At 44.1% G+C, this 42,152-nt stretch carries 33 protein-coding genes; 9 read left to right on the top strand and 24 right to left on the bottom strand.

Features of this window, described 5'->3' with window-relative positions:
- The 9 genes from NTX75_04030 to NTX75_03990 form a co-directional block, all read left to right on the top strand.
- Positions 1-1,125 (top strand): hypothetical protein (locus tag NTX75_04030; GenBank protein ID MCX5815397.1); only part of this gene is annotated, 1,125 nt, incomplete at its 5' end.
- Between the two features lie 175 nt (positions 1,126-1,300).
- A complete protein-coding gene (locus NTX75_04025; GenBank protein ID MCX5815396.1) occupies positions 1,301-1,558 on the top strand; it encodes a ribbon-helix-helix protein, CopG family in 258 nt (85 codons plus the stop codon).
- Positions 1,559-1,981 carry a type II toxin-antitoxin system VapC family toxin gene (locus NTX75_04020; GenBank protein MCX5815395.1) on the top strand — a complete coding sequence of 141 codons (423 nt, stop codon included), beginning with the start codon at positions 1,559-1,561 and terminating at the stop codon, positions 1,979-1,981.
- A gap of 38 nt (positions 1,982-2,019) precedes the next feature.
- Positions 2,020-2,142, top strand: a complete 123-nt coding sequence (locus NTX75_04015) for a hypothetical protein (GenBank protein ID MCX5815394.1) — start codon at positions 2,020-2,022, stop codon at positions 2,140-2,142.
- 437 nt (positions 2,143-2,579) lie between these two features.
- Positions 2,580-4,154 (top strand): hypothetical protein, encoded by a 1,575-nt coding sequence (locus NTX75_04010; protein MCX5815393.1) that lies wholly within the window; start codon positions 2,580-2,582, stop codon positions 4,152-4,154.
- Positions 4,155-4,159: 5 nt separating this feature from the next.
- Positions 4,160-4,858: an HD domain-containing protein gene (locus NTX75_04005; protein ID MCX5815392.1), complete on the top strand. Its 699-nt coding sequence runs from the start codon at positions 4,160-4,162 to the stop codon at positions 4,856-4,858.
- 174 nt (positions 4,859-5,032) lie between these two features.
- Complete coding sequence (locus NTX75_04000) at positions 5,033-5,317, top strand: hypothetical protein (protein MCX5815391.1); 285 nt, start codon at positions 5,033-5,035, stop codon at positions 5,315-5,317.
- 57 nt (positions 5,318-5,374) lie between these two features.
- Positions 5,375-6,022 (top strand): hypothetical protein, encoded by a 648-nt coding sequence (locus NTX75_03995; protein ID MCX5815390.1) that lies wholly within the window; start codon positions 5,375-5,377, stop codon positions 6,020-6,022.
- A gap of 745 nt (positions 6,023-6,767) precedes the next feature.
- Positions 6,768-7,298, top strand: coding sequence for a DUF6155 family protein (locus NTX75_03990; protein ID MCX5815389.1), 531 nt, complete (start codon positions 6,768-6,770; stop codon positions 7,296-7,298).
- Between the two features lie 224 nt (positions 7,299-7,522).
- Here NTX75_03990 and NTX75_03985 read toward each other — a convergent pair whose 3' ends face one another.
- The 24 genes from NTX75_03985 to NTX75_03870 form a co-directional block, all read right to left on the bottom strand.
- Complete coding sequence (locus tag NTX75_03985) at positions 7,523-9,781, bottom strand: O-antigen ligase family protein (GenBank protein ID MCX5815388.1); 2,259 nt, start codon at positions 9,779-9,781, stop codon at positions 7,523-7,525.
- Between the two features lie 73 nt (positions 9,782-9,854).
- Positions 9,855-12,950, bottom strand: a complete 3,096-nt coding sequence (locus NTX75_03980) for a beta-galactosidase (GenBank protein MCX5815387.1) — start codon at positions 12,948-12,950, stop codon at positions 9,855-9,857.
- A 42-nt stretch (positions 12,951-12,992) separates the two neighbouring features.
- Positions 12,993-16,007 carry a polysaccharide biosynthesis protein gene (locus tag NTX75_03975; protein ID MCX5815386.1) on the bottom strand — a complete coding sequence of 1,005 codons (3,015 nt, stop codon included), beginning with the start codon at positions 16,005-16,007 and terminating at the stop codon, positions 12,993-12,995.
- A 156-nt stretch (positions 16,008-16,163) separates the two neighbouring features.
- Complete coding sequence (locus NTX75_03970) at positions 16,164-16,382, bottom strand: GxxExxY protein (protein ID MCX5815385.1); 219 nt, start codon at positions 16,380-16,382, stop codon at positions 16,164-16,166.
- Between the two features lie 204 nt (positions 16,383-16,586).
- Positions 16,587-17,816, bottom strand: a complete 1,230-nt coding sequence (locus tag NTX75_03965) for a DegT/DnrJ/EryC1/StrS family aminotransferase (protein ID MCX5815384.1) — start codon at positions 17,814-17,816, stop codon at positions 16,587-16,589.
- 284 nt (positions 17,817-18,100) lie between these two features.
- Positions 18,101-19,279: an aminotransferase class I/II-fold pyridoxal phosphate-dependent enzyme gene (locus NTX75_03960; GenBank protein MCX5815383.1), complete on the bottom strand. Its 1,179-nt coding sequence runs from the start codon at positions 19,277-19,279 to the stop codon at positions 18,101-18,103.
- 240 nt (positions 19,280-19,519) lie between these two features.
- Positions 19,520-21,781 (bottom strand): hypothetical protein, encoded by a 2,262-nt coding sequence (locus NTX75_03955; GenBank protein MCX5815382.1) that lies wholly within the window; start codon positions 21,779-21,781, stop codon positions 19,520-19,522.
- Between the two features lie 281 nt (positions 21,782-22,062).
- Positions 22,063-23,331 carry a DegT/DnrJ/EryC1/StrS family aminotransferase gene (locus tag NTX75_03950; GenBank protein MCX5815381.1) on the bottom strand — a complete coding sequence of 423 codons (1,269 nt, stop codon included), beginning with the start codon at positions 23,329-23,331 and terminating at the stop codon, positions 22,063-22,065.
- A 57-nt stretch (positions 23,332-23,388) separates the two neighbouring features.
- Positions 23,389-23,757 carry a four helix bundle protein gene (locus tag NTX75_03945; GenBank protein ID MCX5815380.1) on the bottom strand — a complete coding sequence of 123 codons (369 nt, stop codon included), beginning with the start codon at positions 23,755-23,757 and terminating at the stop codon, positions 23,389-23,391.
- Positions 23,758-23,789: 32 nt separating this feature from the next.
- Positions 23,790-24,428: a DapH/DapD/GlmU-related protein gene (locus NTX75_03940; GenBank protein MCX5815379.1), complete on the bottom strand. Its 639-nt coding sequence runs from the start codon at positions 24,426-24,428 to the stop codon at positions 23,790-23,792.
- Entirely contained in the window at positions 24,425-24,787 is a 363-nt protein-coding gene (locus tag NTX75_03935) for a four helix bundle protein (protein MCX5815378.1), read from the bottom strand. The genes NTX75_03940 and NTX75_03935 overlap by 4 nt, the downstream gene beginning before the upstream one ends.
- 21 nt (positions 24,788-24,808) lie before the next feature.
- Positions 24,809-25,795: a Gfo/Idh/MocA family oxidoreductase gene (locus NTX75_03930; GenBank protein MCX5815377.1), complete on the bottom strand. Its 987-nt coding sequence runs from the start codon at positions 25,793-25,795 to the stop codon at positions 24,809-24,811.
- Positions 25,796-26,452: 657 nt separating this feature from the next.
- Positions 26,453-27,631: a glycosyltransferase family 4 protein gene (locus tag NTX75_03925; protein ID MCX5815376.1), complete on the bottom strand. Its 1,179-nt coding sequence runs from the start codon at positions 27,629-27,631 to the stop codon at positions 26,453-26,455.
- A gap of 205 nt (positions 27,632-27,836) precedes the next feature.
- Positions 27,837-28,901: a glycosyltransferase family 4 protein gene (locus NTX75_03920; protein ID MCX5815375.1), complete on the bottom strand. Its 1,065-nt coding sequence runs from the start codon at positions 28,899-28,901 to the stop codon at positions 27,837-27,839.
- A gap of 177 nt (positions 28,902-29,078) precedes the next feature.
- Positions 29,079-30,623: a hypothetical protein gene (locus NTX75_03915; GenBank protein ID MCX5815374.1), complete on the bottom strand. Its 1,545-nt coding sequence runs from the start codon at positions 30,621-30,623 to the stop codon at positions 29,079-29,081.
- Positions 30,624-30,725: 102 nt separating this feature from the next.
- Positions 30,726-32,414 (bottom strand): methyltransferase domain-containing protein, encoded by a 1,689-nt coding sequence (locus NTX75_03910; protein MCX5815373.1) that lies wholly within the window; start codon positions 32,412-32,414, stop codon positions 30,726-30,728.
- Between the two features lie 617 nt (positions 32,415-33,031).
- On the bottom strand, positions 33,032-34,246 hold the full coding sequence (locus tag NTX75_03905) for a hypothetical protein (GenBank protein ID MCX5815372.1): 1,215 nt from the start codon (positions 34,244-34,246) through the stop codon (positions 33,032-33,034).
- Between the two features lie 7 nt (positions 34,247-34,253).
- Positions 34,254-35,273 carry a class I SAM-dependent methyltransferase gene (locus tag NTX75_03900; GenBank protein MCX5815371.1) on the bottom strand — a complete coding sequence of 340 codons (1,020 nt, stop codon included), beginning with the start codon at positions 35,271-35,273 and terminating at the stop codon, positions 34,254-34,256.
- A gap of 45 nt (positions 35,274-35,318) precedes the next feature.
- Complete coding sequence (locus NTX75_03895; GenBank protein ID MCX5815370.1) at positions 35,319-36,449, bottom strand: glycosyltransferase family 4 protein; 1,131 nt, start codon at positions 36,447-36,449, stop codon at positions 35,319-35,321.
- Positions 36,439-37,614, bottom strand: coding sequence for a glycosyltransferase (locus NTX75_03890; protein ID MCX5815369.1), 1,176 nt, complete (start codon positions 37,612-37,614; stop codon positions 36,439-36,441). Before NTX75_03890 ends, NTX75_03895 begins: the two co-directional genes overlap by 11 nt.
- 40 nt (positions 37,615-37,654) lie before the next feature.
- The gene (locus tag NTX75_03885; GenBank protein MCX5815368.1) at positions 37,655-38,470 is read right to left on the bottom strand and encodes a class I SAM-dependent methyltransferase; all 816 of its coding nucleotides are present in this window, start codon (positions 38,468-38,470) and stop codon (positions 37,655-37,657) included.
- A gap of 3 nt (positions 38,471-38,473) precedes the next feature.
- Complete coding sequence (locus tag NTX75_03880; GenBank protein ID MCX5815367.1) at positions 38,474-39,712, bottom strand: hypothetical protein; 1,239 nt, start codon at positions 39,710-39,712, stop codon at positions 38,474-38,476.
- Positions 39,713-40,816, bottom strand: coding sequence for a glycosyltransferase family 4 protein (locus NTX75_03875; protein MCX5815366.1), 1,104 nt, complete (start codon positions 40,814-40,816; stop codon positions 39,713-39,715).
- The gene (locus NTX75_03870) at positions 40,813-42,141 is read right to left on the bottom strand and encodes a glycosyltransferase family 4 protein (protein MCX5815365.1); all 1,329 of its coding nucleotides are present in this window, start codon (positions 42,139-42,141) and stop codon (positions 40,813-40,815) included. The genes NTX75_03875 and NTX75_03870 overlap by 4 nt, the downstream gene beginning before the upstream one ends.
- Positions 42,142-42,152 lie beyond the last annotated feature (11 nt).

The raw sequence follows: 42,152 nt of genomic DNA, 5'->3' as shown, positions 1-42,152 counted from the left end.
CAGAACAGGATTAACGAATACGGTAACACGTATTTCTATTCCGGTGAGACAAGGCTGAACATGCTCGTCAAGGGCCCTGACGCATGGGGCGCAAAGACAGGCGCATTCATCGAAGGTGACTTCAGGGGCGCAAGTATCGGCGTTACCGCAGGTGTATTTGAATTACGTCATGCATTTATGACATTTGACTGGGCACAGGACCAGTTGATCATCGGCCAGACATGGAACGAATGGGGCATGATCTTTTCCGGCCCTACCCTTGGTTTTAACGAGCTTACCGATGTCGGCAAGGGTGCAAGGCAGCCTCAGGTCAGGTGGACACACAAATGGAACAAGAACTTTTCGGGCTTCATCGGTATCTATTCCGAATATAACACAACCAATGCCGCAACAGCAGCCGGTTCGGCTCAGAACGACAACGCACGGTCGCTTATGCCCCACTACATGGGCGAATTTAAGTGGCAGACCGACAGTTGCGGTAAGATCGGCCCCTGGAACACTCAGTTAGCCTTCGGCGGTTTCTACGGCCAGGAAAAAGTCACTTGGTTAGACACAACCGTAGACACAACCGCGACAAAATGGACTGATGAGAAAGTAAACTCATGGATGATGGCATTAAAAGGTTTCATACCAATTATTCCCGAGAAGAAGGGAAATAAGGCCGGCGCATTTGCAGTAACAGGCGCTGCCTTCTATGGCCAGGTGAACACCGGTTCCGTTTATTTGACCTTGAACGGTGTACCTTATCAGACAGGCGCCACAGCAAACGGCACAAGAAACATATTTACACCCGTAACATACGGTGGTTGGGGCGGTCTGACATATTATTTCACAGATGCAGTTTCTGTAAATGGTATATACTCGACCCGTTCAAACAATGTGCCCAATTATCCAAAAGACAATACCCTTGGCAATAACGCCATAGTCAAGACCAACCAGATGTACCTTGTAAACGTAATGTGGGATGTAAACCCTGCAATAAGGCTCGGTCTTGAATATTCACATTACATGACCGGTTACGGCGGATATGGTGCTGATGCAGCAAACGGCGCAGTTGCTGCCGGCAATCTCGACTCACAAGGCAAAGTTGACAATGTAAGGATCGGCGCATACTACTTCTTCTAAGATCCTACAAACCAGTATCAAAAAGGGAGGCCTCCGCCTCCCTTTTTTTTATGTCCATTTGCCAAACCGGCTATTGTGAATAACTATTATATATGTAACTAAGAATACCCTTGACATATAAACTATAGTACCATAGTATACATACAATTTATGTGCATGCTGGAGGTATATTATTATGATAAGAATTAACACCATGTTTCCCGATGATATGGTTCAAACGCTCGACAATATTGCAAGAGAAGAAAAAACAAGCAGAAGCAGGTTGCTGAGAGAGGCAATACAATACTATATCGAAGAGTATCAGCATACAATGGAAGAGAAAAAGAAAAGAGACCGTATCCGCATGGCAATTAAAACCCAGGACAGGCTCAGAGAAAAGTCAGGAAAATGGGATGGCGTCACTGAAATACGAAAATGGAGAGAAGTGATTTAATTGAATTCATATGTTTTAGACACATCCGTAGTGATAAAGTGGTTTAGCAAATACGATGAGGATGACCTTGATAAGGCGCTATCTTTGAGAAATAGCATACAGGAGGGTTTATGCATCATCACAGTGCCCGATCTTTTGTTTTGCGAAGTTTCTAATGCCCTGCGGTACAACCCTCATTTTACAGAATCAGACGTCAAAGATGCTTTACAAAGTCTATACGATATGGGATTCGATACAGTCGGAGTTGAAAAAGAAATTTTACATAATGCAATCGAAATTGCATTCAAATATAATGTTACAGTGTATGATGCAAGTTTCCTTGCGATCTCAATGAAACTGAACAAGGCCTTTGTAACAGCAGATTATAAGTTCTTTGAGCGTATCAAGGATTTTCATGCAATAGTTAAATTGACCGACCTCTAATCAACTCACATCTTTTTTATTTAAACCTACAAAGCAATATGGTAAATAAGAGAAGACATGCCGAAGTGGTGGAACAGGCAGACGCGCCGGACTCAAAATCTGACTTTAGAGGTTTTACAAACAGGGCTTCCGGTCTGAATATACTCGATATTATTAAGTAATCACGTTTACATGTTTTCCGATGTAGTCCATAAAATGCAACACTTTCCAATGTATTCTGCTACAAATTTGCTACATTTTAAAAGACAAGACCTTTTGCAAAAGTGCCCTGATTGTCCTTTTTTGTCATCCCCCGTTTTCACAGGGGCAGGCTCTGCGAAAGCAGGCGTCTTCACTTGCGCAAGCAACATTTAGTAAATTCAATATGTTCTGGATACCGGTTTTCACCGGTATGACTGCATTTTTATGATTTTGCAAAGGTCTCTATTTAATAGCTTTATCATGTACTGTATGAACTGAATATTTGGCATTTTAAATACTCATCTTCCCTTAATCAATTGGATCCAAGGTGTAACCCCTTCGGCCATTAAAGAATACGATAGTTTCTGCATTTTGAAAAACGATTCAACAATCTTTCCAGAATATCATAGTTAGCCCAGTGAAAAGCGATACCGATAACCAATCACCATTGTCAATTTATTCCTCAAAATCTGATGAAGACAAGTTGTCTCTTGTCAAAGACATAATCACAAGCACAAAAGATAATAGAGAATTACTGGAAAGAATTGTCGACGAGTGTATGTGTCACCTCTATGGCACAACCGGGATCGATCCAAAGACCGTAAAAAGCGGTTATGGCGGATATAAAAATGAAATAGAAAAGTGGATCATTGCCAGGTTCGCGAACAATCCAGCGCTCACACCATCACGTGTGGTATCCGAGTGCAGAAAAATATTCGACATTCGTTCAAAAAATACTCGATTTCTGCTCAATTTGGCCCGGAAAGTAAAAAACCGGATCAGGATGAGAGTGAAAAGAGGAAGTCTCATCATTGAAAAAGCAAATATGGCCCAACCGGAAATTAAAGCAGTCAGACAAACTCTCGCACTGGCAGAAAGGGCAGCGTGTTACGCAAATCCTAACAAGTTCAAACTTTCTCAGATCAGAGACGATCCATCATATGTGGACAAAATGATAGGCACATCATCACTAAATCCTGAAGCTGGCAAATATTGGAATAGGCACATTGCTGTTTTCAGGAAGGAAATGATAATGATGGGTCTTTATAATGTGGCATATGCTTTGTTCGATGCTCTTGCATTATATGGCAAATGTCCATCTGTCCTGAACAATCGCAAATATGACCGCGAGGCTTCGGATTATATGCTTGTCAAAGACGCCTTGCAACAGGTGAACCTCATTGCGCACACCTTTCGCGTCCTTGATATAGGCCTAAAACTGTTAAAATCAGAACCAATTCTCTGGAGCACGTCGACCGCAGTCATTATGATTATTATGGTCCTGGCCTCAGACATCTCCAAGATCTACGGGGCACGCGGTAGATTCGCGAGGATCGACCATCCAGGGTCAAGTTCATCCATTTTAAGGGTCCTCATTGAAACTAAAGGAATGAATTGGGACTCCATGTATGATGACGTATCCATGCATCATGAATCCCCCGGGAGCAGTCTCGGTAAGATACTTAAACAAGCCGACGGGATGGCGAGGGAGCAGGAGATGGCAACCATTGCTGGTACCCGCAGCTACCCGGAGATGAAAGCATGGTTCGACGTTTACGGGTATATGAACATCATCAGTTGCGACACCAACGAATACCGGGAAGGAAAACTTGGAGCGTTCACTTCTGGCAGCATTCTTTATGCAACGCCAGATTTTCTTATCAGCGCAGCCAGGAAAATTGCCGAGAAGCGAAAGGTTTTTGACATCAATCTCTTCCGTTCCTCTGATCGGAGAACAGTGCTCGTCAAAATAGCACATATGCTCAAAGAAAGAGGCTTAATAGTCGGCGATATTCCTGACGGATACTTCGGGAGAAACTATGAGATCACGTTTTTCAGAAAGGATTTCCCGAACAGGTCGGCTTACCTCATGCCGCTCAAAATCGAGTCCTTCGGCCTGCCTTCCGAGTTCGAGAAGAAGAAAAAGGGGTATCTGCGCCTGATTGAACGTGTAAGCACTGTGTACAAAAACAAATCTAATCAGGAAACTTAACGTACATGCTTGGCATCATCCGAAACATATTCAAAAAAGCTAAGAATCATCAGGACGGTCTTTGCTCCCGCAACACAATAAATGAACCTCACCCGGAAACCAGACCTCCTGCTCCCGGTGTTCCTCCGGTCATAGTTACACCAAGGAAGCCGGAGCAGGTTGTTAATAATCCAGTCCGCAGTTTATATGCAGAGTTTGTAGACCCATACAAAGGAGAATATGTGTTAGCGAATGCACTGGCCGGTGTCCATAAACTGATAAACATCCTTGAACAGTATGGCGACTGTTCATCTGTCCGCACAAACGGACGGGCTTCATTCGTCAGGACATCGCAGTGGGATGTCCTGACGAGGGTCTCCCTCAAAGACCACAGTCGCCGTGTCGCCAGGATCATAGTTGCATTAAGGACAGCAGAATACCCCGAAAGCCATTTCGACCTTATCGATATGTATATAACGGCAGGCTTAGCTCATGATTTGGGCAAGATTCATGTCTTCGGTAGTCTGGACAGTTATTCCTCGGCTGACCACCCCATTATCGGGGCCGGGGTGGTCAAGGATTGTTTTGCGGGCTATGGTGTTCCATGGATAGATGCCGTGTTGCAGTCCATTATCAATCACCACAGGGACAGTAATTATGCCCTTGACAAATTACTCCGTCAGGCGGACCGTTTGGCCAGGGGGGAAGAGCTTGTACTTTTTTGAATCCAGTTTTGTGCGAGTTTGTGCACATCTATATATATTACATACACGGATTATTCTCGGGTATAAAATTCCCACTTTTTTTGTCTTTTCATCAACTAAAAATAAAAGGAGATACCCACGAATGAACCGACATTTGATCCAAAACATTTTCTGTCAGAACTGTGCCGGTACTATATGGAATTCCTCGAAACCGATTTCAAAGACAAGCGTTTACCGGCAAGAAAAATCCTGCTGCGCAACACCGATAGACTGCTCACAGGTATCGACCTGTCCAGATACCCTGACCTTAACCGTAAAGCATTGGCCTTGCTCGCCGACGGTTTTCATAAGAACCCCTTTAAAAAAGTGAAACGAATCGGCTTTGGCCGTGCTTTTCAGGACGCCTTTTCTGAACATGACGGCAACAGGATTACACAAGATGCCCGCGGGGAAAAAGATAATGCCACTTCTCCGCCATAGTATCAACTCCCCGGTTTTCATGATGAGTTGTATGAACTGTGGAAGAACAAGCTTGTAATGGAACAAACAGGATTTCTATCTCCCCTCTACCTGCTGGACATCACATATGACAGAACTGCCTACCCTCTCTTCTACATTTCTGTCAGCGTCGAGCTGGCGGAAAGCTCATTTTCCTGTGAGTTCGATCCCGTGTTGCTTATTAATACGAAGGCAATACAGTATTTGAGCCAGAAATATGCCGAAGAGATAAAAAAGGAATGGAGAATAGACCTGCCGCCCCGCCATATCTATCTGAGCGGTTTCGAAAAAGAGTGGGAGCTAAAGTATCTGCAAGGGTTAATGAACGAGGTTTCCGCCTTTTTCGGCCTTGATCAGCTTGATCTTTCTCGAATCAATCCTGACAGGGTGAGTAACGAGCGGGTAAGCGTGAGCACGCAATGCTGCCTTTCTCTATTCGACAGATCGGACGAGGCCCTTCTGAACGACTATGAGGAGTTGCTCACGCTTACACAGGCCGGAACCGATACCAGGGCTTTTGATATCTTCTCCAAACTCAGTGTATGTTTTGCTGGTAAAAAAATCCCCCACTCCCTATCACTGGAAGGGGGGGTATATAAATCTCCTTTCCCCATTTTTTACATAAAAGAAAAAGAAGGATTGAGCATTTTTTACTTTGCGACATATAAATCTTGTCTATGCCGATAATCAATACTGATATGAACAAAGCCCTATCAAGTTTTTGCGGTAATAATTCAATAAAAATTTTAATATCCCGGTTTTTCTCCCTGTTTTTGAATGGAGACGGGTATTTCTCCTCTTTCTATTACAACTTCACCAGGATATGAAACAACTGGAGCAATAAAGTCCTCTCACCAGAAACGGCAACTGGCGCAGAAGAACAGAGCAGAATATAATGAAACCCATGTGGAATTAATGGATTTTGCCACTAACTAATAGTATAGTTAGCATAATTTCATATGTATATTTTCATGAAGGGAACCAACTTTTTCAGGATACACCGGCCAGAAACAGAAATAGAACTGTCATTTTCAGAAACATCTTTTCTATATACAATAACTGTCTTGCTATTTTGAAACCGTTACAGTAAGGTAAACAAATCTTGCCGATAAATATCTCAAGGAACAATCCCTATGCCCATATGTAAACATTGTAGTAAAGATACAGAAGACCTGAAAACAACAACCTGTTTTAACGGTTATATCGAATACGAGAATCATGCAGTATTATCACGAACCCCTTATTCAGAAGATGAAAAAGAAAGGTGTTCGGTATGTCATGTTGTTCCCGGAGCAATCCATCATAAAGACTGTTATATGGAACAATGTGCCCTTTGTGGTAAGAGGCTTGTATCATGTGGATGTACGATAAAGGGATAAATCTGCAAGACCTGGAAAAGTGAGACATATATGGCCGCCAACAGGAGAACCAGATGAAAATCAACGCATTGAAGCAACATTTGAAAGGTTTACCGGAAGCTGCACTCATTGAAATAATCCTCGATCTGAACAAAACCTTCAAAGATGTCCAGGAATATCTACAGGTGAAATTCACCCCTGAGAGCACTTTAGAGATATATGAAAAATACCGGAAGCTGATAAATGATGAATTCTTTCCGACCAGAGGGTTTGGAAAGTGCCGGTTATCGAAAGCAGAAAAGGCCATATCTGATTTCAGGAAACTGAAAGTGCCCTATGAACAGGTCCTCGATCTGATGATTTTCTATGTCGAGATTGGGGTTGCCTTCACTAACAGTTATGGCGATATTGATGCTGAATTTTACGAGAAAATGGAAAACATGTTTGATGATGCATTGATGGATATTATTGAACTCGGCCTTCAGGAACGATTTATGACACGCTGTGAGAAGATTGTAGAAGAAACTGACGGTATAGGTTGGGGGTTCCACGATACCCTTGGTGAGATTTATTATGAATATTTCAAGAACGATGGTGAAAATTAAGATGGGCAAAGCAGGAATAGATATATGAATACTGGCAATCAATGAGAATTGGGTGGGCTTTAAAGAATGGTTTCTAAAGTATTTTGGGAGAAGGGTATTCCACTGCAGTAACTGTGGCTGGAAGCATACTGTAAAACTCCACCAGTGGGAGCGGGGGACTATAATCACTGTCCTCGCTGTTGCTCTGATTCTGGTTATTTGCCAACCTATGGGTTGAATGACATTCACTCACTTACTTGCTCAATTACTGTTTTCCGCTTATACTCCGGATCAATCTCTGTTGCCATTTTGAAGAATGTTTTCGCAATGTCTGTAAGTCCCATGTTATACTCAATTAGTCCTGTCAGATAATACCACTCCGGATTGTAAGGGTCTAAATAGATCGACATGGACAAAGCTCTTTCTGCAAAATCATACCTTCCGTAATAGCCATATATCCAACCGAAATAGGCAAAAGGCTTCGGATTGGTTGGATTCCTCGTGATTGCCTCTCTGAGAAATGCATTTGCATAAAGGGCAAGGTTATTCCTGTCGCCATGTATGTCTATCTTTTTCTTTTTTACCCATCCATCTATCATGTCAAGTTCTGTTTTGTCCGGCAATATCGAAGTAGCCTCTGCAAGCCTGAACCATAACTCTGCATTATCCGGTTCCATATTTAATGCATACAGCAATTTGTCAATTGCCATTACCCTTTCGGTTTTTATTGTTGAATTTATTTCAGTCGGCACATACGCCTGTGCAATCCCATGCTTCATGACCGACCATCCCCACCAGGCATAAAACGCTACAAACACGATGAGCAAGATAATGGTAATCGAGTGATTGAGTAATTGAGTGATGGGTGAAGAGTGATTAAGTGATTGACTAACTGAGTGATTGGTGGTTGCGCCATGCGCCATGCGCTCTACGCCATGCGCTGCTTCTGCTCCCTGCTTTGAACCTTGAACCTTGAACCTTGAACCTTGAACAGCTTCTCTCAGATGAACGACATTCCACGTCACTGCCATCAACCCGAACCATGTCATAGTAACCGCCGGGCAGCGTAATACAAAGTCGCCCGTTGCATGGATAAGCGGGGTTATAACACCCACTATACAACCGAACCCTACCCATTTTGACCACCGTGAATGCCTGTTCGCCTGTTCCATCCATTTCTTAAAAACAATGACGATGAACACAATGAACGCTATGAGCGCAATGGCCGGTCCTCCCCACCCAGTCTCTGTAAGCAACTCCACCCAGTCGTTATGGGCATGGTCAACTGCTTTGTTCCATGATGTTGGCGGCTTATAACGTCTGTATAACTCCTCAAATGTACCCCAGCCACTGCCGGTTATCGGAAACTTCTCCGACATCTCCCATGCATGTTTTGTAAATTCAATCCTGCCCTGCACATCCGATGATGAAGATGAAAATCGCTCCACAGTTCGGTCGAATGTGAGATAGAGGTTGTAAGCAACAACCATTCCGAAGAGGATCAAAAGGGCAAAACCATACCGTCTTGTATCTTTTCTGAAACACAAAAACACGGAGGTAATGATAAATGCAGATGCACATGCCATGATTCCGCCGCGTGAACCGCTAAGAACAAAACCAACTACAACAAAAACAACAACAAGGCCTGTAAGAATGGTCTTTGTCAAAATATCGCTCAAGGTTTTAATTAATTGATCCCTTGATATATCCTCGCGTATTTGCCGTAGTTTACGACTGGCGCCGTTTATTTCACTGAAGAATAATCCGATAAAGAGCGGGACCAGCATCGCCATATATGTCCCGAAATGGTTACGATAGATAAACGTACCAATTGATTGATCCTGAGCAAAAGTGTCTTTCCACCACCAGATACCCTTAACGGCGTCAATCGATTGCAGCAGGCCGTAAAAACTCTGAAATATTCCCATCACAACCCAGACCAGGATGAGCCTCTGCAAATCTTTTCTTTCGGTAACCTTGTAGAAGACAAGTTCAAAAAGGGCAACACACGCGAGGAGTTTAAACCACTCAACCCTTGTGGCATAGGGAAACAGACTCAATGGAATCCATTCAGGGATATTTCCGCCTATAATATCAAATACCCGTTTATAGGATGCAAAGGCCTCCGGGGAAAGCAACTTTATTTTCTGTAAAGGTAAGGGGACGATTTGCATAAACACAAGCACAAGCCCGATGAACATGAAGATATGCAAAGGACAGGTGAAGAAATTGCGAAAGGTGAAAGGTGAAAGGTGAAAGGTGAAATATTCACTTTCGCGCTGCGTGTGTATACTTTTTGCGCCCTGCGCCCTGCGCCCTGCGCTCTGCGCTCTTACCATTGAGCCGATAGCTGACAATCCCACCAGCACCCATACAGCAATCTCCGCCGACACATAGGCCCATACATGTACAGAGCCAAAGGCAAGGGGGAGAAAAACCCACACGGCCAGAATACCGTACTGGATAATTTTATCAATCCACTCTGAAATATAGCAATTAACCATTAGCTTTCAGCTCTCAACTTTTTTGATAATATCTCACAGAATTATATTTGCTTTTATTCACTCAATTACTCAATTACTTATTCACATATTCGCTTGTCTTTTCTACTAAGAAAACTTTTACTTCGTACGGTTTAAAACGGGCCTGGATGGCGCCACTAATAACACCATATTGCATATCACTGAAGATTTCTCTTGCAGCTTTGATTTTTTCCATATTTGTATGTATCAGCGCTTCCACACTTGTACCAATCACATTCACAGCTACAAGCAGCCACTGGTTACCCTTTTTCTTTATTGCGGCATGAATTGCCGGTCTGCCCTTTTGATCCATTCCATATGGTGAGAGCATACCAACCTCGACCCCAGCCTCCTGATCCTGGCTCATGGCACTTGGCTCATAGCTTATAGCTGATGAACTGTGAGCTGCCAACTGTGAACTATGAACAGCTTTTGGCCCCTTGGCCGCTGTTTTTATGATATTCTCTATGGTGAGCCATGAACCCAGTTTGTTCAGTCGTCCCACCACATGTGCAATATCGTTCTTTCCTTCTTCTGTTTTGCCAATCTCCGAAAATGTAAAGAAAAATACCCCTCTGCCTCCATGGACAATGGATAAAAATGTCAGGCATTCCATTTCCTGTCTTGTTGGTAACCTTGGCCAGCCGTGTTTAGCCTCTTCTCCCCCGCCGAATGCCTGTATCACGGATACAATCCTTTCACTCCCGACAATTGCTGCAGCCTCATCCATTGAATCTGAAAGCCATACCATCGGCATTGATGGCACGGGGTATTGGTCCATCATAAAAAAATCACTTGCCGATGCATAGTCGCGGACCTTCTGTGGACGGACAACGGCCATATACGTTGCAGCCTCCGGAAACCGGTCTTTTATCAATCTCTGGATGTCATGAGCTTTATTCATGGGGAACGAAACAATCTCCGGCTCATCATTCACATAGAATCCAAGATGGCCCATAGTTCTTTGCTCATGGCTAACGGGTGATGGCTGATGGGTGATTAAGTGATTAAGTAATTGAGTGATTTGGTTGCTCTCCGCTCTCCGCTCTCCGCTCTCCGCTCCGATTACCTCATTCAGATATACATGCAATTCATCCGGGTCATGTGGAACAGAAAGAATGTATTTTAAATCAAGTCTCCGACATTCCTGAATGAGTTTTCTCAATTCTTCGCCTTTGCCACCAACAATAACCGTGTTTATACCGATTTTCTTTATCTCTTCCAGGTTATTCAGATTCGCACCATAAACGCCGATGGGGAAGAAGGTAGAGTTTGTGGAGTTTATTGAGTTTGCAGAGTTTATTGGGTTCTGGGTGATGGGTGATAGGTGATCGGCTATAGGCAATGGGCTATAGGCTATAGGTGATGAACTGTGAACTGTGAACTGTGAACCGTGAACAGTCTTTGACAGTTTCGGCTTCGCCATATAAAATGTTGTTCCTGGATTGTTGTTAATGAATTTAAATGTTGAATCCTTTAATATGTCGGGGCAGGTCACGTAAACACGGATAGGCTGAAAGGTGCCTGCCCATAAATGTTCATTGATGTGGAACTTCTGCTCCCATATGCTTACATGTGCATACACTCCGTTTTCAAATGTATCCCTGTAAAACAAGCCTGTAAAAAGATACTCCTGCCCCGGCCTGCACTTTGGCAGTGCAACTTCCCACTTCCCCTCCCTGCCATAGTCAGCCGTTATTTCAACAGCATCTATAGACTTTCTCGTAAACTCATCCCTCACATAGTAGTGCTCAAATGTCTTTAGTAATAAGAGTGATTGAGTGATTGGGCGCTGGGTGATAGACGATGAGTGATTGAGTGATTGAGTGATTGAGTGATTGGGCGCTGGGCTGTGAACTGTGAACTGTGAACTGTGAACATCTTCTTCCCCTTCCCCTTGCTGTGAACTGTGAACTGTGAACTGTGAACTGTGTTTAGTAGTGTCACCTTTGCGTGAGATATCCGGGAAGAGATTTTTCGGTTTTTTAAATGCCTTCAAACCGTTCCACAAATCCGGTTTCATACCACCGAACGACAGCACAAGCACACCATCAGCCCCTGCCCCTCCGGCATATCTGACCACATTCGCAAATTCGCCCTGCTCACAATCGTGTGACTGAACAATCGGCCACACCTCGCACGATACAGTCTCTTTGTAATACTCTGTCATCCTCCTGACCCACGATTCATCCTGCCCGCACATTTTGTGGTATACCATGGGAGATATGACATCCACATGTTTTGATAGTTCAAATGCGTCCTGGGCAATCTTAAAAGATATATCGTTCTGCCTTTCACCTTTCGTCCATGGAACAATAAAAAGGCCCAGTTTAATGGGCCTATCTTTTGAATAGCGCTCTATGATCCGCTTAGCCTCTATCACAAATGAAGCGATCTGCTTCTTTTTCCATACCATCCATTCGTAATTAGTGATGGGTGATGGGTGATGGGTGATGGGTGATTGGTAATTCGTGATTGGTAATTCGTAATTCGTTATTCGTGATTGACTATCTTTTGTTTTATTAAATTCTAAATTCTCAATTCTAAATTCTAAATTATTCCGCCCCTCCCCTTGACCCCTTCTTGACCCCTTGACCCCTTGACCCCTGTCTTCATAGAATTTACTCAGGCATCTCTTGCAGTAACATGTATCAGGGATATCCGGATTGACCACTTCCCACATCCCAGGATAACGAATGAAATCAAGCCATATCCCGTCAACGCCATCGCTGCCCCCGAAACGCCTCAACACACTTTCTATATGGTCTAAACTCTCTTTCCGCCATGCTTCATGGGTTGGGCATATGCCGCCATACCCTCCATGCCCTTCTTCCAATAATTCACCGTTTTCTTTCACCGGCCTTGAATCCGGGTACTTTTTCCACGGCCCTGTCCCGCCAAAGACATTCATTGAGATAAAGACTTTATAGCCCTTCTCCTTGAACCACCGTATCGTTTCTTCATCATCAGGCACAAAAACAGCATTCACACCTGCCTTTTTAAGCTGATTCTGATATGTATCAGGCTTTACGCTCTTTATTGACGGCACCCCGTACATGCCAACTGTAATTGTCTCAGCACCGGCATATACAGGCGCTATAATGGTTACGAGAAAAAAGGCTGTTATTATGAATCCGGTTAATTTGAACATAAGCTATTTATCCAATACTTGCCTAAGGGCGCAGATATTGAACTATTCATAAACCCTCTCTGCCTCCCTAAGGGTCCTTTCGATGATGGTTTCCAGCTCGGCAAAGCTTAAAGGTTTGGAAATGAAATCTTGAGCGCCTTTTTGAATGGCTTCAGCATTTGATTCAATCGTCGTATATCCCGTCATGATAATGACGCCCGTCTTTCTATTTTGCTTTTTTACAGCTTCCAATATTTGCGTGCCTCTCATATCAGACAGCATGAGATCGGTAATGACGACATCAAACCGTTCATTCACTATTGCGCTAAGCCCTTCCGTACCACTGTATGCAGTGCATGTGGAGTATCCAGCCGCATCAAGGTATGTGGCGAGCATGTCGGCAATTTCTCTTTCGTCGTCTATCACGAGTATACGTGCGCTGTGTCTGTCAGATGCGGCCATCTGGTCATCCCTGATTTTCATCTCATCACTCGGTGAAGGGACAATAGTGCTTTTCGTAACTTCACGGTTGTACTCTTCGATCATTTGACCCAATTGCTTCTTTATAGTAGGTCCATCACATCTAACAGCAAGTTGCACAAGTACATCAATGTCCCTGGTCAATTTTCCGATGCTAACTTCTTTTTCTGATGAAAGGACCATAATTTTCTCGTGATGCGTCGGGACAACGTCTTCACCATCCGCTCTCGACTCCTCATGAAATTTTTCACCCGGCCTGAGCCCGGTATACTCGATGTAGATATCCTCGTCAGGCTTAAATCCGGAAAGAGTAATCATGTCTCTGGCAAGGTCATCGATCCGAACGGGAATGCCCATCTTGAGGACGAATATTTCTCCTCCGTGCCCGATAGCCCCTGTCTGAAGGATAAGCCTGCATGCTTCATGGATCGTCATGAAGTAACGAGTCGCATCCTTATGAGTGACAGTGACCGGCCCCCCCTGAGCAATCTGTTTCCTGAATAAGGGGACAACGCTACCTGCGCTCCCTATCACGTTGCCAAACCGCACCACAATGAATCTACTATGGTTTTTCTTCGCATATGCTTGAGTGAGGAGTTCGGTAAGTCTCTTTGTCGCGCCCACGACATTCGATGGCCTCACAGCCTTGTCTGTGGAGACGACGACGCATCTCTCTACGTTGTTCTCGATACATAATTCTAATAACACCTGTGTTCCAATGATGTTGTTGAAGACAGCTTCCCAGGGATGTTCTTCCATCATGGGTATATGTTTGTATGCTGCAGCGTGGAAAACTACCTGGACTTGGTGCTGATCGAATGTTTTTTGCATCACAGGTTTGTTCTGTATTGCAGTGAGGACCGGCAATATGTTGAGTTTTGGAAAGTTAGCCTTGAATTCCATTTCCAACTCATAAAGACCTGACTCATTTCGATCCACAAGGATCAGAGACGAGGGTTTAAACGCTACGATCTGCCTGCATAGCTCAGATCCAATGGAACCGGCGGCACCCGTTACCACAACCTTCTTTCCGGTCAAATACTGCCCAATTTCGTTTGCGTCGATTTCCACTTGTTCTCTGCCGAGAAGATCCTCATATCGAACATCTCTTATTCCGCTTGCGCTCACCTTGCCCTCAATAAACTCCCCGATTCCCGGGATGGTTTTGAAGGGCATATTGGTAATCTTACTGAAGCTGACCATTTTCCGCATCTCTCTGGCAGAAGCTGATGGCACCGCAATAATAATCTCATCGATCCGAAAATCTCTTACAACAGAGGGGAGCATCTTAAGGGACCCGAGTACCGGTACTCCGTGGATAGTTAGCATGATTTTTGATACATTGTCATCCACGAACCCCACCACTTCGTAGTTGAGTCTCGGGTTTTCATTGATCTCTCTGAGAAGTTTTTCTCCGGCATTCCCCGCACCGATAATAACAAGTCTTTTTTGCGGAGATTTTTGCATCTCGGGCTCATTTCTCAGCTCTTTATCCGCAAGGTGTGGGATCATGAGCCTCATTCCCAATCTGTAGCCTCCAAGGAAAATTATGCTAAGAAGAAAATCGATCAGAAAAACTGCTCTTGAAAACCTGCCGAACCTATACAACGAAAGCATACCGAGCAAAATAACACCGGAACTAATACTTAGCGCCCTGAGAAGGTTGAGCAGATCATGTACGCCTGTGTACCTCCACATGCCACTATATAGCTTGAAGTAAAGCAAAAAGATAAGTTTGATCAGCACTATCCAGACAACGGTTACCGCAAACACATAGAAATACTCTGCGGGAGGAAACCCTTCAAAACGAATACAATAAGCGATATAGTAAGCCCCGATACTCAATAACGTATCAGCCCCTACCATCACCCAAAAAATAGGCCGTTTGATTGTGGAGGGTATGGATAATGCGTTTCCCCCTTTTTTGTCTTTTCGGAAAAGTATTTTGTTTTCTCCAAATTTTGTGTGTTGCAGCAAATCGAAGGATCTATGGGGGAAGATAACGGCAAGAATGGTTTGTAGAATGACCTTGGTATCGCTCCAGGCGCTTCTACTCCTGATATATTCCACATAGCATTGTAACTTGAGAGGCAGCAGGGTTTTCAGGTAAAATTCCTCTCTGTCGCCTTTCACCTGCGCAAGCAGTTCTTCCTCATCTCTCAGGAACAGAGTGATAGGAAAGGTGATTCCAGGGCGAACAGCAAGGATTTGCCTCCAGATCTGGTCATTAAGATCCACATAGTTTTCGACTTCCGGCCTAGGCCCGACTACAGACATATCACCTTTTACGATATTCCACAGTCCGGGAAACTCATCAATCTTTGTCTTTCTGAGGAATCGTCCAAGCCGGGTGATCCTGTCATCATCCTTCGCCGTTATCTGCAATGTAGATTCGGCTACTTTCATGGTTCGAAACTTGTACAGCATGAACTTTCTGCCATGAAGACCAATCCTTACCTGTCGAAAGAGGATCGGGCCAGGTGAAGATAAGGCAACCAGTAGAGCGCCAAAACATAAAAGAGGAGACAGTGCGATAAGACCAACGAGCGCAGATGGCACCTCAATGAATCGTGGCAGGCCTCTTTGATTTTCTTTCATAAACGTTCCGTCCTTGCATTACTGACTGTTTTTTGCCGCCCGCTTCGCTCGACAAGAGTGGACGAAAGCTGGACGTTTTATGCTTTCCCGGCCGGCGACCTTGCCGGCAGGGAACCCCCATGCCCTTCGGGCAAGGTAAATACTATCCTTTTAATCTCAGCTTTCGGATGCTTGAAGTTGACAAGTAGTCCTACTGGTAACTGTTGCTTTTAAATAATTTATGAACTGAGCTTCATGGATTTTATCAATTTTTTCTACTGTTTTAAGTTCAATGATCACTTTCTCTTCGATAAGGATATCTGCTATGTAATCACCGATTATATTGCCTTTGTAGTAGACCTTAACAGGAACCTGAGCTTCAACAGAAATACCCAATTTATGAAGTTCAATAACCAGGGCCCAGAACCCTGTTCACCTCAAATACTGCACCATTAATAATATATGTAATCTCGTTTATATCCATCGCTTTACATTATCTCGTGCCCGTCAGGGCTGAGAGTTTTGGCCCGCCAATGTCGGCGGGGCAAAAAGCATAATCTCTTGTCCGCAGTTGTCCGCCTTTGTCTGTGGAAAAAAAGGTTACATGATTTTTGCATGTTCCCGGCATAATTCACTAACCACGGAAATTACATGGTCAATTTCTTCTTCACGCATATCAGAGAAAATGGGTAAACTGATGAGGCGTTCCCACACTTTTGTTGCCACAGGACAATCTTCCGGCTTCCAGCCGAAACTTTCTTGATAGTATGGATGGAGATGGAGCGGTCTCCAGTGAACGGAACAGCCGATACCCCGGCTGTTGAGGTGGTTGATGAAAGTGTTTCGATCAATCTTGAGTCTTTCGAGACGAAGCTTTATTGGAAAGAGATGCCACGAGTGAATCCTGTTTACATCACAGGGGGGCAACTCAATTTCATCCACAGATGCAAACGCTTCCAGGAATCGATATGCTATCTTTTCGCGGAGCTGGTGCATCTCCTCTGCGCGTGCGAGTTGATGAATACCGATAGCCGCAGCAATATCGGTCATGTTATATTTATAGCCTGGCGCTGTTATTTTATAATCCCACGAACATCCTCCCGTCGAATAGCGGGACCAGGCATTCCTTGACAGGCCATGCAGCGAGAGCAATCTGATCCGCTCAGCCAGTTTTTCATCGTCTGTTACAGCCATCCCCCCTTCCCCTGTAGTGATCGTTTTGTTTGCATAAAAGGAAAAGCAGGAAACATCTGCAGTACCTTCTCCACAGTGCTGCCATACTTCAGTCTCGCTTCTCCTCCAGGCCGAGGGGAACGCATGAGCAGCATCCTCAACTATCCATAAAGAATGTTTGGCAGCAAAAGCCTTTGACGATTGTACATCTGCCATAAACCCACCCACATGGACCGGCATGATTCCCACCACTTTCAGGCCTTCGGTAAATCTTTTGTCCACAAGTTCTGAACTTGCAAATAGCTTTCTCTCTGCATCCTCAAGGTCTATGTTGAGCGTCGCGCTGTCGCAATCAACAAGGATCGGAAAGGCATCCTGATATCGAACGACTTCCGCTGTTGCTGCAAAAGTCATTGTCGGCACAAGTACAGCCTGGCCGCGTTTAAGGCCAAGAGCTTCGACGGCCAAATGGAGCGCAGCCGTGCACGAGTTGAGTGCCACTGTGTGAGTTGCCCTTACCATTTTAGCAAAGTCTTTCTCTAACTGCTGAACCCGCGGGCCTGTGGTCAACCATCCTGACTTGAGTGTAGAAACAACTTCCTGTATCTCAAGATCAGAGATCTCCGGGCGATAAAAAGGCACGTTGCAACTAACCATAGCATCTCCTCCGATTATCTTTGATAAAACACAGATTCTTTTGTGTAACAGGGATAAAATCTGATAACAGCGGATGTGTTTTTCTTGGAACAGGCATTGTGATAAACCGGCAATCCCTGTTCCATACTCATGCTTCGCATATATTCAGCTACCCGCAGGGTATGCTGTTTGGGCAGAATTTGCGGTTTATCCATAATTCTGACCAAAAATTATTATATCATTTATCAGAATTTATCCGCTCTTATCCTTGTTAAAACAAAGATTTTTTTAATGAGTCTACTTTCCTAATAATTCAGGCATTGTTCGCTGGATTCAAAGATATTATTCCGATTTCTTCTTAAAAAGCTCTCAATTTTTTCCACATAATACTTGTCTATCTTTGTATGCGTGTGCAGGTTTACAAGATGCGCACTGAGTTTTTCCGCAATGGGGTTTTCGCCATAATGATAATGCCAGCGATGGACATCATCTGTAACCGGGTGGATAGGAGATAGAAACCAGTCTCCAATCTCGATCTTGCTTTTTCCCGCGTCTGCGAGAAACTTCTCCCGATCTTTCACCAAAAGGGGAAACTTTGTAAAGATATGCTCCGCATAATCAGGCTCAAACGGTACTTCGATACCCAGGTCCCCGAGGATGTTTTTATACAACTGTGCAATCGCTTTTCTGTGGTTGAGATTCGAGTCAAAACGTTTGAGTTCTTTTATGCCCCGGGCAGCCTGGATGGCAGACAGGCCTTTTAGAAACCCCTTCGGCATTCGGGGGCTTTTCAGTTCCTCGCCTTGCGAAGACCCAACTACAACGTTATGCCGGCTTAAAAACCGGTATGTAGTTATGGCAGTCCAGTATGTTGTCTGGTTGAGGAAATAGTCCTTTGCAATAAGTTGCATTTTCAACATTAATGTCTCGGCAAAAGAGGGGAGGGCGGCCTGTTTTTCCAGCTCAGACAACCTCAGGGAAAGCTCTGGATTCCTTGTCACCGCGAAACCGCCAATCCCAGTGGAAAATGGCTTATTCCACTGGGTGGAAAAGAATGCCGCATCTACAATCGTTCCGTTTGGCCGGCCTTTATAGTTACCACCAAAGCCGTGCGCACAGTCCTCAACAACACGGAGCCCATGTTTCCGTGCAACACCGCAGATTTCATCCAAGTCGGAAGAAAGCCCAAAGGTATTCTGGGCCAGGATTACCTTTGTTCTTTTAGTAATCTTGTCCTCAATCTTGGCGGGGTCCATATTGTAGGTTCGTGGATCAACATCAACATATACGGGTTTTGCGCCGATATACATAATTGCATTAGGCACAACCACACAGGTCAACGCGGGCAGTATAACCTCATCGCCCTCTTTGATCCCGAGAGCTCGCAATATGGCATACAAGGCAACGCGGCCTTTCCAGAAGAGGAACACACTACTTTCCGGGTCGAGATAATGTTTAATATTGGCTTTATAATCTTTGTGCATAGCTGTTTACGTAAATGAAAAATCTTCTTTTAACAGGGATAACATCGGATACACACGGATGAAAGCATACCGATTTTGGTCAGAATTATGGATACATCACAAATTCTGCCCAAACAGCATACCCTTCGGGTAGCTAAATATATGCAAAATCTTACATCCGCTCTTATCCGCCTTTATCCATGTTACATAAAAGATTATCTGCGGTTTGAAGAGGTAAATAGTAACCTTTGTGCATTGCTATCAGGGTTTGCCGAAATGGAATAACCGGGCACGGGTTTCACTTATTTTTACGCTATATATGCCATTTATGGGCTTTATCGTTTCATTTGTTTCGACATCAATTAACGTATGCCCTGATAATATTGGCGAAGAAAACGAAATGCCTTTCCCCACCGGCTCATAGGTTGAGTAATCGGAAACAAGGACCAATCCTTCTTCCCCTGATGTTTTTATACGAACGCCGGACCATCTGTCGATCCCGATCGGCTTTTCCGCCTTCCCATTCCTTATGATTTTCTCAAACCGAACCATCAATGCGTTTGCTTCTGCCATATATTTCATATCGCCGAGATCAATATCCTTCCCGTCATATATATAGTATCCCGCAAATTTCGGCGCCATCATCGCTTCCATAATCTGGTATTTCATTTGGCTATAGGGGTCAAGGGCACATGCGGGATGCATGTAGGTCAGGCCGGGAGATAGTGTCGGGGCGAGAGGTAAAGCATTATTTCCAAGTTTCATTTGAGAATGGTAGAGAGAATCCCCAACGAGCTTTGGGGAACCTCCAAACCCGGATTCTGCCCAATTAATGTACGTCTGCCTTATGTCAAAATCAAAAGCTTTAATGGTTTCTGCCGCGAAATCCTTATCAAAGGGAAGCCACGAGCTCACACCAAACAAAATATCAGCATTCAGCTTTTTTCTTTTTGCATGCTGAACAAGCTCATCCTTCATATCCTGAGCGGTTTTACCATAGTGCCACAAAACAAAGTCATTCCACAATATTTTGTATTCTGCATTGCCTCCCCAGCCTTGTTTCATAAATATTGCAGGGTCAATGTACGGCAACTTTGAATGCTTTCTAAAAAATTCCTCAAAGGTGTGCTTACATTTATCACAATAACACATACCGGGGCTTGCATCATCAAACGCAAAAAAATTGATCCCCGTCCCCAGCTTCTTCTTATATTCCACCATCTTTTTGGTCCAGTCAGGTCCACGGTATGATAAGCACCATCCAGCTTCACCTGTTCTTTTTCCGTTTATGTCCATAGCCTTTGCTTTTTCATCGGAAGCGCCATATGAAGCGATGTTCATCCAGTTGCTGAAGTATTTCATCCCGTTTTTTCGTAAAGCTTCTATTTTCCCTTTGAGGGTTTCATTGCCGCCTTGCATATCGAGGTTGCCTATACCGTTAAGACCGATATGTCTGAAATCTTCTCCTAACGCAGGGTTTTTATCCCCTGCCTGCATCTGGACATCCGAGATAAGCAGCAATTTCTCCGGTTGTTTCACCTTTTTTATATCGGTGATTTCCATGTTAAGCTTTTTCAGTTTTTCCTGACCGTTATCCCACTTTGCATAATAGTAAAATGGGAATGATCCTTTTGACGCCCTGGCTCGTACATACATAGTCATGGAAACCATTCCCGAATAACGTCCCGGAGTCTCCCCCCAGTAATCACGAATACCCACGGGAACAACGTAATTCGTAAATTGTTTCTCGTCGCCTTTGACATACGGAACATGAGCGATGACTCTGATGTATGGTTTGTCATTCACGGTTATTTGTTGCGTTTCCACTTTACTGGAGTAATCCGGACGTGTCCACGTTCCCTTCCATCCATCTTTGGGCCACTTGCACATCCTTCCCAGCGCAACATTCACAAGCTCCACTTCAGATGGAAGCTCAACAACGTATTGAATCTCTCCTGGCTTTTTGTCAACATCAAAAGTCCATTCAAAGGCAAAAGGAAGCGGTGATACAACATCCTGCGAAACATATGCCACATTATAATATTGGTACTCCAAACGGGCACAATTCTTACCAATTGCAGATTCACCTTCGTAAAGTTCAACCTGATCTACCCAGAACATGAATGGTCCGGTTCCCTTTAGTGGCACAAAAACAATTTTGGCATCCCCGACAGTATCACCCGAATCAACTATCGCTGAATAACGAAGCCAGTGCATTGGATTATATCTGAACATCTTCGTTACAGATAGACGTTTCCCAAAAACATTTACCTCCATTTCGCCCTTCTCGGGAAGACGGTACCAAAAGGAAAGGACATATTTTGCATGGGGTTTAATGTTGTGCAGGAGTCCATTCCATCCGGCTTGAGCATTCAACCCTCTCAGGGACATAATCAGCGCATGGTCGCTCTGAAAGCCGGGGGAACCAACCGAACAATTTTCCTGATTCTGAAGAGGAAATGCTGAATTATATTTCCAACCGATAGGTTCCCCTTTATCAAAAACCTCTACATCTCCATTCATAACAAGATTCTGCTCATCAAAAGCATTTTCATTAATTGCTCCTTTGGCTGTGGAACAACTTAATAAAAATATTGAGTTAAGAAAAAGGCAAGCAGCCACACAGATAAACCTATAAATTTGAGTCCTTCTATGTTTTATGGATAATTCCATATAAACGGGATACCATCGGGGTCAGGCTTGCAGAAATAGCTGATGGCTCATAGCGAGCAGATTTTTTTATAAAATTAAAAACTATTTATTTCTTTTAAATACTGTTTGTCCATAGCTTGTATGGTTGCATATTATATGAAAAACTCTTTAGTGGTCTCCGCTATATGGAGAATAACATCTTCGCTTTGTAAGGGTTCAATAGGCAAACTCAAGACCTCCTGCGCTCCTTTTTCGGCTTCCATTAATTCGTCATAAACCATGCATCTTCCGCCAAAAACCTTCATCTTATGTAAAGGCACAGGGTAGTAAACCATGCTATCGATGCCAGCGTCTTTCAGGTAGCGCTGGAGCGTGTCCCTGTTGGTGGATGAAAAACTATTGGCAAGGGGCGATGGGCGAGGGGCAAGAGATGAAGAACCGCTGAGGACGCGGAGCGTGTATTGGTGATAAACATGAGCGAAAGCAGGTGATGGGCTATGGGCTATGGGTGAATCAACCCCGGCCTGTGGCAAATGGCTAAGGGCTAAGGGCAAGATAAGACCGGGAAGGTCCTTTAGACCTTCATTATATATAGAAGCAATACGTTGGCGGCGGGAGTTGAATTCATCTATGTAGGGGAGCTTTGCAAGGAGGACCGCTGCTTGTAGGGTATCCATACGAGCATTGTAGCCGACGTGGTCAACATTATATTTGTCTTTACCACCATGTTTGATGAGCATACGGATAAGATCGGCAAGTTCATCATCATTGGTTGATACCATCCCTGCATCACCGAACCCACCGAGGTTCTTACTTGGAAAAAAACTGAAAGCGCCTGCATCGCCTATTGCCCCGAGCCTCTTGCCTCCCCGGGCAGCCCCAAACGCCTGGGCACAGTCTTCAACAACAAATAGGCTATGCTCGCTGGCGATACTCATGATTTTATCCACCTGGCAAGATTGACCATATAAATGAACCGGCACGACACCCACTACGTGGGTGGAGTTTTGAGTTTTGAGTTTTGAGTTTTGAGTTAAATACTCTCTAATTTGATTTGGATCGAGGTTATAGGTGATGGGGTCGATGTCGACGAAAAAGGGGGTGGCGCCAGCGCGGAGGATAGCATCGCCAGTGGCAGTAAAAGTAAATGGAGTGGTGATGATCAAATCGGAGCGGTCAAAATATTCCTGGCCTTTCGTTTTAATTGCTAGAGCGCGGAGGGCAAGGACAAGAGCGTCGGTGCCCGATGAAGTACCTATGCAGTATTTAACACCAAGATAATCTGAAACTTTGTCTTCAAATTCCTTTACTTCAGGACCAAGAATCCAATGCTGATGCTCAAGGCAACGGGCAATGGCAGCATCAATATCAGCTTTCATGTATTCGTATTCGAGTTTAAGATCGAGCATGGGAATTTTCATTTATTCACCTGGCATGGGGCAATGGGCTATAGGCTATAGGAAGGATAAAGTTCATGTTTATATCCTCGTCTCTTGACGGGCTTTTATTAGCTTACCGATCATTTTACCCAATTCTATGCATTTCAAATCGATTCCATCGTAAATACTTATACTGCAATATCCTATTTCACAGGCAATCTGCATTTGTGTCTGCAGTTCTGCAAGAGATCCTTTAGCAATGTAAAAGAATCTGACAGACTCCTTATCCGTATCTCGTTCATCACCCTCAGCAATGTTACTTGCGATGCTTACCGCACTGCGTCGAATCTGGTCACGTAAGCCAAAATCTTTACTTATTTCCCCCTGCATCGTAAGTTTATAGATATCCACAGCTAAATCTTTAGCTTTTTCCCAAACCTTCAACTCCTTAAACCCTTCTTTTCCCATTTTACCTTTGTCTATTATCTACCGCTTGCTTTCTATTTTTCAATTATTGGGGTTAGGCTATCACCGTCAATACAATACTGATTACCACAATAGCTACAGACTAAGGGGTCCGAAGAAGCCTTGCCCATTGCCCATTGCCCCTTGCCCGTCTTTATTGTCATTCCACACTTGCATGCCCACCCTACCTGCTTTGCAGGGACGCCGACGAAGATAGCGTAATCGGGAACATCAGATCTGACGAGTGCTCCAGCACCGATCATGGCGTACCGTCCTATAGTGGCACCACAGAGTATTGTTGCGTTGGCACCGATAGTGGCGCCTCTTTTCACTAATGTTGGCCGGAACTCTGTCTTTCGTTCAATGAATGCACGCGGGTTATAGACATTTGTGAACACACATGAAGGACCACAAAAAACCTCATCTTTAAGTGTCACACCTTTATATACTGAAACGTTGTTTTGAATCTTACATCTATTTCCTATGATAACATCCCGTTCTATACAAACGTTTTGGCCAATAATGCAGTTATTGCCAATTTTCGCTCCGCTCAGAATGTGGCTGAAATGCCAGATCTTCGTGCCTTCTCCTATTTCGACATCGGGATCAATGAAGCTGCTTTCATGAACGAAATATAGTGGCTGGTGGCTGGTGGCTGGTGGTTGGTCAATCATGACTGTTTTATTTTTCCTTTTAATGATGAAACGAGGGCATTCAGCATCTTCTTAATTGTTGTGAGGTTATCGATCAGTTTAGTTGGATCAATGAGATATCCTAATTTATGTGAGATTAAAATTTGTGTTTCTAATTCTGCTGATGAGCCAAGCGCTATATAGAGAAACTGTATGAATTCTTTAGTGCTGTTTCTTGAGAATCCCTCTGAAATATTGGACGGTATTGATACTGCCGATCTCCTCATCTGGTTGGTCAGGCTGAACATTTCTTCATGGGGAAAGCTTTTCGAAGTCTCATAAATATTTAATACAAAATCCACGCTTTTCTGCCAAACCTCTAATTCTTTAAAATCTTTCATTTCTTCACTATCCACCAGCCACTATCCACCAGCCACGGCTTTCAAAAACGGGTGATACTCTCCCTTAAGTCCTACTGGCTTTGCATTCCGTATCTCATGTGCGATTTCGATTGAAGGTTTTACATCATCCAGACCAAAACCATTACCCTTCAGGATTTCTTGGTAAGTAACTGTATGGAGGTCTGCAAAGCCTTCAGAGAATTCTAATTCTTCCTGGTCAATTGTTATTGAACGATATGTTGGTTTGCCCGCATCCCTTGCGGAAACGGGAAGATCATTGCTGTCTATTGACAAAAACCATCTTATTCTTGCCTTCTGCAATTCAAGGAATCCTGCGGCTTTCATGGGTTCTGAAATATGTACGATATTTGATTGAACATCCCCGAATATCCACTGGAGCATGTCGAAGAAATGGACGCCTATGTTTGTAGCCAACCCACCGGATTTTGCTAAATCGCCTTTCCAGGACACAAGATACCAACGGCCGCGGGAGGTGATATAGGTGAGGTCAATGTCATATTTTGGGCGAGGGGCGTTTGAGGCTAAAGACAAATGGCTAAGTGCAACGGCATCAACTTTCTGCTTGAGGGCTATGATGGAAGGGTGGTGGCGTAGCTGAAGAACTGTATTAACCTTCTTGCCTGATTCTTTCTCAATTTCTTTCAGTGCATCAATATTCCATGGGTTTAGAACAAGGGGCTTTTCGCAGATGGCGTCAGCACCTACCCGGAGCGCAAAGCGAATATGTGCATCATGAAGATAATTCGGAGAAGCTATACTAACATAATGAACCTTTTTCTCTTCTCCCATGCGCCTCAGCTTTTCGACATGTCTGTCAAGACGCTCAAACTCGACAAAAAAAGCAGATTCAGGGAAATAGTTATCGATGACTCCAACCGCATCATGCTTATCCATTGCAGCAACAAGTTTGTTACCCGTATCTTTTATTGCCCGCATGTGGCGTGGTGCAACGAATCCAGCCGCACCCAGTAAAACAAAGTTTTTCATTTCGTCCTCTTTGAGTTTATTTTAGCTCTATAAAATTCGAACTTAATTTTTCCTCTCGCCCGCTCCCCACGGTCGTTCGAGATTACTGAGAGGGTTGCGGGCAAATTTACTTCGATGTTGTTTCATGTGTGGTGACCCCCATTTTTTGGGGGTATGCAGGAGCTCAGGCATAGGTAATGTGATTGATATTATTAAGCAATTAACAACAATGGAAAAGTTTATAGGGTTCATAAGGTTAGGAACCGGGACAGTGCACTTGTTCATTTAAAGGGGTTTATGACCTGCATGCTGTTTTCGATGACCAGCCCATCCTGTAATTCTTCCGTATATAAAACTGAGCAACGGTTGTTCGTTGCAGCGGTGATAATCAGGGAATCCCGATAACTCAGCTTTAATTTCTTACCAAAATAAAGTTCCGGAAGCTGCTAACGGCAAGGGGATATGGGCAAGATGGTTTGGGCTATACCAGGGCAATTCCCAGATATAATTGAGAGAGTTCTTGCCTTTTTGTTGCCATCTTTGTGCCCATCCGTACGGAAGCCTGGCCTTTTCAGAAAAGAAAAACATTATTTTTTGAATTGAAATAGCCGCTAATCGCGGTCCAGTAGTTTTCCAGCGATGATATCATAAAACTCCTTTATTGCCCCAATCGTTGTTTCACCCAATTATATCCAAATATTTCTTAGCAAACGTCCTGTAGTCATGATTTTGCAAAACATACTCTCTGCCCCGCAACCCCATATCCCTACGATCTTCCTCGGATAACGACATCAACTGAATAACCGCATTAGCAATCATACCAGGGTCCTCTGGCGAACAAGATAAACCGCATCCACTTTCGGCAACAACATCATTAACAGCACCAGTTGAATGAATAACTGGTTTTGCCGCCATCATATAGTCCATAAGCTTATTAGGACTTACTCCAAACCGATATATGGGCTTGTTCTGCCATCCTATAAAACATACATCAAACATATCAAGGAGGGAGGGGATCGCCGATTTGGGAATATCCGGAAGGAATGTGACAGACTGCAATTCCATTCGAGACACCTTGGACTGAAGGTAAGCCTTTTTAATTCCTTTTCCAACAAGAACAAACGCAACATTCTCTTGCCTCAGTAGATTAGAGGCTTCAACAAGTGAATTGAGAGCATTACCAATACCGTGCTCACCTGTATACCCCACGATGAATTTTCGCTCACTTCTGAGAACATCCAGTGCCTGTTTATGCATTTCTGGAAGCTCATTAATCCCTTTTCCCCATCCAGTTATGTCGATTCCATTCGGGATATATGCAAACTTCCCATCGACCAAACCGTGGATCTTCATGTGTTCCTCTGTGCCCGGCAAAACTGAAACAACTTTATCCGCTGCACGATAAGCAAAATCTTCCGTACGCTGCATTGCCATGATGAACGGATGCCTCTTTGATATCCCCACAAGCTCTACCAGTGAGAGTGGCCATAAATCACGTACCTCGAAAACTAATTTAGCCCTTGCCTTTTTCCGTAGATAGTAAGCAGGAAAAATAATAAAGGGATGAGGCGATGATGCAACCACGGCATCTGGCTGGCTCATCTCTATAATCTGGCTGGAAAACCTATAAAGTTGTCCAACAAAGACTCCTATGTTGAGGACACGGCCAACACCATTACCATGATACTCAGGTGTTTTGAGCCACACATAATGAATTCCGTCAATCACTTCTTCGGTCAGACCGCGCGAAAGTACTGGCTGATTTGTACGGATATGAGAAAATGAAGCTGCTGTTATCGTCACCTTATGCCCAAGCCGTACCCATTCTCTGGCAAGGTAGTAGGGTCGGTATTCCATGCCGTAACGGGGTGACCCGGCATAGTGGTTAATCAACAAGATATTCATTATTGAGACGGAAATGGTTTGGCTGAGCTGAGCTGATTGTAGGCATCCATTTGGTTAAGATAGTAAGCAATATCGGATAACCAAAATACACGTATGCTACAACCCCTAATAATAACCAGAATAGAAAGTATGCCATTGTCTTAAATGTAAGCTTACGCTATGAACTTGCCTCGGTATCTTGAGCCGACATTGCCTTCATAGCTTCCAATATTTGCTGTCTTCTCCTGTAAAGAGGAAATTCCTCTATAATTCTCTGTCTTGCTTTTTTTCCATAATCGTCGGGCAACGTCATTGCATATTTGATTTTGCTGGCAAGGTTTTGAGGGGTTACATCATCAACATAGAAGCCTGTGTCACCCACTACTTCAGGGATTGCGGCAGTTCTTGACACGACAGGAATGCATTCACAGAGCATTGCCTCTGCCAGCGAACAGCCAAATGCCTCATGAAGCGAAACCTGTACATAAACCTTAGCCAACGACAACCATCTCATTAATTCCTCATCGCTAACCTGGCCGGTAAAAACAACATTCTCAGAGGCAATATTACGAAGATAATCAATGGCGTCATCGTGCCACTTCCCTATTAAAATGAATTGTACATCAAGAAGATACTTTGCACTTCGAACAAACCTCTCATACCCTTTGCGCTGCACACGCTCCCAGTCTACTCCTCCAACTGTGATGGCAACCCGCTCAGTTCCAATGCTGGACAGATTCTGAAAATCATTCGAGTCAAATCCATGGTACAATATCCTGATCTTCTGATGATCTACCTTTGCATTCTTTATGGTTTCTTGTTCATTGTACCTCGATACGGGAAGAACAAGATCAGCGTACTTAAAAACAAACAAAGGACACCATTTCTTCCACCAATAACAAAACAAACCATACTTAAGCTTTGGTAGATATACAACATCATCACCGCCTGCCACCACAACGGCCTTTTTCCCCAATAATTTTGAAAATAAAACAGCAAAAAAAGCATGTAATTTGCCAAACCATGAGAACGTAACATCAGCCCACTGTGTAGCGGACCAGATAGCGTGGACACTTCGAAGCCCCCTAAACCAAACTTCACGGACTTCATACGCAGAGCGTAAGATTTCCAGGTCCTTTTGGACAAAAGATTGAAGACCTTGATGAACAAAAAGTATCCGCAAGCTTCGCGCTTTTTTATGGTCGAGTGCTATTAAATCACAATAGCTTGATTGAATATTCATCAAACAGTTGTTAGGTTATTTTTGTAAGCACGTCGCTGATCGTATTTTCAGTGTTGTACGCGACAAAACGGATCAACAACCTCGGTTTAGTGTCAATCCTGCGTGGAGTTTGAAGCATAATAATTTTTCTACGCTGTTGTAAAGGTTCTGTTTCCACACCTGCCTTTTATAACCTTATTACCAGAAAAACACGCTCTTGCAAACAAGAACCTGGAGACCCTGTAACCCAAATAGAATCAGCCCCGCCGAAACCATTTCCTTTTCTTGCTGGATAGATTCTAATTCATACAGACCGCCAATTATAAATATCGGCGCAAGAAATGCCCACAATCTTTGAGTTTCAAGCGAAATGCCACTTACATCTAAAAGCAAAATATAGAATACAAGCAGCACTACAAGCAGGCGACCGGGGAATAGTTTCATATCAGATTGCTTCGCAGGTTTAACTGACCGTGTCAGGGCAAGCAGAAACTGCAGGGAAATTGGAATGCCAACCCAGAAAAAAAACTCCAACACGTTTGTCGGCAGTGATATTAGAAACTTCGTACCGCCCATATCACACATAACCGTTGTCCACATCCAGACAACATACTTTATGACAAACTTTTCCCAGAAGAATATGACCATGTTGAGCCCGGTAGCAAAACGGATGACGAAGATCGCAACCACGCTGATGACAAACAAGCCGATAGCCACATTGACGGCCTGCCTTGCCATTTTTCGGTTGGCTGTGTCTGTCAGCCAATAAAATCGAACAACCATGAAGAGTATACAGAAGACGAGCAGTGCCAACGACACCCAGTTAAAAAGTGTACTAACAATTGCTATCAACAAAGCGGCCGAAGTCCACAGCCAGGATTGTCGATCCAGTCCGTAGAATAGAAACATTATTACCAGGGCTGTTATTGGTATCATGAGTTGATAATTCCACGCCATGGAAAACGTAAAGCCCGCCGACACCATAGGGTTCAGCGAAAATATCATTACCCCAATTAACGCAGCGGTTCTTGACATAATTTGTTTAATTACAAAGTACAAGGGGAAAATACACAAACCTGTAACGAGCAGGAAGCTCACTGCCACCACCACGCTTCGCTCTTCAAGTGTAGATTTCAGCCCAAGCGCGCTTGCAGCCCAAAGACCTGCCTGGTCAAAGCCGTAATACGTGAGTACAAAGGCTGGAGCTTTACTCATCATTGGCCCTAGCAGCTGCCCGTCAACACCGACATAGTCGGTTATATGTGCAAGATAGTTTGACACACTGTCAATTCGACTCGCAATGTTCATATAACTTGGACTTCCTCCCCACGGAGACCGCAAAGCCTCTGCGCCAAGGGTATGCCAATCACCCATTATTAAGTATTGGGTGAAAATCGGCGTTCCAACAAATGTTAAGTACGCCGCAGCTAAGGCAACAATTGTGGACGTCTTGGAACTAAGTAGCTTTCGCCACAGAAATATCCCTGCTGCCAAGAGTAGCAGGAAAGCAATGGTCAACAAAGATTTCCTTAACCAAAACCATTTATTGACTTGACCCACAAACTTTTGGTTTACAGCATCTGCCCACCAATAACTACTGACATGACCAATGACCGGTATCCCGATGGGAAGTATCATAAGGGCAATCAACATTAGTAAAAAAAGAGTTGGAATAATGTAGAAAATCGACCTAAGTCTGGTGTCAGCATGGACTTCGTCATACCAGTAAATTATAAAATTCATAATCCTATGTATCCACATTTCAAAACTCCTCTGCAATAGATATTAACAGGTTCATAAGGATGATGGAAAATGCCATTGATACTCTCTTCTGGCAAATATTCTTCAATCTCTTCCGGTGGACAGAATGCCGGAGGCGTGCGGGTTCGGGACGTCGGTTTTTCTGTAGAGCTGGCATGTCACGCACCCACGTCTTAAGAGGCTTGCCAGAGGTTGGTACATGAGGAATAACGGCAATAGCAAGGGCATTAGGAGCAACGACAGCAAAGTCATTATACCTTTAATCCCAGACGTTTCCTTATTTAGCAGCCAATCGAACAATGCATCCCGCTGGAAAGGAAACACTGTATTGATGATGATTTGGGCGAAAATGTAAAACGAATACTCTGGCGCAAAATGGGACTCCCGGATCAAACGGTAGTTGCGCATGCCCAGTTGATCGGCCAAACTGAGCGGGTCCAGGACATAGCGGTGCATTGGTGGGTCATAACCAAACCAACGCCAACGTAGCACCTTCTTAAGTATAGAACGGCTATTAGGAAACTCGAGATAAGCGTAGCCGCCGGGGGCAACCATGTCATCGAGAATGCGGATGGCGTCGCTCACTTCCTCGAAAAGCTCGATCAAGTGGATCATGGCGACAACACCATAGCGTGCGCCGTCGGGATGGAAGCGCAGCATGCGATTCTGATTCAGCAGATCGTTACCATGACACTGGGTCAGGTGCCAATCCGCTGGGACTACCTGTGTTTGCAAGGCCTGGGCACCGCGCGATATCACAATTATCGTTTTTTCCTTGACCGGCAGGCCGAGGAGATTACGCAGGCGCGAGTTTTGTGTAGCGGTCAGAAAGCGTCTAGCCAGACGTGAGCGCAGGTGGTCTGTGTCGCGCGGAAGGAGGTCACCTTCAACCCGTGGGAGAACCTTTTCCGTAGCACAAAAAGTACATTTTTGAAGGTTATATCGATGGAAGAAGCTTTGAAAGGTAAAGTGGCCATTTAGGCATACGCTGCAATCCCGCGAAGTTGAGCGTTTCTGGCATACGACAAAAAGCTCGAATCCTCGGAAGAAGGATTCGAAATAGATGTCGAATCTGCGGACAAGCATCCAAGGCACCAAGCTGTTGGCCAGTAATCTTGGGATAATTCCACCATAATCCCAGGCGCTGTCACGTGCAGACTTAAGGGTTTTTTCGATATCGCCCATATGCTTTGCCGGCTGTTGTTGCACGCTACTACTGGTTAAGGCCCTAAGCAGCAGATAGCCCCGACGAATGAACCAAAAGCTTGGGAAGGTGGGGTCCAGGAGACGGATAACGTTCCATCCACTGTTTTCCAACAGGGAAATCGAACCGCGCAGACTGAGCCGGCGAAGATGACCGTAGAACTCATCGTCAATACCCCATTCATGGGGATTGTAAGGCATTGTCAGAATGAGCCATCCATCCTTGCGGACATGGTCGGCAATCTCATGGAACACCCGTTCCGGATCGTGAACATGCTCGATCACGTCAAGAAGGACGGCCAGATCGGCCTTGTCAGGCAGTTCGTCCGTCCTGCGCAAATACGTCAAATGCCCACCACCCGCCCTGACCCCCCCGGATTGAATCTGCTCTTCTGTCACTGCCAAATCATAGGCATAGCCCTGCGTGAATACGGGATTGCAAATTAGGTGCTCTGCAACATCTCCGCGGCCGCAGCCGTAATCGAAGAAAACCCCCCCGATTTGGAATACCCGCAAGTTTTCTTCGAGTACCTTAATGAAACGGTCTTTCAAAGGCTGAAAATTAGCCATGCAGCACTAACTCCCTTTCCGATGGACCGCAGGCAACATCATCTCCACCTGCCACCACAACGGTTTCCCCCCCAATAACTTTGAAAATAAAACCGCAAAAAAAGCGTGAAGTTTTCCGAACCATGAGAAGGTAACATCGGCCCATTTTGCGCCGGAACAGATAGCGGGAACACTTCGAAGCCCCCCAAACCAGACTTCACATACCTCGTGAGCAGAGCGTAAGATGTCCAAGTCTTTCTGGACAAAAGATTGCAAACCCTGATGGATAAACAAAATCTTCAAAGTCTTTTGCCTTGCAGAGCGTTGCCAATAATTCCTATCACTGCTTCCGCACGCCTCTCCCACGAGTTATCTTGGGCAACTGCCAGTCGCCATTGAAGCAAGTCCTCATTCCGTTCCTCTAATGCCTCCGTAATATACCGTTCGAATCCATCCATATCTTTAGCTACACGCACCAAACTATTGATAGGACGTATTCCGGGTACCGCGGATACAGACAACGTACTTCATTATGAACTTATCCCAGAAAAACGTAACTGTGCTGAGTTCGGTAACATACAGGATCCATCACAATGGCATCCAGGCTAATGAACGAAATTAACGATTTTGTTGTTATCCTAAAAAAGTTCATCAACAATAGAATTAAAATTTGGATAATTCGTTTTATCATCCAAGACATTCAAGGCGTGGCAGGCAAACATGTCAGTCCAAGCATATTGATAGTGGGAAAGGCGATGAAAAAGCCACAGAGAATCGCAGCTTGAATGAAAACCGCCAAAAGAATTGGGGTCTGACATGACTTGTGATTGCATCCTTAGGATAAATTGACCAGCTTTGTGAGCTGCTGCATCAAATGCCTTATCTCCAGTTTCACGATAAAGGGCAAGCCATATCCGCATTGCTTGCGCCGTGGCGCCAGTCTCCCTGGGAACTACAACTTTGCGTAGCTTTCTAAGAGGCCATTTAATGTCGGCTAAATAGCATTCAATGTTTGGGCCATAATACTGGGATAAGGAACCATCAGAATTTTGCGAACCCAAAAGCCAGGATGCGGCATGGATACATGCTCGTAGATAATGAGGTTTCCCCAATACTGAATACCCGTACAATAATCCCTCAATGGCATAACAGCAAGCGTGGGTGAAAATGTAATTACACTCCTTATTAACCCTAAAGGCCCCATTCTTAAGCTGGAGGGTCAAACCCCATTCGAGAACTCTTTCGGCAGCATTAACAAGTCTACGCTCCTGTGTGGCGTTATATAACTTCAACAGCCCTATAGCGTTCTTGGCATGAAGGCATCCGCCGCTTCCATACCAGTCCGTCAGTTTAGGTTTATATCCATCTTTGGTATGTCCAAAATGGAAAAAGCCGCTTTGCTCCTGCAAGACCTCTAACCATGTGCATATTCTGATTGCGCTCTTCAAATATGATTCATCACCGAGAACTTCATACAGTTCAACTAATGCCGACATACAAATCGCAGAATCAAAGCTATAATATTTCTCAATCTTTTGTTTGTCAGGAAGACTAAAGCCATAAGGGATTGCGCCCGAAACGTTACAATCACTTTCGTTATGTTGAGTTCTCATCAAAAAATCGCCACCCGCCTTAGCCAACAAAACTAAATCCTTGTTCTGAAACCATTTAGCGGCTCGAAGCAAGAATTGAATAGCGTAAGCGGTGATTTCGCAATATACGAATGGGTAGCTCCTATTTCTGGTATTGTATGAACCGCAAACCGAATCAAATAGAGGAGATGACTGATCTTTTATTCTTATATCTGAATCAACTAACCATTTCAAACCACGGTGTACACTTTGATTTATCATAAAAGACTCAAATAAGATTTGCCTTCTCTGGTTTTTTCCTGGCCACAAGCAACAGCGGTAAGGCTACGGGCGTTAAAAGCAGTAACAAGTAGGTAAAATGACGCATTACAAATTGTCTGAAATGTACTATTTTCCAAATGGAAGATATCGCTTTGACCACAAAGTAGTACCAGGAAGTTTTTTTATAGATCAATTCCTGATTGAGTAGTTTTTCATTCAGTGATTGAGGAAAGAAAAGCTGTATATCTCCAAAACCTGCTTTTTTAACAAAATCTATCCATGTTGGAATTGTGTTTGGTCGCCCTGCACCATGATTTTTCCACTGATTCATTGTCCTGTATTGAAAGATACCAAGGACGGGCTCTGAAGTAAGGACAACTCTGCCATCCGGTTTTAGAATCCGGTTTATATCGGTGAGAGATGATAAAATATCCTGGGTACAGAATAACGTTGAGCAAAAAAAGACGAGATCAAAACTACCTCTATAAAATTGCAGTTTATTCATGTCTGAAAGAACTCGATCAAAGTAAACATTGTGCTCTCGAAACCAAAAATCTGCCAGTTCTAACTTATTATCGGTAAACACATCAAGGGCCACGCATTCACATCCTAATTTAGCAAAGCGATGAGTTGCCCAACATGTCCCAGCGCCCACTTCAAGGACCGTTTCGCGCCCAGTCAAATTTAATTTCGTTAAAATATAATCAAAATTAGTTGCAGTATCAAAAACCCAACCTTCATCCAAATTCTTTCTCTGGGCAAGGTCTGACTCGGAATACACGCCTCCACCTTTTCTAATTAATGAGTCGCGGCGCCCCTTATTGGGTTGGTATGCTTGTTGAACATGTTTGTCCTTTAAGAGATCGAGGATTCCTTTATGGATCCTATATGTGGCCAAACATCCCGTACATTTGACCGTTCCACTTCGAATTTCATCATTTTGGTCAATCTCAAAAACATTATCCAATTTCAAAAAGCCTTTTTCGCAATTCTTACAAAAAATTGATGTTAATAATTTCTCTTTCACTTTATCGGCCGGTTATTCAAAATTCCAGACAATTCGTCCATTTCCTTAATAAATGAGGAGGCGCTGATAGATTTCTTCAATTTTGCCCGCATGTTCCTTAGGTGAAAATAAAGATTCAGCTCTTATCCTACCCATTTCCCCCATATCATGCAGCATCGATTGGGGCGAAACGGCTAATTTGAGAATGGCTTCAGCCATAGCATCTATATTGCCTGGGGGAACAAGAAGACCGGTTATGCCATCCTCTACTATCTCTAACGCACCTCCAGCCGCGGTAGCAACAACAGGTTTTCCCATAGCCATCGCCTCAACAATAACTCTCCCGAATGGTTCACACAATGAGGGAAGTACCAATAAATCCAATGCTTCGTAAACCCTGACAATGTTTTCTTGAAAAGGTATAAAGTGTATTTGTTTTTCAAGACCATGTTCGGATACCAGTTTTTGAAGACCCTTTAAATATTCCTCACTTTTGTCAATCTTTGTTTCACCCACAATTAGCCCCATAATTTTTGGTATCTTGTCTGCAATTTTCTCCATAGCAGCAATGAAGGTATCATGTCCCTTGGAAAAGTGGATTCTTCCAATCACTCCGAGCAAAAATGCATCTCTCGGTATTCCGAGATGCTCTCTTAGCTCATGGCCATCTTTGGCAGCAAACGATCTAAAAACGTCCGTATTCACACAATTCCAAACTGTAGATATCTTTTCTATAGGAACCCGGGCTTTCTGTAAAGCCGACATGGTCGCATTCGAGTTGGCAATAATATGGTTCGCAAACTTAATAAAGCTATTACGGCAGGCAAGATCTCCAAGGATAAGGCGCGTATGAACAACTATCGGAATTCTAGTCAACTTGGCAGCGATGACGCCATACTGGTTGCCCATGTAGTCATTTGCGTGGATTAAGGAAATGTTCTCCCCTCTGATAAGCCTGATAAGCCTTGCCACCGTATTTAAAAAGGAGAGTGGCTGGGTGGTCTTAAAAAACTTGAATTGCTCTATCATGAACGGTACTTGGATAGTCTTAAGTCTTTCGCAAAAGGGGCCAACCGAGGGAACAATCACTAAAGGAGAGTATTTGTTTCTATCCAAATTCTGTAAAAGCTCTATCAGACTAATCTCTGCTCCAGCTATTTCTGCCGTTCGATTAAGATAAAGAATCTTATATTGCATTCTGTATAATCCTTATCATTTCTTTCACTCTAACTTCCCAAGAATGTTGTTTTGCTTCCTCACGCAAAGATTGGCGTAACTGGAAGCTATCATTGTTGAGTACCGACCGGAGTGCGTTTGTGAACTCATCAATACTTCGCGCTACTCTGACAAAACCTGCATATGGCCTTATTTCAGGCACGTCAGTAGAGACAATAGGACAACCAGCAGCCATATATTCATAAAGCTTTAGCGGATTCAAACATTCAGTAATTTTGTTTATTTTTAATGGAATGAGACCAGCATCTAAGGGTTTTAAATAAAGGGGCAACAATTCATAAGTCTTTATTCCAAGAAAAAAGATGTTTGGCAGTGATTGTAATCTCTTGGTTTGTAGCGTGGTATTAACCGGCCCAATAAAAATGAAAGACCAAGTTGGATTGCTCACAGCTACAGTCTCGATTAGCTCACAATCTATGAATGCCTCGTCTAATCTTCCGACAAATCCAAAACGGGGCTCGGGGATTGACTTCAAATCATCAGGGATTTGATCATTTTCGCAAAAATGTTGAAACAAAGAGAGATTAACACCATTTGGTATATAAAATGTGTTTGGACTCATCGTTTTTTGAGTATTGTAAAGTTTAAGAGCAGTTGTAAAAACAATCTTCGCCTTTTTGACTAAGGCTTCCTCCATTTGCTCGATCTTGACCTTTGAGAAACTACCTCTCATCAGTTCAGGATAATTATCAAGGCATTCATAAATGTAGCCAATTTCACCCACTAAGCCTATGTAGTCAGTCTGGAAAGGATTGTAGATCCATGATAGAAGTGTTCTTTCCTCAAAAGATATCTTCCTGATAACATTTTTTAGCAACCTGGAAAGCAAAGCACGATTCACAACAACAATTCCCGGAACACGCGAAGCTATTTGATCATGAACCAAATAATATGGCGTATAAATGAAAAGATTATTTGTCACCTTCCTTATACCCCGTTTCCCAGCCAACCATTCCCTAAACTTCTTCGGATGCAGAACAGGCGTGGTGAATGGGCAAACAGGACGCTCAACACAAAGAATCTTGCCTCCTTCTCCTATCCTGGCGGCGAGCGCAAGAAGCATTTGGCGTCGATGATAGCCCAACCAATCGCCGCCTAAATAAACTATCAGATCAAAGTTTTTCACAATAATTTATGGTAAGAACAAAACCGTGTGTGTTCTATTTTCAAGCTTCGCGTTTATGATCAGGGCGGCGAGCCACAACAAGGATACCGCTCTGCGGTAAAGGATCTCGTTTTCTTACCCGTGCCATCAAATCTTCGCAATAGATCAGAAAATGGACAAGTGGCAATAACAATATGCCAAAATGTACTAAAAGGTGAAGGTCCAAAAGTTTTATCCCGAGCCGGTATGCGAACCGTCCTATCCGTCCAACACTGCCTCCCGCGCTTATGATTTCAAAGCCAGCGGTGCGTACTTTCTTGCAGATATCATCCACTGAGTATCCTTCCCTGACGTGGCCCTTTGCCAAGTCAGCACAGGAAGGCGCTTTATCCGGGTTACCATAGGGGACCTGTATGATCAGATGACCACCATATTTTGTGAGACGGAACGCGTTAGCGAGGACAATAGTATCGTCTTTTATATGTTCCAGCACATGAGACGTAAATATTAGATCAAAAGGGTCTTCCGCAATGGGTTCTTTTGCAGCATCGGCGCAAATAAAACGGATGTTTTCTCGTTCTAACCTTCTCGCTATGCGTTCGCAATCTACAACATATTTTTCTTCGTTCTCAAGGCCAACAACCCTGAAACGCGGGTTTCTACTGAGCCAGAAGGAGAAAGCGCCATTGTTTGACCCAATCTCGAGAACCTTCAGGTTTCCTCCTTCCGCGTATCTTTCCAGACATCGCCGATTTATGTAAAATCTTACCCGATGTCCGGGATAGTCTTCGCCAAAGAGAGCGTAAACGATCCTCGCTTTCCCGTTTAGAAGCTTTGTGTATTTTAGCTCACTACCGTATGGGATCGACAAAAGCATTTTTTATTCCTTCAAGTGCTGCGCTATTATTTTTTCCATCTCATCAACTCTTTTTGGCCAAGTGTTATCTTCGGCAAGCCTGACATTCAATTTTTTATCAATATTGCCACCTTCTTTAACTGCGCGATTAATGGCACCGATAAAATCCGTATAGTTATTGGCTATCGCGATAGAAGGCCTAAGCCTTGGATCGATATCGCGGTTTATAGTAATCACAATGGGTTTGCCCACAGCTAAGTACTCCCACATCTTACAAACATAGACATCGGCCCAGTTCAACTGCTCAAAAGATATATCATATGGAGCAATGCACACATCAAGCCCTTTGTAGTATCCAGGAAGCTCTTTTAAGCTTTTCGGACCCAAGAAAAATGCATTAGACAACTTTGTCAATTCGCCATACTGTCGTTGTTTATGATTAATCACTATTCTAACAGGCCCAATAAATACAAACGAATAATTCTCACACGACTTTATGACATTGAGAAGCAGTTCATAATCCAGCTTATCAAAAATACTTCCAACATATCCAATCCGAGGAGACGGAACTGATTTTAAATCATTTGGGACATCCGTAGTATTCATATCGGTTGCGCAAAATATTTCGTCAACACCGTTTGGTATTAAATAACAATTACTATTATATCTTCGACTATAGTCTAATAATGGTTGAGAGGCCGTAAAGACTATGTCACTTTTTTTAAATATTATCTTTTCCTGAGCGGGTATATAATCTTTGCTCCAGCCGTCAGTTGTACTATACTCAGTGTATTTATCGTAAACATCGCAAACAGTAAAATTAGACTTAAAATTATCTAAAAGGTAAGTTGTCCTGGGTGTATAATAAGCCCATAATAAAAAGTTGCTTTTAAAACCTATGTCTTTTAACGCCTTTTTTATCTGGTACAAACATGCTTTATCGTTAATTCGCTTAATTGTTTCTATCCCTCTTCTCAAAGCAGTTTCCTGGAAAGGTAAGGGACTATATAATGTTAATATCCATAAATTAGCACGAACTTTTTTCACCGGTGAAACCACAGCGGATACATTAAAAACACTTTCCAAAAAACGAACAGGTGAAAAATAAGCTGTTTCAATAAAAAGAACCCGATGTTTTTTTGCGAGGTTTGTCATTAAATGATGACGCCGCCGCCATATTTGTCCGCCAATTCCATTAGACCAGGAATGTGGTCCTATGCAAACAATATCGTAATTAGACATCATTACCTTATCTCCAACCATCTATCCTTGTCTACGCTGTGTTACAAGACGTTCGTAGATACCTTCCAATGTATCGAAATTGCGTTCCCAATCAGCACGTTCACGAGCGAGAGCCAAGTTGCGAGTGCCCATCTCCTGTTGTAAATCTTTGTCTTGAAGCAACCCGATCAAGCAGGTTGCAATCTGCTCCACGTTACGGCGTGGAACAATAAAGCCGTTCACCCCATCCCGTACCCACTCAAAGTAGGACGGAGCGTCAGACACCACCACGGGCAAACCACACGCCATAGCTTCAAGCATAGAAGCAGAGGTGCCGTCACTAAGCGATGTTGTGATGTAGATGTCAGCGGCATTAAGATGTTCACTCGTGCCGGCATCATCCAACCATCCGGGGAAATATACAATACCGTTCATTCCCAGTTCCGTTATGCGTCTTCGATACTCACTCTCCAAAGGGCCAGCCCCCGCCAGAATCACCCGTGTATCCGGTTCCGCTTTTACCACAACCGCCAAGGCATCGAGGAAATACTCAATGCCATATATTGGTTTGAACTGACGCGTCATGATCAGGACCTTTTTGCCGGTCCAACCAAGGTTATCTCGTAAAGCCGAAGGCTTTGTCGCTGGTTTGAAAATAGTAAGGTCTATCCCCCAGGGAAAGATTACAATCTTTTCTTCCGGATAGCCGGTCAACGCCACAATCTTATTCTTCACAAGGGCGCAGTCGCAGGTAATCATATCAGCCCGTTTCAGGGTAAATTGCGCGATCAATCGCTCGTACCGGGACGCATCAGACACTATCAGAACATCAGACCCCCACGGCATGGAAAGGACAGGATGGAAACCACTTAAGGCCCCATAGAAGCCGTGGTGTTGGAGAAATCCGGTGTGAAGAACATCGGGTTTGATCTTGCTAAGTGTCCTCCTCAGATGCAAGATGGCTGGCAGTAATTTTACTCTGGGGAATGAAAGACGATAATGGATGTGATCAACCCCTGGAATATCAATATTAGCTTTGTCCGGCCAGCAGGAGAGCAAGTAGGCCCTATGACCTCGCTCTACCATCTTAGCCAGAAAGCGATGGTCATACACGCTTAATCCGTGGGAAAGATAGGCTATCTTCACTTTGCGCCAAACCTCTCCAATAAATCAACCACTGCCTGAGCGTTATGTTCCCAGGTGTGCTTGCTCTCCACGGTCAGACGCGCCGCTTTCCCCAGCCGTTCCCTTAAGTGTGGGTTGTTTCCCAATTCCAATAATGCCTCGGCAACATGCAGAGAATTCTGAGGATCTACAAGCATGCCGTTCTGTCGATGCTGGATGATTTCAGTCAATTGCCCGGACCGAGATGCAATCACCGGCTTGCACATCGCAAGATACTCGAAAAGTTTCATAGGGGAACCCAAAGAATCTGAACACAACACAGCCGTAGTATCCATGCTTTCTATGAAACTGGAGACCTCTGGATGGGGCACATGTCCAACGAAAATTACCATCCCCTCCAGCCCCATTTCTTTAACCCTGCTCTCCAGTGCGGGCCGAGCGGGTCCATCACCGACAATCAAAGCGCAAATGTCTAACGGGCTTTGCTTTACCAGTTTGATAGCCTCCAGCAAGGTCTCCACATCGTGCCAAGGCCTCATAGAACTAATAAATCCCACCACAAACTTACCTAACAACCCATACCTTTGCCGGATGGCCAAGGCTGCTTCTTTATTGGGTTTGAATAGTTCAAGGTTCACTGCATTGGGGAGGACTAAAGTCCGATCCTCAGACACCCCTAATCTTTGAAGGTAAGGCGTTTGCGCGGCAGACACTATTACCACCGCTGTAGCATTAAGGCAAAGATAGCGCTCGCTCTGCTCAATCATCCACGGATAAAGAGGGCTCGGCTGCCGGAACCATTCCCGTGGTTCTGTGAAAGAAGCGTTCATTTCCACGATCAGCGGAATCCGTAGGTCCCTTGCCAGCCGAATCCCAGACAATCCATATCGCGTATAGCGCTGATAGAGGGCATCGGGGCGCTCCTGCTCCAACAAAGGATGCGCCTGATGGTAGAAATGTTGCTGATAGCGCAAGGCTGATATCCTCTGTTCAAGATCGCTCCACAAAGGATGTAATTGCCAGGTAGGTACGTAGCCAACAGCCGGCCTGGGTGCTTCAGATCCAGGCCCTTGAGCTGACCGAGACGTTGAGTGACGCTTATGCTTATTAGCCCATTGGTAGAGCCAAGAAGTAACCGGCAATGGGTTGGGGGATGGAATCACACTTAGAGGAAATGGACACAGTGTACCCTGCGAGTCACCAGTTGTTTCCAGTTCACCTGACACGATAAAAATCTGGTGTCCCAGCTTTTTCAGCGCCAGACATATTGATTGAACGTGCACGGCTTCGGCAGTATTCCCCACCACCCTGCTAGATCCATCTGTCCATAGATAGCCAATCTTCAACTGCCTTCACC

The organism is Pseudomonadota bacterium, assembly GCA_026388315.1.
Lineage (GTDB): Bacteria > Desulfobacterota > Syntrophorhabdia > Syntrophorhabdales > Syntrophorhabdaceae > MWEV01.
Note: the sequence above shows the minus strand (reverse complement) of the source record. Positions and strands in the feature narration are given on the sequence as shown.

Bases quoted from the DNA above. Each gene is read 5' to 3' on its own strand.
- NTX75_03880 (MCX5815367.1), bottom strand. From the start codon at position 39,712: ATGGTTGGAGATAAGGTAATGATGTCTAATTACGATATTGTTTGCATA.
- NTX75_03950 (MCX5815381.1), bottom strand. From the start codon at position 23,331: ATGAAAATTCCCATGCTCGATCTTAAACTCGAATACGAATACATGAAA.
- NTX75_03915 (MCX5815374.1), bottom strand. From the start codon at position 30,623: ATGAATTTTATAATTTACTGGTATGACGAAGTCCATGCTGACACCAGA.
- NTX75_03910 (MCX5815373.1), bottom strand. From the start codon at position 32,414: ATGGCTAATTTTCAGCCTTTGAAAGACCGTTTCATTAAGGTACTCGAA.
- NTX75_03940 (MCX5815379.1), bottom strand. From the start codon at position 24,428: ATGATTGACCAACCACCAGCCACCAGCCACCAGCCACTATATTTCGTT.
- NTX75_03985 (MCX5815388.1), bottom strand. From the start codon at position 9,781: ATGGTTAATTGCTATATTTCAGAGTGGATTGATAAAATTATCCAGTAC.
- NTX75_03925 (MCX5815376.1), bottom strand. From the start codon at position 27,631: ATGGAATACCGACCCTACTACCTTGCCAGAGAATGGGTACGGCTTGGG.
- NTX75_03930 (MCX5815377.1), bottom strand. From the start codon at position 25,795: ATGAAAAACTTTGTTTTACTGGGTGCGGCTGGATTCGTTGCACCACGC.
- NTX75_03990 (MCX5815389.1), top strand. From the start codon at position 6,768: ATGAAAATCAACGCATTGAAGCAACATTTGAAAGGTTTACCGGAAGCT.
- NTX75_03895 (MCX5815370.1), bottom strand. From the start codon at position 36,449: ATGCAATATAAGATTCTTTATCTTAATCGAACGGCAGAAATAGCTGGA.
- NTX75_03920 (MCX5815375.1), bottom strand. From the start codon at position 28,901: ATGAATATTCAATCAAGCTATTGTGATTTAATAGCACTCGACCATAAA.
- NTX75_03995 (MCX5815390.1), top strand. From the start codon at position 5,375: ATGGAACAAACAGGATTTCTATCTCCCCTCTACCTGCTGGACATCACA.
- NTX75_03905 (MCX5815372.1), bottom strand. From the start codon at position 34,246: ATGATAAATCAAAGTGTACACCGTGGTTTGAAATGGTTAGTTGATTCA.
- NTX75_03935 (MCX5815378.1), bottom strand. From the start codon at position 24,787: ATGAAAGATTTTAAAGAATTAGAGGTTTGGCAGAAAAGCGTGGATTTT.
- NTX75_04005 (MCX5815392.1), top strand. From the start codon at position 4,160: ATGCTTGGCATCATCCGAAACATATTCAAAAAAGCTAAGAATCATCAG.
- NTX75_03975 (MCX5815386.1), bottom strand. From the start codon at position 16,007: ATGAAAGAAAATCAAAGAGGCCTGCCACGATTCATTGAGGTGCCATCT.
- NTX75_04000 (MCX5815391.1), top strand. From the start codon at position 5,033: ATGGAATTCCTCGAAACCGATTTCAAAGACAAGCGTTTACCGGCAAGA.
- NTX75_03885 (MCX5815368.1), bottom strand. From the start codon at position 38,470: ATGCTTTTGTCGATCCCATACGGTAGTGAGCTAAAATACACAAAGCTT.
- NTX75_03945 (MCX5815380.1), bottom strand. From the start codon at position 23,757: ATGGGAAAAGAAGGGTTTAAGGAGTTGAAGGTTTGGGAAAAAGCTAAA.
- NTX75_03965 (MCX5815384.1), bottom strand. From the start codon at position 17,816: ATGGTTAGTTGCAACGTGCCTTTTTATCGCCCGGAGATCTCTGATCTT.
- NTX75_03960 (MCX5815383.1), bottom strand. From the start codon at position 19,279: ATGCACAAAGATTATAAAGCCAATATTAAACATTATCTCGACCCGGAA.
- NTX75_03980 (MCX5815387.1), bottom strand. From the start codon at position 12,950: ATGTTCAAATTAACCGGATTCATAATAACAGCCTTTTTTCTCGTAACC.
- NTX75_04015 (MCX5815394.1), top strand. From the start codon at position 2,020: ATGGTAAATAAGAGAAGACATGCCGAAGTGGTGGAACAGGCAGACGCG.
- NTX75_04025 (MCX5815396.1), top strand. From the start codon at position 1,301: ATGATAAGAATTAACACCATGTTTCCCGATGATATGGTTCAAACGCTC.
- NTX75_03955 (MCX5815382.1), bottom strand. From the start codon at position 21,781: ATGAATGGAGATGTAGAGGTTTTTGATAAAGGGGAACCTATCGGTTGG.